Raw genomic sequence first — 56631 nt, forward strand, 5'->3', positions numbered from 1 at the left:
CGGCTCGGACCGTGGGGCGGGTCCTCTCGGCTCGGACCGTGGGGCGGGTCCTCTCGGCTCGGACCGTGGGGCGGGTCCTCTCGGCTCGGACCGTGGGGCGGGTCCTCTCGGCTCGGACCGTGGGGCGGGTCCTCCCGGCTCGGACCGTGGGGCGGGTCCTCCCGGCTCGGACCGCGGGGCGGGTCCTCCCGGCTCAGACCGCCCGGGGCGGGTCCTCTCATTCCCTGCCCCGGCGCGCAGCGACGGGGCAGGGGTCTAGGCGACCTGTGTGGGTGGGGTCCAGTCGTAGAGGGAGTTGGTCAGGCGGGTGTTCACCGTGGGTGGGGTCAGGCGGGCGGCGAGGTTGCGGACGCGGGCGGCGGTGGGGGTGTTGCCCTGGAGGGCTCGGCCCATGCGGCCCGACAGGTGGGCGATGCGTTGGGTGCGGGGGCGGCGGGCGATGTCGTAGGTGTGGAGGCCGGGAAGGACGCCCTGGGCGGTGACCGCGTCGGCGAGGACCACTGCGTCTTCGAGGGCCAGGCAGGCGCCCTGGCCGACGTCGGGGGTGACGGCGTGGGCGGCGTCGCCGACGAGGGCGATGGGGCCGCGGACGAAGGACGGTAGGGGCGTGGCGAGGTAGTGGACCTCGTGCACCAGCACCGCCTGGGGTGGGGTGGCGGAGACGACCGCGGCGATCGGCTCCGGCCATCCCGCGAGGCGCGCGGTGAGGGTGCGCGGATTCGGTTCGGGCGCGGTGTCGGCGGTGTCGAAGGCGTACCAGTAGATGCGGCCGTCGCCGAGTGGCATGATGCCGATGCGCAGGCCGTCGCCCCAGGTCTCGCTGAGCATCGAGGCGACCTCGAGCCGCTCGGCGGCGCGCGCGGGGACGATGCCTCGCCAGGCGACGTATCCCGCATACCACGGACCGGGATGGTCGGGAAACAGTGCGGCGCGCAGGCGACTGTGCACACCGTCGGCGACCACGACCAAGTCGGCCGAGTGCACGAACGGCCCACCCGGCCCGGCGACGGTGACCGTGGCGATATCGCCGTCGGCCGCCACGCCGATGGCCCGCCGATCCGTGTGCACCGGCACCTCACCGAGCGATTCCAGCAGCAGACCGTGCAGGTCGGCGCGGGACAGCGAATACAGCCCGAAACCGAATCTCGTCGCCAGCTCGTCGGAGTCGATGTGCATCACCCGGCGTCCGCCGTGCAGACGGGCCTCCAGGCCATCGAGCCGCCGCCACCGGTCGACCGCGGCGATATCGAGCCCCAGCCGCCGCAGCGCTCGCATGGCGTTGGGCGCGATGCTCAGCCCCGAGCCGGAAGGGCCGAAGTCGACGGCCCTTTCGTGCACCTCCACCTGCCATCCGTTGCACCGCAATGCGCGTGCCGTCGCCAGCCCGCCGATGCCCGCACCGATGACGATCGCCTTACCGGACATGTCGATCCTCCCGTTATTGCATGAAACTTTAGTTAGAGACTCTAACTCGAGTTAGAGTGTCTATCGTGACGAACGAGAGAACCGTCCGCCGCGACCGGGTCCGGCAGGCGACGATGGCGGAGATCCGGGCGACCGCCCGGCGATTGCTGATCAAGGGCGGATCCGAGGCGGTCACCGTCAACGCGGTGGCCCGTGAGATGGGCATGAGCGGACCGGCGCTCTATCGCTACTACCCGAGCCACGACCTGCTCGTGCAGGCCGTCACCGCCGGTTTCTACGAGGAGCTGTCCACCGAGATCCGCGCGGTCCGCGACGAATTCGCCGAGGCCACCGCCTCGCGGCGACTACTCGCCATGTGCCGGGCCCTGCGCGGCTGGGCGACCGAGCATCCGGCGGAATTCGGCTGGATGTTCGCCACCCCCAGCACCACGCTCGCGCCCGAATCGCTCAGCCACGAGGCCGCTCTCGGCTTCGAGGCGGTCTTCCGCGACGAGGTCGCCGCTCGGTGGACAACGAACCCGTTTCCGGTACCCGAACTGTCGGAGCTGGATCCGGGCCTGCGCGAGCAGCTGACCGCCTACTCCCGCAGCATCGACGGCCAGCTGCCACCCGAGGCCGCCCACGTCTTCCTCGTCTGCTGGATCCGTCTCTACGGCCTGCTGTGCATGGAGGTGTTCGGGCAGGTGAAGTTCGCCTTCACCGATCTCACCCCGATATACGAGGACGCCTTGCGCGAGATCTGTGGGGCGCTGGGCCTGGACTACGAGGCCGGGCAATGAGTACCCACAAGAATCGAGCCCGCGCCGTGAGTACCCGGCTCGCCCACTGGAATTCGCCTCGCATCCTGGTCGCCATCGTGCTCGGCTTCTCCCTGCTCGGCCCGCTGCTCGCCGACCTCGCCATCCCGGATGTCGCCGAGCTGCACCTGCACAATCCGGCCTGGCCGCCGCATGCCAAATTCGGATTGGACGCGCAGCTGTTCATCGCCGTGGTCATGCTCGTCCTGCTCGCCGCCGCGCTGCTCCTCGAGGGCCGACGCGAACGCCGCCACTGAGCCCCGGCACGATATCCGGGGCAGGATGGGGCCGTGCGTGAACTCGTCGTGCTGGGGACGGCCAGCCAGGTGCCCACCCGTCAGCGCAACCACAACGGGTACCTGCTGCGCTGGGACAGCGAGGGACTGCTGTTCGATCCGGGTGAGGGCACCCAGCGGCAGATGCAGTTCGCGGGGGTGTCCGCGACCGGCCTCACGCGCATCTGCCTCACCCACTTCCACGGCGACCACTGCCTCGGTCTGCCCGGCGTGCTGGCCCGGCTCAATCTGGATCAGGTGCCGCATCCGGTCGACGTGTGCTATCCGGGATCCGGTCAGGTCTTCTACGAACGGCTGCGCGATGTGGTTCCGTGGTTCCCCGGACTGCGCGAGCGTCCGATCGCCGCCGAGGGGCCGATCACGCTCGGGGATGCGGCGTTCACCCTCGAGGCCGTGCGGTTGTCCCACCGCATCGACACCTTCGGCTATCGGCTCGTCGAACCGGACGGCCGCCGGATGCTGCCCGACCGGCTCGCCGCGCTCGGCATCGTGGGGCCCGACATCGGCCGGCTGCAACGCGAGGGCACGCTGCGCCTGGCGGACGGACGCGTCGTCACCGTCGACGAGGTCTCGACCCCGCGGCGCGGCCAGCGCTTCGCCTTCGTGATGGACACCCGAATGTGTTCCGGCGTCGAGGAATTGGCGCAGGACGCCGACATGCTCGTCATCGAGGCGACTTTTCTGGACGCCGATGCCGCCCTCGCGCACGAATTCGGTCATCTGACCGCCGCCGAGGCCGCCCGGGTGGCCGCGGCCGCCGGAGTGCGCACCCTGGTGCTCACTCATTTCTCGCAACGCTACAGCGAACTCGAGGGCCATCGCGCGGAGGCGAGCAAGTACTTCGACGGCGAGCTGATCGTGGCCGAGGATCTGATGCGGGTACCGCTTCCAACTCGCCGGTAACTTAGGCATATCCTCAGGCCATGCCGTATTTGGAACGTGACGGGGACGTGTTCGTGGTCTACCTCGGCAACGAGGGGCAGACCGATAGCGAGAACCGCTTCCACCCCGACTGGATCGACGCATTCCACGGGTTGCTGGACGAGGTCGAGGGCTCCGAGGGGCCCGCGGCGCTGGTCACCGTCTCGACCGGCAAGTTCTACAGCAACGGCCTGGACACCGACTGGCTGTTCGGCAACTTCGACCGCAACTGCTGGTACCTGGACCGGGTCCATTCGCTGTACAGCCGCCTGCTGACCTTCCCGATGGCCACGGTCGCCGCGCTCAACGGCCATGCCTTCGGGGCGGGGGCGATGCTGGCCACCTCCCACGACTTCCGGGTGATGCGCGCCGACCGCGGGTTCTGGTGCCTGCCGGAGGTGCATCTGGGGATGCCGTTCACCGTGGCGATGAACGCGCTGGTCACCGAGCGGCTGACCAATCAGGTCGCGGTGGAGGCCATGACCACCGGCCGCCGCTACGGCGCCGACGATGCGATCGCCGCCGGAATCGTGGACGAGAAGGCCGACGCCGACAAGGTGCTCGCGGTCGCGGTCGACCGGGCCGCGGCGCTGGCCGGAAACCGCAAACCGAACCTTCCGGTCATCAAGCAGGCCCTGCACGGCCGGGCGCTGGCGGGGCTCGCGGTCGAGACCACACCGGAGAACCTGAAGTTCGCGCCGCGATAACCCGATAGGCGCCGCGGCGGCCACAGTGCAACACTGTGTGCCATGCCACGCAGCGGCGAGGACCGGATCAGGGAGCAGTCGGGTGCGCGGGCGGATCTCGTCACGCCCGCGGACTCCGCCCTGACCGCGGCCGCCGACACCGCCATCGGTGCCGCGGCGGACGAGCTGATCGCGCTGTCGCATGCGATCCACGCCGAGCCCGAACTGGCCTTCGCGGAGAAGCGCAGCGTCGCAAAAACTCTCGCCCCGCTCGCGGCGCGCGGATTCGATATCGAGACGCCCGTCGCCGATCTCGACACCGCCTTCACCGCCACATACGGCAGCGGTGAGCTGGTGGTGGGAATCTGCGCGGAGTACGACGCGTTGCCCGAGATTGGACATGCCTGCGGGCACAACATCATCGCCGCATCGGCGGTGGGGGCCGCGCTGGGCTTGGCCCGAGTGGCCGACGTGTGCGGAATCACGGTCAAGGTTTTCGGCACACCGGCCGAGGAGAGCGGCGGTGGCAAGGTGCTGATGCTCGAGCGCGGCGCATTCGACGGCGTGGCGATGGCCATGATGGTTCATCCCGGGCCGATCGACATCATCGGCGCGCGCTCGCTGGCGCTGGCAGACCTGTCGATCGTGTACCGCGGGCACGAGGCGCATGCCAGTGCGGCGCCCGAACAGGGCCGAAACGCCGGGGACGCGGTGACCGTCACACAGGTTGCTCTCGGATTGCTGCGGCAACATCTGCGACCCGGGCAGCAACTCCACGGTATAGTCAAGTCGGGTGGCGTGGCCCCCAACATCGTGCCCGGACATGCGGAACTGCTGTATTACCTACGAGCAGGCGACTCCGCATCCCTCGATGATCTGATGCGACGCGCATCGGCCTGCTTCGAGGCCGGGGCACTGGCGACCGGGTGTACCCACGAAATCCGGACGCTCGCGCCCACATATACCGAGCTCACGCCCGATCCCGCACTACTGTGTGCCTATCGCGAGCAGATCGTCGGGATGGGCCGGGTGCCGCTCGCGCCGGAGCTCGAGGCGTCGCGACCGTTGGGTAGCACCGATATGGGCAACGTCACGAACGTCATTCCGGGCATCCACCCGGTTATCGGCATTGAGGCCGGTGGTGCGGTGACGCATCAGCCGGAATTCGCGGCGGCGTGCGTGACGCCCTCAGCGGATCTGGCGGTGACAGATGGGGCTACAGCTCTGGCGCGTACCGCGATACAGATTGCGGGCGATCAATTTCATAGGGACAGGTTGTTGGAGCGCAGCATTCAGCGACAGGAGGAAATTCGGTGAGCACAAGCGGGGGGTCCGCGGCGGGTGTGGCGGACCCGGAGGAGGCGGCGGCTTCGGAGAACTCCGGAGGCTCCAGATCTTCGACGACCGAGGCGTCGGCCATCGTATCGGCCGGTCGCCAGGCCGTCGACGGGTGGCTGAGCGAGCACACGGAGGATCTGATCGGGTGGCGGCGGCACATCCACGCCAACCCGGAACTGTCGCGCACCGAATTCGCCACGACCGAATTCATCGAGACCTGGCTGGTCAAGGCCGGGCTCGAACCGCAGAAGCTCCCGACCGGCACCGGCATCATCTGTGACATCGGCCCCGAGGGCCCGCGCATCGGCCTGCGCGCCGATATGGACGCGCTGCCGCTGCAGGAGTACACCGGCCTGCCGTTCGCCTCCACCGTGCCGGGCGTGTCGCACGCCTGTGGGCACGATGCCCACACCGCCATCCTGCTCGGCACCGCGATGGCGCTGGCCGAGGTGCCCGAACTACCGGTCGGCGTGCGGCTGGTGTTCCAGCACGCCGAGGAGGTCATGCCCGGCGGCGCGATCGATATGGTGGCCGCGGGTGCGATGGAGGATGTGTCGCGGATGTTCGCGCTGCACTGCGATCCGCGGCTCGAGGTCGGCCGGGTCGGCGTGCGGGTCGGGCCCATCACCTCCGCGGCCGACACCGTAGAACTGGTGCTGGATTCGCCCGGCGGCCACACCTCGCGCCCGCACCTGACCAGCGATCTGGTCTATGCCATCGGCACCGTGATCACCGGCCTGCCCGGTATGCTCAGCCGCCGTATCGACCCGCGGACCAGCACCGTGATGGTGTGGGGTGCGGTGTCGGCGGGCAAGGCGCCCAATGCCATTCCGCAGACCGGCATGCTCACCGGCACCGTGCGCACCGGCGATCACGCCACCTGGTCGCTGCTGGAGCCGATGGTCCGCGAGATCGTCGAGGGCCTGCTCGCGCCGACCGGCGTGCGGTATCAGCTGAACTACAAGCGCGGCGTGCCGCCGGTGGTCAACGACGAACAGGCCACCCGGATGTTCGAGAACGCCATCCGCGAGCTCGGGCCCGACGCCCTCGCCGACACCCCGCAGTCCGGCGGAGGCGAGGACTTCTCCTGGTATCTGGAGGAGGTCCCGGGCGCGATGGCCCGGCTGGGCGTCTGGTCGGGCGTGGGCCCGCAACTGGACCTGCACCAACCCACCTTCGACATCGATGAACGAGCCCTACAGGTCGGCGTCCGCGTCATGACGAACCTGGTCCTGCAGGCCCACTGATAGGTCGGCCCGCCTTCCCGGCGGGCCGCTACATCAACCCAAAGGTTCCCGGACCCACATTGCGACTGTTGCGGGTCCGCAGGGCGTGGACATAGTCGGCCGGTGCGCCCGCCCTCTCCGCCGCATCGGCGATCACCCCCAGATAGCGCGCCGAGGGTAGCCCGCCCTCGTAGGCGTCGAGCACGTACAACCATGCCAGCACCGGCTCGGTGCCGGTGCCGGGAGTCGGGGTGACCCGCAGCCGGATCTTTTTGTGGATGCCGAAATCCGAGCCCTCCCACCGGTCGAGATTGACCTCGTCGTCGGGGGACACGTCGTAGAGCACGACGAACACTCGCGAGCCGGGCTCCTCGACCACCGTGGCCAGCGGCCCCTCCCACCCGATGTCGTCTCCGGCGAAGGTCAGGCGCCAACCCTCCAGCCAGCCGGTTCCGTACACGGGTGAGTGCGGACAGCGCTTGAGCATCTGCTCGGGATCCATATTGGACCCATAGGCGGCGTATATCGGCACTCAGCAAGAGTATCGAATAAGAACCCCCAGCCGCGCCTGATGGCGCCGCCTCCGGCGTCGCGGGTTTGCTGTGTTCATGGCGGCGGCTCCGCCGCCGCGGGTTTGCGGCGCCCTGATGGCTCGGCTTTCGAGGGCCGCTGCTTGCTCCTTCGTCGCGTACGCAGCGACCCTCGAAAGCCGAGCCGCGCCGCAAACCGTGCGGGGCTGCGTGAGTGCGGGTGGTCTGTGTTTCAACTGAGGCTGGGACGCTTGGTCGTTTCATCGTCGGTCGCGCGGCTCCGGCTCACCGGCGATGCGGTCAAACGTGCCGAGAGCTGGCCCGATAACGTAAAGGGGTATCGGAGATCCCGGTTGCACAGCTCTACAGCGGAGGTACACATGACCCGCATTGCAATCATCGGGGGCGGCCCCGCCGGCTACGAAGCGGCGTTGGTGGCGGCCCAGCACGGCGCGTCGGTCACGGTGATCGATCGCGACGGCATCGGTGGCGCATGCGTGCTGTGGGACTGTGTTCCGTCCAAGACCTTCATCGCCTCCACCGGCGTGCGCACCGATCTGCGGCGCGCCCGCGATCTGGGTGTCACCCTGCATCCGGCGCAGGCGAAGATCCGGCTGTCGGAGGTCAACGCCCGCGTGAAGACGCTGGCACAGGCACAGTCCTCCGATATCCGCTCCAAACTGCAGGCCGCGGGAGTCACCGTGCTCAACGGCCGCGGCGAGCTGATCGACCAGATCGCCGGACTGGCGACGCACCTGGTGCGCGCGACGCTGGCCGACGGCAGCGAACGGGTCCTCGAGGCCGATGTGGTGCTGATCGCCACCGGCGCGAGCCCGCGCGTGCTGCCCGGTGCGGAACCCGACGGTGAGCGCATCCTGGACTGGCGCCAGCTCTACGACCTGAAGGAGCTGCCGGAAACCCTGGTGGTCGTCGGTTCCGGTGTGACCGGTGCGGAATTCGTCTCGGCCTATACCGAAATGGGCGTCAAGGTGAAGGTGGTGTCCAGCCGCGACCGCATCATGCCGGGCGAGGACGCCGACGCCGCGCTGGTGCTCGAGGACGCCCTGACCGAACGCGGTGTGGAACTGTTCAAGCAGGCCCGCGCCGATGCGGTGGAGCGCACGGCCGACGGCATCGTCGTCAAACTCTCCGACGGTCGCGCGGTCACCGGCTCGCATGTGCTGATGACGGTCGGCTCCACGCCCAACACGCAGAACCTCGGACTGGAACGGATCGGCATCCAGCTCGACAAGGGGGGTTATCTTCGCGTGGACCGCGTCTCGCGCACTCCGGTGCCCGGCATCTACGCGGCCGGCGACTGTACCGGCGTGCTGCCGCTGGCCTCGGTGGCGGCCATGCAGGGCCGGATCGCGATGTATCACGCGCTCGGCGAGGGTGTGCAGCCGATCCGGCTCAAGACGGTCGCCTCGGCCGTGTTCACCCGCCCGGAGATCGCCACGGTCGGCGTCAGCCAGAACGCCATCGACAACGGTGAGGTGCCCGCGCGCACGGTCATGCTGCCGCTGAACACCAACCCGCGGGCGAAGATGTCGGGGCTGCGCCGCGGCTTCGTGAAGATCTTCTGCCGCCCCGCCACGGGCGTGGTCATCGGCGGCGTGGTGGTGGCGCCGATCGCCTCCGAGCTGATCCTGCCCATCGCGATGGCGGTGCAGAACAATCTGACGGTCAACGATCTCGCCCAGACCTTCTCGGTCTACCCGTCGCTGTCCGGTTCGATCACCGAGGCGGCCCGCCAGCTCATGCGCCACGACGACCTGGGCTGACGGATAGGACCAGGTGCCCGGCGCATCGGGGGCTTGACAGTCGAGTGCGCAAGGGGCGAACGGGTCTCGAGTCCGTGTTGCCTGAATGTTGTTCGTGTGGTTCACTTCCCGCAGAGATGCGTGTGATGGTCGGTTGATAGGTGTCACGTGTGCGGGGGGATCGTCTTTCCCGAACCGGAAATCCGCCAACGGCCCCCGGGCCGCGACAGGGTGCGGACCGGGCATCTGATGAGGGACAACTGGAGAGCGACCGCCTCAGCAGTGAGTCGACGGTCAGGCTCGGGAAAGGGATTGACGAGCAGTGAAACATCGTAAGCCGAGTCGGGTGCAGCGAGCGATGGCCACCACGTCGTTGCCTCTGGCCACCGCGGCGGCGGTCGCGACCATCCTGTCGGCGCCGGCGAACGCCGCGCCCAACAACGAGGCTCCGGTGCCGACCACGCCGGCCTCGCCGTCCCAGGACAACGCCGCCGCACCGCAGGATCAGAACGCCCCGCAGCAGCAGCCGGACCCCAACTGCCCCGACCCGTCGGTGCCCTGCACCCCGGGGGAGAACCAGGCGCCGGGGAGCCCGCAGCAGCAACAGCAGCAGCCGGGCACCACACCCCAGCCGGGCACGACCTCACCGCAGCCGGGTGTCACGACACCGCAGCCCGGTACCACCACGCCGCAGCCGGGTGTGACTACGCCGCAACCGGATTCGCCGCAGATGGCCGGTCCGGGCCAGCCGGGCGTGACCACCCCGCGCGTGGCGCCGCTGCCGGTGCCGGGCCAGAGCAATCCGGGCGCCGCACCCGAGCAGGCGGTGCAGCCGGATCAGAACGGCGCCCAGCCCGAGCAGCTGCGTCCGGGCCAGCCGCCCCAGTCACAGGATCAGGGTGTGGTGACTCCGAACCGGCCGCAGCCGCGCCAGCAGCCGCAGGGCCAGGGCAACACCGACTCCCTGACCGGAAACCAGGGCAGCCAGCAGCAGGAACAGCCTCGGTGGAATTCGCCGAGCCTGCAGGCCGCACCCGCCGCGCCGGTCGTGGCCATGGACGGCCCGCGCACCGAGGTCGGCGCCAATATCGACGGCGGTCCGGTGCTGCCCGGCTATGTGGCCAACACCCGCCACTTCAGCAACCTCGACGGTTACGTCGGCACCATCGGCTACCGCACCCCCACCGGCTCGGGCGACGCCGGTATGTCGGTGGAGTTCGTGGAGGCCAACAAGATCAAGCTCACCTCCTACACGCATGCCACGGGCTTCGACGATCTGAAGTCGGAGACCTATATCGACACCACCCAGGCCAATGCGGCGAAGGCCGCCGTGGAGGGCTGGATCCGGCAGCAGCCGGGTGGTGCCGCCGCACTGGATGCCGCTGCCCGAATTGGTAGGCTTCCGGAGGGCGAGATCGCCCCGCAGACGGTCGACGTCGCGGGCGTTACCACCCAGTGGGGTGGCGACGTCCGGTACTGACACAGGGCGAATGGTTGTGTGGGGCGGTCGGTGACCGCCCCACGCGTGTGTCATGGGGAAGGGACGGGTGATGGGCTCCGCAGACGACGCAAAGCGTGGCGACGACTCCGGGCGGCCGGATCCGGAGTCACGGGATCAGGGTGATTCTGCGTTCGGTCCACCCATGTCCGAATTCGGACCGCCGGTCACGGAATTCGGTCCGCCGCTGAAGGATTTGGCACCGCCCGCCGGTACCTCGGGTCCGATCGGCTGGGCACCCGCCGATGCGCCGGAACGTCCGACCCTGGGATGGCAGCCTGCCGACGCCCCGCCGACGCCGCCCATACCGCCGCAGTACCGCGCGCCGGATTCCCGTACGCCGCAGGAGCCGCCGCGGATGCCCGGGCCGACTACTCCGCGCGCACCGGAGTCCGGGCGTCCTTCCACACCCTCGGCAAAGGACGAATCGTGGTGGCAGTCGACCTCCGACGGCTACCCGCCCACTCCGCCGCCCTCCGCCTCGGTTCCGCCCCGGTCCTCGTCCGGCTCGCTGTGGGACGACGATGAGTTGGCGAAGAAGCTGGTCGTATCCCGGCCCGCGCCGACCGAACCGGTGGAACCGGAACAGCCCAAGCGCAATGTGGGGTTGATTGCCGGTGGTGTGGCCGCCTTGGTCGTGCTGATCGCGGTGGTCCTGGTGATTGTCTTCGCCACTCGGGACAAGGGGTCCGACACCGCCAACGTCCCGGCAGGGTCCACGACGCCCTCGGCTGCCGCGGTGAGCTGTCCGGCGCGCACAGAGGGCAATGTCACATACGGCAACGGCCCGGGGGACACCAGCAGCGGCGTCAAGGCCATTCTCGGCTTCCAATACGCGTTCTTTCACGAGCGCAGCGGAGCCAAGGCGCGCGAGTTCGTGGCACCGGATGCGAACTTCTCTCCCGCCGAGGTCATCCAGCACGCCATCGACGCCCAGATCCCGGTCGGGACCACGTACTGCCTCAAGATCGAGGAGATGTCACCGGACCGCTACATCGTCAGCTTCGCCGAGCATCGGCCCGACGGTAAGCCGATCGAGCATCGGCAGGACGTCCGGGTGGTGAACCGGGACGGAAAGTCACTGATCTGGGTGATCTACGAGTGACGGGCTGCCGCCGCTCGGGGCACGTTTCTCAGAATTTGGGAAATTAGTTTCAGATTCTGAGTTCTGTGTGCGACAGTTGGCGCATCCGGTATTCCTTTCGGAGGTATCCATGTCGCCGATCACTCCACCACTGGCCCACCGCCTCGACGGGCTGCAGAGCTCGGCGATTCGTGACCTGCTCAACCTGACCGCCCGCCCCGACATCATCGGCCTGGCCGGTGGCCTGCCGGACGAACAGCTCATGCCGCGCGACCGGATTGCGCTGGCGGCCGAGTCGGCGCTGACCGACCGCACGCGGTTGCAATACACCGAATCCGCCGGTTGGGGGCCGCTGCGCGAGGTGCTGGCAACGCGGGAATCGGCGCGGCTGGGGCGAGCGGTGCCGATCGAGGAGGTGTTCGTCACCCACGGCTCACAGCAGGCGCTGTCGCTGCTGGCCGAGGTCCTGCTCGATCCCGGCGCGCTCGTGATAGTCGAGGATCCGGCGTATGTCGGTGCGCTGCAAGTATTTCGGGCCGCAGGCGCGCGAATCGTCGCCGTGCCGCTGGATGCCGAGGGCATGCGGGTCGACGAACTGGCCGACCTGCTCGCCCGCGGCGAGCGACCAGCGGTCGTCCACACGGTGAGCAACTTTCACAATCCCCGCGGAGTGACGATGGCCCCCAGTCGCCGCCGTGCGCTCGCCGAATTGGCCGAGCAACACGGCTTCTGGGTGATCGAGGACGATCCCTATGGCGAACTGTGGTTCGACAAGCCCTCACCCGAACCCGTTGCGTCCTACTCGCCCAACGTGATTCGGCTCTCCAGCGCCTCGAAGATCCTGGCTCCGACCCTGCGGACGGGATGGATGGTCGCCCCGAATACGGTGTGCCGCGGCGTGGAACTGCTGAAACAGGGCGCGGACCTGTGCGGTTCGGCGCTGACCCAACAGATCACCGCCGATCTACTCGCCGACGATCAGTGGCTGACCGAGCATGTCGACAAGGTGCGCCGCATCTACGGTGAACGGGCCGAGGCCCTGGTCGGCGCGCTCCGTGCCGACCTCGGCGACCGGGTGGTGAGTACCGATGCCGCGGGCGGAATGTTCGTGTGGGTCGATTTCACCGATGGCACCGACACCGTCGAGTTGTTGCCGCGGGCCGTCGATCACGGCGTCGCCTACGTGCCCGGCTCGGCCTTCGCCGTCGGCGAGGACTGTCGACAGTCGATGCGCCTGTGCTTCACCACCTCCGATGCCGTGACGCTCCGGGAGGCCGTCGACCGGTTGGCACGAGCCCTGGCGGACAACCCACTGCCGCACTGATTTTCGACCGCACCTCTGAGAGCCAGAGGTGCGGTCGCTGCTCGGCCCATGGTCGAGAGAGCTACCCCGGGCTGATGACGCCGGGCTGGGTGCAAGAGCCGCCGCCGGGCTGGCCACACGGAATGAAGGTGCCGTCCGGGTAGTAGGTGCCTGCAGGGGCGGCGGGGTTCGGTGAGCCATCCGGGAGGGTGGGATTCGCCGGCCAGGTGGCACTGGCCGTGCCGATGCCAACTCCGAGGGTCAGGAGCGCGCCCGCTGTGACAACGGCGACGCGAAGGCTCTTACGCATGCGGATACCCTTTCTTTCGGTTTGCGGACGCCACAGTTCAGCGCGAGTCACGAAGGGCACCAAGCTTGATGAATGGCAAACACGCCATCGACATCTCTCCCCCCATCGGACCGAATCGGCATGGCACCGACCCGGCACCGCAGCACTGCAGCTACCGTAGGCTATCAGCGCGAACAGCCCCTTGGCGGCTACTGTGAACCTAACGACAAAGGGGAACCGCGTAGGCATCTGCTGCGTCTAATGCGCTTCGCGTGCAATGGATCTGGGAGCACTCGAGGCAGCCGATCGAATATTATTGTCACTCGACCGAGGCGGGAGCGGCGCCATAGTGAAGGCTGAGAAGGATCGGACACAGGCCATATCTTTCACGGTGGTGTCCGCCTTGCTGTTGTTCATGTTGAACACTGCGGTATCGACGCTATTCGATCACGGGTATCGCGCGATCTTCGTAGGCATATGTATCGCCACCGCAGTGGTGGTCGTCGTGACAGTGTTGGCGTGGTTCTCCCGGCATCCGGGCGAGCCGTCAATACCGAGCCGCGTCAATTTCACCTGGATCATCGTGTTCGAAGCTGCCGCCATGGGGGCCGGAAACTCTTATGTTCTCGACAACCACTACCCCGGTGAGTGGATGGTGGCGTGGTCCGCGCTGGTTGTGGGTGTTCATTTCCTGCTCATGGGCTGGTCCTACCGGCGAACCGCGTACTACGTCATAGGGCTGATTCTGATGGCTGCGGCCGGGGTCGGCGCCGCGATCGGTGACGGCGGAAATGTGCATCTCATGGTCGCCGTTGTTCTCACGGTCTTGTTCGGCACGCTGACCGTTGGCGTGGTGACGTCGTTTCTGCGTTCGATTTCGTCGCGGTGAGGGTGCCGTCAGTCCATCCAGTCGTAGGTGCGTTCGACGGCCTTGTTCCATTCGGTGTACAGCAGGTCGCGGTCCTCGGCGGACATGGTGGGCTGCCAGGTTTTGTCCTCGGCCCAGTTGGAGCGGATTTCGTCTGTGCCGGACCAGAATTCGACGGCGAGACCCGCGGCGTAGGCGGCGCCCAGGGCGGTGGTCTCGGTGACCACCGGGCGCACGACCGGGACGTCGAGGATGTCGGATTGGAATTGCATGAGCAGTTCGTTGCGGACCATGCCGCCGTCCACTTTCAGGGTGGTCAGCTCCAGGCCGAGATTCTCGGACTCGGCGTCGGCGCGCATGGCGTCGGCCACCTCGCGGGTCTGGAATGCGGTGGCCTCCAAGACCGCTCGTGCGATGTGGCCTTTGTTGACGAAGCGGGTGAGCCCGGCGATCACACCGCGGGCGTCGGGGCGCCAGCGCGGGGCGAAGAGGCCCGAGAAGGCGGGAACGAAGTACGCGCCGCCGTTGTCGTCGACCGAGCGGGCCAACTCCTCGATCTCATCGGCGGAGGAGATGATCCCGAGGTTGTCGCGCAGCCACTGCACAAGCGAGCCGGTCACCGCGATCGAGCCCTCGAGCGCGTACACCGCGTCCTGCTCGCCGATGCGGTAGCAGACGGTGGTGAGCAGGCCGTGCTTGCTCACCACCGGGGTGGTGCCGGTGTTGAGCAGCATGAAATTGCCTGTGCCGTAGGTGTTCTTGGCCTCGCCCGGCTTCAGGCACGCCTGCCCGAAGGTGGCGGCCTGCTGGTCGCCGAGGATGCCCGCGACCGGTACCCCTGCCAGCGGTCCCGAGGAGACCTCCGCGTACACCTCCGACGAGCTGCGGATCTGCGGCAGCACCGACTCCGGAATGCCGAACTCCGCCAAGATCTGCGAATCCCATTGCAGCTCCCGCAGATCCATCAGCATGGTGCGCGAGGCGTTGGTGACGTCGGTGATGTGCTCGCCGGTCAGGTTCCACAGGATCCAGCTGTCGATGGTGCCGAAGCACAGCTCGCCGGCCTCCGCACGCTCGCGGGCCCCGTCCACGTTGTCGAGAATCCAGCGCAGCTTGGGTCCGGCGAAGTAGGTGCTCAGGGGCAGTCCGGTGCGCTCGGCGTAGCGGTTGGGGCCTTCCGACCCGGCCAGCTTCCGGCACAGCTCCGCGGTCCGGGTGTCCTGCCAGACGATGGCGTTGTACACCGGCTTGCCGGTGGAGCGGTCCCACACCACCGTCGTCTCGCGCTGGTTGGTGATCCCGACCGCGGCAATGTAGTCGGCGCTCAGGTTGTTCTGCTCGAGCACCTCGCCGATCACCGATTCGGTATTGCGCCAAATGGTTTCGGCGTCGTGCTCGACCCAGCCGCGCTGCGGGAACAGCTGCTCGTGCTCGCGCTGGGCGACGCCGACGACGCGGCCGGCGTGATCGAAGACGATGCACCGGCTCGAGGTCGTGCCCTGGTCGATGGCGGCCACAAAGCGTCGCATTCGTGCAGGTTACTAAACCGGCCCGCTGCCGCGCATCAGATCGCCGTCGGCGGCGCGGTGGACTAGTGTTGATCTCGGTTACTCTGGGGTAACAGGTGGTGGGGCGGTGCGACACGGGCGCCACGCGGGCCGCGACTCGCCGCGTTTCCCCTAGCCTGGACGCGAGCAGCCAGGACGAGAGCTTTCACCGACGAGCGGGTCGATACCCGCCCGACCGGGATCTCCCGGGACGGCGAGGGTGACGCGGAGGAGTCGAGCTATGACGAAGAACTCGGAACCGCAGGTGCAGTCCTCCGGCGCGCTGGGCCCCACCCAGCGTGCGGCCGCCTGGGAGCGGCTGGGCAAGGATCATTTCGATGTGATCGTGATCGGTGGCGGCGTGGTCGGGGCGGGCATCGCCCTGGATGCGGCCACCCGCGGCCTGGAGGTCGCCCTCGTCGAGGCCCGTGACCTGGCCTCGGGCACCTCGAGCCGCACGTCGAAGATGTTCCACGGCGGTCTGCGCTATCTGGAACAGCTGGAGTTCGGCCTGGTGCGCGAGGCGCTGCACGAACGGGAGCTGGCCCTGTCCACGCTGGCTCCGCATCTGGTCAAGCCGCTGCGCTTTCTCTACCCGCTGAAACACCGAGTATGGGAAAGGCCGTACACCGCTGCGGGTTTGATGCTCTACGACGGTATGGGCGGGGCGAAATCGGTTCCGGGGCAGCATCATCTGACGCGTTCGGGAGCGCTGCGCCTGTCGCCGGGATTGCGCCGGGATGCGCTGATCGGTGGGATCACCTACTACGACTCGGTGATGGACGACGCCCGGCACACCATGACGGTGGCCCGCACCGCCGCCCACTACGGCGCGGTGATCCGTACCTCCACGCAGGTGGTGGGCTTTCTGCGGGAGGCCGAACGGGTGGTGGGCGTGAAGGTGCGCGACAGCGAGGACGGCCGCACCACGGAGGTCCGCGGCCACGTGGTGATCAATGCGACCGGCGTGTGGACCGACGAGCTCCAGGCCCTGTGTCAACGGCGTGGCCGCTTCCACGTGCGTGCCTCCAAGGGGGTGCATATCGTGGTGCCGCGCGATCGCATCGCCAGCGACACCGCCCTGATCCTGCGCACCCCCTCCTCGGTGCTGTTCGTGATTCCGTGGCGAAGCAACAATCACTGGATCATCGGCACCACCGACACCGACTGGAACCTCGACCTCGCTCACCCTGCGGCGACCAAGGCGGACATCGACTACCTGCTGGAACAGGTGAATCAGGTCCTGGTCACCCCGCTCACCCATGACGACATCCAGGGTGTGTATGCGGGTCTGCGGCCGCTGCTGGCGGGGGAGAGCGACGAGACGTCCAAACTGTCGCGCGAGCACGCGGTCGCCCATGTCGCACCGGGGCTGGTGGCCATTGCCGGGGGCAAGTACACCACCTATCGGGTCATGGCTTACGACGCGGTGGATGCCGCGGCGCAGGACATTCCCCAGCGGGTGGCGCCGTCGATCACCGAGAAGGTGCCGCTGGTGGGTGCCGACGGGTATTTCGCCTTGCTGAACCAGACCGCGCATCTGGCGCAGGCATACGGTGTGCACCCCTATCGGATCGAACACCTGCTCAATCGCTACGGGTCGATGACCACCGATGTGCTCGACATGGCCGCGGGCAAACCCGATCTGCTGCAACCGATTACGGATGCCCCGAGCTATCTGCGAGTGGAGGCGGTCTACGCCGCGGCCGCCGAGGGCGCCCTGCACCTGGACGACATCCTGGCCCGGCGCACCCGCATCTCCATCGAGTTCTCCCATCGCGGCGTGGACTGCGCGGACGAGGTGGCACGCCTGGTGGCACCGGTCCTGGGCTGGGAGGAGTCGGAGATCCAGCGCGAGATCGCCACCTACAATGCCCGAGTCGACGCCGAGGTCCGCTCCCAAACCCAACCCGACGACGTCTCCGCCGACGCCCTCCGCGCGGCGGCCCCCGAACCCCGCCCGGAAATCCTGGAGCCGGTCCCCACCGACGGCTGAGCGCCCAGCCGCACCCCTTATCGACACCCGCACCCCGTGCAGCACCTGTAGGGGGTGCGGATGTCGACAAGGGGTGCGGCTGTGTGGGTCAGCGGGTGGAGCGCTCGAACTCGGTGGCCCAGGTGGTTAGGGAGTGGAGGTAGCGGAGGACCAGGTCGTCGGGGTGGCGGTCGGGGGCGTCGAGGTGGAGGCGGGCCAGTTCTTCCATGGCTGCCAGCATGATTCGTTCTGTCGGGCCGTCCGGATCGATGGTGATACCGGCCAGGCGGGACAGGTGACGGGCACCGATTCTGCGGGCGTAGGCGCGGCCGATTTCGATGCGTTCGCGGAGTTCGGGTGGGGCGCCGTCGGGTGGGTGCAGGATGATGCGCCAGCTGGTGGGGGCGGCGTGCAGATACGCCAGGATGCCCCGGCCGACGCTGTCGATGTCGCCGTGCGCATCGGGGTGGTCGACCGTGCTCATGCCCGAGAACGCGATGGCCGATTCTCTGTCGAGCAGGGCGATAACCAGGCCGGGCAGATCGGTGAATTGCTGATAGATCACGGTGCGGGTGACCTGGGCCGCCCGGGCGACCCGGTCGATGGTCACGGCCGTGAAGCCCTCGGCGGCCACGATGTCGCGCGTGACGTCCAGCAGTTGCTCCCGCCGTTCCGCGCCGGTCATGCGGCGGCGGGTCGCGGGGCGCTCGGAACTCACGGCATCGACGGTAACTCGAGCAGCAGATCGACCGCCTTGGCCGCGCTCTCCACCGCGCTTTCCATCGTCGCCGACCAGTCGGTGGCGGTCCAGTCGCCGGCCAGGACCAGCGTGGGCACCGAGGTGCGCTGCGGTGGCCGCAGGTCGTGGGTGCCGACCACCTGGGAGAAGGTGGCGCGCGGCATCTTGACCACCTGTGCGGCAACGACTGTCGCCTCGCGAGCCGCCGGGTAATAGCGGCCCAACAGGGCCATCTGTTCGGCGACGATCTCGTCGTTCGATTTATGGATCTGCTCGTAGGCGCCGCTGGTGGTCAGGCAGTACAGCCAGGCGTGGTCGGTGTGGCGGCCGTGCATGAGCTGCCGGTCGAACACCTCGTCGATCACTCCGGTGCCACCGATGAGGGCCTCGAAGGCATGGTCGGTGCCCAAGGGGCGATCCAGGTACAGATTGGTGCTGACGATCGGTGTATACCCCAATTTGTCCGCGGCGGCGTAGATTTCGGCATGCTCGGGCAACTGGTCCAGCAGGCCGCCGATATTCGAGTTGGGGACCGCGCACACCACGGCATCGGCGGGGACGACGCTGCCGTCGGCCAGCGTGACGCCGGTGACCGCGCCGTCGCGGATATCGATGCTGCGCGCCACCGCCCGGTAGCGGACCTCCACTCCACGTCGCTCGAACAGCTTCAGTGCGCCCGTGACGTACAGGGTGTCCAGATCGACCGTGGGGTATCCGATGGTGACGGGGATGCGGTGCTTCAGCCCCAGGCGCAGCCCGGTGGCCATGACGTTGGCGAACACCTTCGCCGACTCCCGCTGCACCGGTTCGGCCGCGATACCGAGGGCGAGCCAGTCCCACAGCGCTTCCCGGGCCGTGGCGGGCATGCCGACTCGTTCGAACCACTGCTCGGTGGTCAGGTCGGCCAGATCCTCGGGCTGATTCAGGCACTGCCAACCCAGCCGCACGGTGGCGCGGAATGTGCGCAATCGATCCGCCACGCTCGCGCTCGGATGCACCCCGAACAGGGTCCGGATCGCACCCAGGCCGGTGGTCGACATGGTGGTCGATCGGCCGTCCGGCCAGCGCAGCGTCGCGCGGTGCGGATAGGCGACGCAGTCTCGGGTGCCGACGGATTCGAGATAGCGGAACAGATGGTGATAGCCGCTGGCGATCACGTGCTGACCGTTGTCGGGAATGTCGTGCACCGCCTCGGCGTGCATGGCGTGGGTGCGGCCACCGAGGCGACCGCGTCGCTCCAGCAGGGTGACCTGTTTGCCCGCTTCGGCCAACCAGACGGCGGCGGCGAGCCCGGCCAGGCCGCCTCCGATGACGACATACCGGCGTGGATCCTGGCCCATGACGGCCCTCCTCACTTAACTTACAACTTGTAAGTTAGGGGAGAGGGGTTGGGTGGTCAAGGGGTGGGGCTGGACGGTCGGGGTGATTCGTTGGGTCGGATGTTCGTGCAGCAGCAGGTAAGTGAAGAAGATCGTGGCCACGAGTGCGGCGATCGCGATAAGCACCTGCAGGGCTATGCCGAAGGCGCGACACTTGGTCGTCGGCACCGTCGTCATCTGCCTGCTCCTATTGGTGTGCCCGGGGTCGGTCGACGATAGTGTCGGGTTTCAACTACCGGGTGTTAGCAATTGAGCGGCAAATTACACCGTGGATATTCGTCCAAGCTGGAGCGGCGCGCGCCCGGGGCGGAGAAGTTCGGTGGTGATCAGATCGGCAGAGGTTGGCAGTGCGGGCAGAGGTAGATGCTGCGCTCGCTGCTGTCGACACCCTCGCCGCCGAGCTGACGGGCCACCATCCCGTTCCCGCAGCGGCGGCAGGGCTGGCGCGGGCGGCCGTAGGCCAGCGCCCGCCACGGCGGGTGGTGGGCGGCCTCGGTGAGGACCCGATGGGCCTCCTCCACCAGGCCGGTGAGGTCGTCGATGGCGCCGACCGGCGTGGCCGGATGGATGCGGCGCAGGAAGCAGATTTCACTGCGGTAGATATTTCCGATGCCCGCCAGATTGCGCTGATCGAGCAGTGCCAGGCCGATGGGTCGATCCGGATTCTCCCGCAGCCGCCGCACCGCCTCGGCCGGATCCCAGTTCGGCCCGAGCAGATCCGGGCCGAGGTGGTCGATGGCGGTGTGCTCGTCGGCGCGGCGGAGCACCCGCACCAGACCGAGCGAGAAGCCGACGGCCTCCGCATCCTCGGTGGCCAGGATGAGGCGCGCGGTGAAGGCCGGTTTCGTCCAGCGCTGTCCGGGCCGGTACACCCGCCAGACCCCCTCCATCTTCAAGTGGGTGTGCACGCTGACGCTCGCCGTGCGCACGAACAGATGCTTGCCGTAGCTGCCCACGCTCTCGACCGTCTGCCCGCTCAAATCCACCGTCGCATATCTGGGTACCCGAAAGTCGCTGCGCGTCAGCACCTTTCCGTCCAGCGCAGCCCGCAGCCGCTTGGCGGCAAGAAATACCGTGTCACCTTCGGGCATGGTCGTGGGTCATGGTTTGCTCCGGAGGCGGAAGCCACGGGGGGTGGGGGCGAAGCCGGCTTCGGCGAGGAAGGTGGCGAAGGTGTTGCCGTGGACGGATTCGCCGTCGACTCGGTCGATGACCAGGGAGTCGACTCGGCGGTCGTGGACCAGGGCGGCCAGTGCGGCGGCGGCGTCGGCGCGGACCTGGGGGTCCTCGGTGAAGGTGAGCAGGGTTTTGCCGCCGCGTTCGAGATAGAGCGCGAGGTCTCCGTCGACGAGGACGACGATTGCGCCCGCCTTGCGGCCCGGGCGGTGTCCGGCACCCTCGGCGGCGCTCTTCGGCCAGGGCAGCGCCGCGCCGTAGGGATTGGCCGGATCGCAGGCGGCCAGCGCGAGCGCCCTGCTCTCGGCGCGCGGCGACCGCTCGGTGTCGAAGGAGCGGAGGCGATCCACCACATCGGTGGTGGAGAACTGGGCGCCGCCGAGCGAGTCCACGAAATAGCCGCGCCGGCATCGCCCCCGGTCCTCGAATTCGGTCAGGACCCGATACATCAGGGCGAACCCACCGGGCACGCCCTCGCTCTGGACGGACCCGCGTGTCAGGACCCCGTAGCGCTCCAGTAGCACATCGGCGGTGGCATGGGCGCGAATCGTGTTGTCGGACACGCGTTCCGGGAGCAGCGACCACCGGCCCGCGACCGTCGGCGGCCCGGTCCGGGTGGGCAGGGTCGTCCGCGGCAGGTAGATCCGGCCCCGGGGCGTCCGTCGTGGTGTGCGGTGTGCGGTGGTGCTGCGCGTCGTGCCCGACAACATCGCCCGGACGGGAGCGAAGGTGTCTCCGGCGACATAGCCCGCCCACACCAGTTCCCAGAGGGCGCCGGCCACCGCTGTGTCGTCGAGCAGTCCGGTGGCATCGGAGAGCTGCCGGAAGAAGTAGGCCCCGCCCGAGGTCGGCACCACCTGCATGCCTCCCGTACGAGGTTGTGCGACAGCGCCCGGGCTCGCCGTCCCCGCCTGGGCGTCCGGTCCGGGCGGAGGTTCCCGCTCGGCATCGCCTAGACGGTCGGGGGCACTCGATGCTCCGCTGCCATCCCCGTCGATCGCCCCGTCGGCCATCGACTGGCGGTTCCACGGTGCGGACACACCGCCATCGTCCCCCGGGTCGCTTGGTCCGCTGCTCGAGCGGGACCTGCGCCGTGAATCACCCACGGGCGCAGGCCTTTCCGGAATCACCGTGGCACCCAGGGCCAGCAGCAGCTGGATCTGGGTCTCGGTGAAGTCGATCTCGTCTGGCGGGGCCAGGGTGACACCGGCCTGGTCGGCCGGATGCAGGGCGATCCAGCCGTCCTTGGCGGTGATGGAGCCGTGCCCGGACCAGATGACCTCACCGGTGGCCATCAGCTCGTCGAGCATCGCGGGGGCGTAGTCGCGGACCCGCGACGGCAGGATCAACGACTCCCAGGCCGACGCCGGGATCGGCACGCCCGCAAGCTGTTCCACCACCGCGGCCACGCCGTCGACGCCACGCAGCTCGCGTGTGCCGACGTGCTGCCAGGCCGGGAGGAAGCGGGCGAACGCCGCGGTGGCGACGGGCTCCACCTCCTTGCGCGCCGCGGCCAGCGATCGCCTGCGCAGGCGGCGCAGCACCTGACTGTCGCACCATTCGGCACCGGACGTCCCGGGGGTGAATTCGCCTTCCACCATGCGTTTTTCGGTGGCGAGCCGGTGCAGGGCGGTCGCGGCGACGGCAGGGCCGAGGCCGAAACGACGGGCCACCGCGTCGAGGGTGAACGGCCCGTGGGTGCGCGCGTAGCGGGCGACCAGATCGCCGAGCGGATCGGCGACGGGTTCGATGAATGCGGTGGGCGTGCCGATCGGCAGCGGGACGCCCAGTGCATCGCGCAGCCGCGCGGCATCCTCCACCGCCGTCCACCAGCGCTCACCGGCGAACGAAACCTCCAGGGCACGACGGGATGTGGCCAACTCCGCGAACCACGGCGCGGGATCGTCGGTGCAGCGCAGCGCGGCCTCGGCGGGTGTGAGCGGGCCCAGCAGGCGGAGCAGATCGGCGAGCCCTTCCATATCGCGGGCCTGGCGTTCGGGAGTCAGGCGCTGCAACTCCCGCTCGGTCTGCTCGATGACCGCGGCGTCGAGCAGTTCGCGCAGTTCCACCCGCCCGAGCAGTTCGGCGAGCAGGCCGGAGTCCAGGGACAGCGCGGCCGCCCGCCGCTCGGCCAGCGGGCTGTCGCCCTCGTACATGAACTGGCCGATGTAGTCGAACAGCAGGGCGTTGGCGAACGGCGACGGCGCCGCCGTCTCCACCTCCACCAGCCGCAACTTGCGCCGGGCGATGCGGACGAGCAGCTCACGCAGGGCGGGAAGGTCGTAGACGTCCTGCAGGCATTCGCGCGCGGTCTCGAGCAGGATCGGGAAGTCGGGGAATTTGCGTGCCACATCGAGCAATTGGGCCGCCCGCTGCCGCTGCTGCCACAGTGGCGCCCGTCGTCCCGGGTCGCGGCGCGGCAACAGCAGCGCCCGCGCCGAGCACTCCCGGAACCGGGAGGCGAACAGGGCCGAGCCGCCGACCTGTTCGGTGACGACGTCGTCGATCTCGTCGGGCTCGAAGACGAACAGTTCGGCGCCCGGCGGATCGTCGGTGGTGTCGGGCAGCCGCACCACGATGCCGTCGTCGGACGCGGTCGGCGCGGCATCGACCCCGAACCGCTCGCGCAAGCGGGCACCCACGGCCAGCGCCCAGGGCGCATGCACGGGTAGTCCGTACGGCGAATGCAGCACCAGCCGCCAGTCGCCCAACTCGTCCCGGAACCGCTCCACCAGCAGGGTGCGATCGGTCGGCAGATGCCCGGTCGCCTGCTGCTGATCGGCCAGCAGCGCAACCAGATTCGCCGTCGCGAAGTCGTCCAGTCCCGCCGTATGCGAGATCTGTTCGAGATCGCCCAGATTCGCGACGGCGGTGCCCGGCCCGACTCGTGGACCGCGGTCGGCCGAATCGACTTCGGACGGTTTCCTGCTCCCCGGCCGGGAGGAGGCCGCGGCCGGACTGCGGTTGATCGAATCGGCTGCGGAGGGTGGCGTGCTCGTGGGATCGTGATCCGGTTTCGCCGCCGCGCGCACGAGTGCATCGATCCGGGTGGCCGGGGCACGCTCGACCGCCTGTCCGGCGTGGCGGACGAATTCGCCCAGGGCGGCGCCCAATTCGGCCGGGCGGCCGAGAGAATCGCCGTGCCAGAACGGCAGACGGCCGGGGAGGCCGAACGCCGGGGACACCAGCACCCGGTCGTGGGTGATGTCCTCGATGCGCCAGCTGGTGGCGCCGAGGGCGAAGACGTCGCCGACGCGCGACTCGTAGACCATTTCCTCGTCGAGTTCGCCGACGCGCGAGGCCTTCTCGCCGACCATGAACACCGGGAACAGGCCGCGATCGGGAATTGCGCCACCGGAGGTGACGGCCAGCCGCTGTGCACCCGGGCGTCCGGTCAGGGTGCCCGCGTCACGGTCCCACACCACGCGCGGCCGCAATTCGGCGAATTCGTCGGAGGGGTAGCGCCCGGACAGCAGGTCCAGCACCGATTCGTAGGCCGATCGCGGCAGCGTCGCATAGCTGCCGGTGCCGCGCACGGTATCGAACCAGGTGTCGACGTCGATCGGCTCGAGCGCGCAGGCCGCGACGGTCTGCTGGGCCAGGATGTCGAGCGGGTGGGCGGGGACCTTCAGCTCCTCGATCTGCCCGGCCGTCATCCGCATCGACGCCACCGCGCAGTTCACCACATCGGTGCGGTGCTTCGGGAAGATCACGCCGCGCGAGATCTCACCCACCTGATGTCCGGCCCGCCCGACCCGCTGCAGGCCGCTGGCCACCGACGGCGGCGCCTCCACCTGCACCACCAGATCGACGGCGCCCATATCGATACCGAGTTCCAGGCTGCTGGTCGCGACCACGCATCGCAGCCGCCCGCTCTTGAGATCGTCCTCGATGAGGGCGCGCTGTTCCTTGCTCACCGACCCGTGGTGGGCGCGGGCGAGCAGTTGTTCGGCACCGTGGGTCACCTCGGTGGAGGGGCCGAGCTGAGCCGGGGGCCGGTGCTCGGTCTCCACCGGATCGCCCAGTCGCGTCGTGTACTCCTCGTTCAACCGGGCTGTCAGGCGTTCGGCCAGGCGGCGCGAATTCGCGAACACGATCGAGGAGCGGTGTGCCAGGACGAGATCCACGATCGCGGAGTCGACATGCGGCCAGATCGAGCCGGGCTGGTCATCGGAGGGGTCGGGTTCGGTCATATCCGCGACGGGGACCCGCACCGACAGGTCGAACGTCTTCGGAGCCGGGGGTTTCACGATCGTGATCGGCGCCGCCCCCACCAGGAACCGCCCGACCTCCTCCGGCGGACGCACCGTGGCCGAGAGCCCGATCCGCTGTGCCGGGCGCTCGGTGAGCAGATCCAGCCGCGCCAGCGAAAGCGCCAGGTGCGCGCCGCGTTTGGAGCCGGCGATGGCGTGCACCTCGTCGACGATCACGGTCTGCACCTCGGTGAGCGCCTCACGGGCCGACGAGGTCAGCATCAGATACAGCGATTCCGGCGTGGTGATGAGAATGTCGGGCGGGGTGCGCTGCATGGACCGGCGGGCGGTCGCGCTGGTGTCGCCGGAACGCACCCCGACGGTGATCTCCGGAGCGGGGAGCCCGAGCCGCTTGGCGGTCTGCGTCACCCCCACCAGAGGGGCCCGGAGATTGCGCTCGACATCGACCGCAAGCGCCTTGAGCGGTGAGATGTAGAGCACCGAGGTCTTGCGCGGCGCATCGGACGGCCCCCTAGTGGCCAGCCGGTCGATGGCCCACAGGAACGCCGAGAGGGTCTTACCCGAGCCGGTCGGGGCGATGACCAGGGTGTGCTCACCGGCCGAAATGGCCCGCCACGCCCCCAGCTGAGCGGCCGTCGGCTCCTCGAACGCGCCGTCGAACCACTCCTGAGTGGGGCGGGAGAACTGGTCCATGGCACCAGTCTGCATCGGGGGACCGACAAAAACGCCCGGGTCTCATTACAGGGCGAAGGCTGAGCAATCGCGATACGTCGCACGACGTCGCGCCGTACGCTTCCATCCGTGCAGAAGGTCCTCCGACTAGACCTTGTCAGTCACGGTATGACCGAAGCGATGCGCAAAGCACGATTTCCGGTGGACGAGCCGCTCACCGAGGCGGGACGCCGCGCGGTCGCCGCCTGCGGCCGCCTCCACGCCGCTCGCGTGCTGACCGCCCCCGAGCGCCGCGCCGTCGAGACCGCGGCGCTGCTGGGCCTGCTCGGCGAGGAGGACGATCGGCTGCGCGACCTGGATGCCGGAGCGTGGCGCGGCGGTGAGCTGATGTCGGTACCGCAGGACGAGCTCTACGCCTGGCTCACCGATCCGAAGTTTCGCGGCCACGGCGGTGAGGCTGTGATCGATGTCATCGAGCGCATCCGCGAGTGGCTCGACGATATCGCCGTGCAGGGCATGCCCACCATCGCCGTCACCCATCCCGCGGTGATCCGCTCGGCGCTGCTGGTCACCCTCGACGCCCCGGCAAAATCGTTCTGGCGCATCGATATTCCGCCGGTCAGCATCACCCGCCTGCATTATCGCGGCGAGTGGACGCTGCACTTCAGGTCGTAGTCGGCGGCACCGAGCGTCAGCGAGGTGACGTCGTGAGCACCAGCGTGCGCACCGCCTCGGTGATCAACCGGGCCGACAGCGACGGATCGATCGCGCGCAGGATGCCCAGTCCCAGGCCCGCGCTCAGCACCATCGTGGCCGCATCCTCGGGCGGGAGCGGCAGGGCGACCCCGAGGTCGGCGGCAAGGGTCTGCAGTTGCGCGGCGACCGTGCCGCGGACCAGCGCGAGATTCGAGACCAGCGCGGCCTGCAGCTGCGGATCGTCGCGGGCGACGATGGCGAATTCGAACTCCAGCATGGTCCAGCCGACGTCGCCGAGCGTGCGCTCGGCCCAGTCCTGGAAGCGGGCGAGCCGTTCGTCGAGCGTGCCGTCGACCCGCAGCAGCTCGGCCACTTCGGCGAATTTCGTCTCGTGGATGAGCGACAGCACCTCCAGGCACAGCTGGGATTTGGTGCGGAAGTTGGAGTAGACCGCGCCCTTGGAGTACCCGGCCTCCTCGGCCACCCGCTCCAGGCTGGTTTTGGCGTAGCCCTCGGACAGGAACAGCTCGCGAGCGGTGGCGAGCAACTCCGCGCGGGTGCGGGCCTGGCTCTCGGACCGGGTCAGTCGTGCCATAGGGCGATTCTAAGGACCTCCAGATTTCGGATACCGGCGGTATTCGAAAGCTGATAGTGTGCGAAACCATGAGTAACGGCAAGAGGTCACAGCGGCGTGGCCTGGCGATCGGGTGCGGCGGCACCCTCGGGGCGGCCTGGATCGTCGCCGCCCTGGCCGCGGTACGCGATGTGCTGGCATGGGATCCGCGGGAAGCGCAGGCGCTGATCGGCACTTCGGCGGGTGCGGAGTTGGTGACCATGCTGGGCAGTGGTGTCGGCGTCGACGAGGTGGTCGCCCTGCAGCGCGGGACCATCACCCATCCCGTTCTGTTGCGGCATCTGCGCGACGAGCCCGGTCGCTTTCCGCCGCTGCCCAGGCCGCGGCTCGGCGCGCCCGGGCAAGCGCTGCGCACGCTGGCGGCCGGGCGGGTCAGCGGGGGACAGCGGTTGCTCACGGCCGGAAGCGGCCTGCTGCCGAGCGGCGGCGGTGACGCCGGTTGGCTGCAGCGGCTTGCCGAGGGACTGAATCCGGGCCGTGAGTGGGTGCCGCATCCGGCGACCTGGCTGGTGGCCATGGACTATGCCACCGGCGAGCGGGTGGCGTTCGGGTCGCCGTCGGCTCCCGCGGCGAATCTCGGTGCGGCGCTGCGGGCTTCGTGGGCGATCCCGGGATGGTTCCCGCCGGTGACGATCGCGGGACGCCGATATGTGGACGGCGGTGCGGCATCCACCGCCTCGGTGGATCTGCTGGATTCGCTGGAGCTGGACGAACTGGTGGTGCTGGCGCCGATGGCCTCCACCGGGCGGCTGCCGGCCACGAGTCCGGGGCATCTGCTGGAGAGGCAGCTGCGCAATCGGATGAGCGCCCGGCTCGACAGCGAGATCGCCTACCTGCGCAGCACCGGGACCAAGGTGTTGCGCATCGACGCCACCGCGGCCGATCTCGCCGTAATGGGGCCCAATTTCATGGACGGCCGCCGCCGTCCGGACGTCTTCGAACACAGTCTGCGCAGCACGCGCCGCGCGGTGGAACAGGGAACCTTCGTATGAGCATTCTTCGGGCCGACTACCCGGCCATCGAGCTGTCCGGTGCCCGGATTCTGATCACGGGCGCCGGTCGCGGGATCGGACAGGCGACCGCGGAGTTGTTCGCGCGCAAGGGGGCCGAGGTCATCATCGCCGACGTCGATATCGCGGCGGCGCAGGAGGCAGCGGTTGCGCTGGGTGCCCACGCCGCCGAACTCGATGTGCGGGTGCGGGATCAGTGGGACAGGGTGGTCGCGGATGCAGGGCGCATCGACATTCTGGTCAACAATGCCGGGGTGATGCCCGCGGGTGCGTTTCTGGACGAACCGGAGGCCGTGGGGCACACCACGATCGATGTGAACGTGTGGGGGCTGATCCATGGCATGCGCGCGGTGGTGCCCGGCATGATCGAGCGCCGTCGCGGGCATGTGGTGAACGTCGCCTCGCTCGCGGGCAAGATCCCGCTGCCGGGTCTGGCGGTCTACAACGCGAGTAAATTCGCCGCCGTCGGACTCTCGGCGGCGACCCGCCTGGAGTTCGCCGACCACGGCGTGAGCGTGAGCTGCGTGCTGCCCTCGGCGGTGCGCACCCGCCTGTCGTCCGGCCTGACACTGGGTCACGGTCTGCCGACCGTCGACCCCCAGGACGTGGCGTCGGCCATCGTCAAGACCTGCCACACCCGCCGCGCAGAGGTCGCCGTCCCGAACTACCTCAACCCCCTGGACCTCGCCCTGGCCGCCGCCCCCGAACCGGCCGTCCGCCTGTTCCGCCGCCTCCTCAACGGCGACCGCGCCCTCCACCCCTCCGACGAAAAAACCCGCGCCACTTACGAATCCCAAATCCGCGCCATCGCCGGGGATCCCGGCGAAAAGCACGCCGGGAGCTGAGGACGACGCACGCCGGGAACTGAGGACGACGCACGCCGGGAGCTGAGGACGACGCACGCCGGGAGCTGAGGACGACGCACGCCGGGAACTGAGCGTGGGCCGCAGCCGGTCGCACCCTTCCTTGGCTTTCGCACCCTCTACGGCTGTCGGTAGAGGGTGCGAAGCGCAAGAAAGGGCGCGACCGGACCCCTCGGCTGGCTGGGTGCCCGCTATGTTCGCGCTCTTGGGCCCGCCCCTGGGCTGCTTTGGTTCTCGCCCTTGGGCTGCTTTGGTTCTCGCCCTTGGGTTGCTTTGGTTCTCGCCCTTGGGTTGCTTTTGATCTCGCCCTTGGGCTCTTTCAGTTGCCGCCCCTGGGTCCCTTCGCTTCCCTGTACCCAGGCGCCCCAGCGCCTGGGTACAGGGTCACCTCACCCGAACTGAATCCCCTGGGCCAAGGGCAGTTCCGAGGAATAGTTGACCGTGTTGGTGGCTCGGCGCATGTAGGCCTTCCAGGAGTCCGAGCCCGATTCGCGGCCGCCGCCGGTCTGCTTTTCGCCGCCGAAGGCGCCGCCGATCTCGGCGCCCGAGGTGCCGATGTTGACGTTGGCGATGCCGCAGTCGGAGCCGTCGGCGGCCAGGAAGCGTTCGGCCTCGCGGGCGTCGGTGGTGAAGATGGCCGACGACAGTCCCTGCGGCACACCGTTGTGCAGGTCGATGGCGGCGTCGAAATCGTGGTAGGTCAGCACGTAGAGGATGGGGGCGAAGGTCTCCTCGCGCACCACCTCGGTCTGGGCGGGCATGCGCACGATGGCCGGGCGGACGTAGTAGGAGTCGTCTCCGGCGACCTCCACTCGCTCACCGCCGCAGACCAGTTCGCCGCCATCGGCGACGGCACGCGAGATCGCCTCCTGCATGGCGGTGAAGGCGCGCTCGTTGATCAGCGGGCCGACCAGCACCCCGTCGTCGAGCGGATTGCCCACACGCAGTTGGCGATACGCCTTCTCGATGCGTTCCACCAGCGGCCCGACGATATCGGCGTGTGCGATCAGCCGCCGCAGCGTCGTACAGCGCTGCCCCGCCGTGCCCGCCGCCGCGAAAACCACGCCCCGCGTGGCCAATTCCAGATCCGCCGACGAGCTGACGATCGCGGCGTTGTTACCGCCCAATTCCAGCAGGCAGCGCCCGAACCGGGCGGCCACCCGCGGCGCCACGGTGCGCCCCATCCGGATCGATCCGGTCGCGCTGACCAGCGCCACACGCTCATCGTCGACCAGCTGCGCACCGACGTCGGCGGCACCCTGGACCAGCTGGTGGATCTCGGGATCCGCGCCGACCTCGGTGGCCGCGCGACGCAGCAGCGTATGGCACGCCAGCGCGGTCAGCGGCGTCGTCTCCGACGGCTTCCACACCACCGTGTCACCGCAGACCAGCGCGATCGCGGTATTCCACGACCAGACCGCCACCGGGAAGTTGAATGCCGACAGCACCCCGACCACGCCGAGCGGATGCCAGGTCTCCATCAGCCGATGGCCCGGCCGCTCCGAGGCCATGGTGAGCCCGTACAGCTGCCGCGACAGGCCCACCGCGAATTCGCAGATGTCGATCATCTCCTGCACTTCGCCGCGGGCCTCGGCGCCGATCTTGCCGGCCTCCAGGGTCACCAGCTCGCCGAGCTCGTCCAGATGCTCGGTGAGCAGCTGACCCAATCGGCGCACCACCGCCGCGCGCCGCGGTGCGGGCACCGTGCGCCAGTCGCGAAATGCGGTGGCGGCCTTGCCGATCGCGGCATCGACCTCGGCGTCCGTACTGGGCCGCAGGCTCGCCAGTTCACCGCCGGTTATCGGCGTGCGGGCCGGTAGCGGACCGGGTTCGGGCAGCGCGGCCCCGAGCGCGCGCAGCAGATGCTCGGCGCGGGCGCGTAGCTCGTCGGTGGGCGGGGCGGTGACGGCAGTCATGCATTTCTCCATGTGCGACGACGACATTCGGCAGGTGGGTTAGCCTTCGCTGATGGCGGATGCACCGGCGAAACCTGTTTTGGACGATATCGATCGACTTCTGATTCGCGAGCTGATGGCCGACGGCCGGGCCACGCTGTCGAATCTCGCGGAAAAGGCGAACCTGTCGGTGTCCGCGGTGCAGTCGAGGGTACGGCGGCTCGAGGCGCGTGGGGTGATCCGCGGCTACACCGCCAAGGTCGATCCGGAGGCGCTGGGACAACTGCTGTCCGCATTCGTCGCGATCACTCCTCTCGACCCGTCCCAACCCGATGACGCCCCCGCGCTCCTCCAGCACATTCCCGGCATCGAGGAGTGCCATTCGGTGGCGGGTGACGAGAGCTACATGCTGCTGGTACGAGTGGCCTCGCCGCGGCACCTCGAGCAGTTGTTGCAGGAGATCCGCGCGACCGCCAACGTCCGAACACGCAGCACCATCATTCTCCAGACATTCTACGACAGGTGAGCCCGTTTCGTTACTTTTTACGGCGTTTGCATAGCGAAGTCGTAAATATTTGCGTAGCCTGGTAGACGTGACCCTCGAACTGGAGCGCCCGGGGGTAGTTGCAGACGCGACGCTGGTCACCCCCTCCCGCGTACACGAAATCCTGTCAGCGAACATCCTCGCCGACGGTTTCGACCTAGTGCTGGACCTGCGCCGATCGCGCGGCCGGCGGCTGGTCGACGCCCGCGACGGCACGGCTTACCTCGATATGTTCGGATTCTTCGCCTCCTCGGCGCTGGGTATGAACCACCCGGCGCTGGCCGAGGACGCGGGGTTCCGGTCCGAACTGGCGACGGCGGCCCTGAACAAACCCAGTAACTCCGACATCTACACCGTCGAGATGGCCCGCTTCGTCGACACCTTCGCACGGGTGCTCGGCGATCCGGCGCTGCCGCACCGATTCTTCATCGACGGGGGCGCCCTCGCGGTGGAGAACGCCCTCAAGATCGCCTTCGACTGGAAGAGCCGGCACAACGAAATGCACGGCCGCCCAGCCGAACTGGGCACCAAGGTGCTGCATCTGACCGGCGCCTTCCACGGCCGCAGCGGCTACACCATGTCGCTGACCAACACCGATCCGGTGAAGGTCGCCCGGTTCCCGAAGTTCGACTGGCCGCGCATCGAGACGCCCTATCTGGCCGACGGGGTCGACATCGAGGCCGCCGAGCGCCACGCGCTGGCCCAGGCGCGCGCCGCCTTCGCCGAAAATCCGCACGACATAGCGTGTTTCATCGCCGAGCCGATTCAGGGCGAGGGTGGTGACCGGCATATGCGCCCGCAGTTCCTGCAGGCGATGCAGGCGCTGTGTCACGAAAACGACGCCCTGTTCATCCTCGACGAGGTGCAGACCGGTGTCGCCCTGACCGGCAGCATGTGGGCCTATCAGCAGCTCGGTGTGCAGCCGGATGTGGTGGCGTTCGGAAAGAAGACGCAGGTCTGCGGTGTGATGGCGGGCGGGCGCGTCGACGAGGTGCCCGACAACGTCTTCGCGGTCAGTTCCCGGCTGAACTCCACCTGGGGCGGCAACCTGGCCGATATGGTCCGCGCCCGGCGGATCTTCGAGGTGATCGCGAGCGAGGAATTGGCCGACCGGGCCGCCGAACTCGGTGCCTACCTGCTGGAGCGGCTCGTCGCCCTGGCAGACCGGCATCCCGAGGTCGGCGAGCCGCGCGGACGCGGGCTGATGTGCGCGGTCACGCTGGAATCGGCGCGGCTGCGCGACGCCGTCGTCACCGAACTGCGCGAACGCGAGCGGGTGCTGATCCTCGGCACGGGCGAGCGGGGCATCCGATTCCGACCGCCGCTCACGGTCACCGCCGACGAGGTGGACGAGGCGGTCGAGGCCCTCGACCGCGTGCTGAGCTGACCCCCGCACCCTCGCCCGATATCGGGACATCCCCGACATAGGGTCCGGAACAACCCGGCGTGTCCGCCGACGCGCGCTACCCGTTGCGCGTCGGTAGCTCTGAATTGCGTTGCGGACGCCTACTATTCGCTCCCATGTCGACACGCCGATCGGAACGCCGGACCGGGTGTGCCGCGTGAGCGCGCGCGGCGCACGCCTCGGAATCGTCCTCGCTCTTGTCCTACTGGCTGGTTGCTCGTCGGGCGGTGAGGCGGAAAAAGCGCAGCGTCCGCCGGTGAAATCGGCGATCGCCACGGCTACCGCCACACCGTCCCCGGCCGCGCTGAATCTGTTGCCCGGGATGCCGCCCCCGCTGTCGGCCACCGATGTCTACGCGGGCACACGGGAATTGAGTCCCACGGTCGCCGATCATTTGCCCTTGGTGTACGTGCCGAATAGCGAGGCGAATACGGTGACGGTCATCGACCAGGCCACCTTCACGGTGGTCGACACCTACTCGGCCCAGGGGCGCGAGCCGCAGCACGTGGTGCCGTCCTACGACATGCAGACGCTGTATGTGACCAACGACCTACCGCTGGGCGGTGGCAGCCTGCTCCCCATCGACCCGCGCACCGGCAAGCCCGGCGACCCGATTCCGGTCCGCGACCCCTACAACATGTACTTCAGCCCCGACGGCAAATTCGCCCTGGTCGTCGCCGAGGCCGACAAATCGGTGGATCTCTACGATCCGCACACCTGGCAGAAGGTGGGTGCCGTCCCGGTGCCCGACTGCGCCGGGGTCGATCACATGGACTTCACCGCCGACGGCCGCTTCGCCCTCGCCAGTTGCGAATTCGCCGGGCGCATGGCGGTTCTGGACATCGCGACGCCGCGACTGATCAGGATGGTGGACCTGCCCGGCGGGCGCGGCGGCATGCCGCAGGACGTGAAGCTCTCCCCGGACGGGACGACGTTTTTCGTCGCCGACATGATGGCCGACGGCGTCTACACCATCGACGCGAAAACCTTCGAGGTCACCGGGACGATCCCGACCGGTAAGGGTGCGCACGGCCTCTATATCACCCGCGATTCCCAGCAGATGATCATCACCAACCGGGGTGAGGGCAGCCTGTCGGTCTGGGACTTCGCCGCACGGACGCTGGCCCGGACCTGGCGCATCCCCGGCGGCGGCAGTCCCGATATGGGCAACATCTCCGCCGACGGGCGGGTGTTCTGGGTCTCCGGCCGCTACAGCGGAGAGGTTTACGCAATCGATATAACCGAGTGGAAACTGTTGGCGCGCATACCCGTCGGCCGCGGTCCGCACGGATTGACGGTGTGGCCGCAACCGGGCCGCTACTCCACCGGTCATACCGGCGTCATGCGCTGAACCGCTTGCTGCTCACCGCGTTTCACCAGCGGTTTTTTACTGGCGAGTAGCCAATAAGGGTACTCGCCGGTAACCCCTCTCGAATTTTCAGCTGCTCCGCCACTGGCTAGACTCCGGGACATGACGAGTGTCCAGCAGCAGCCTTCGCCGGGTTCGGCGGGCGCCCCCGATATTCACACCACCGCAGGGAAGCTGGCCGATCTGCGCAACCGGCTGGAAGAGGCCAAGCACCCGATGGGTGAGGCCGCGGTCGACAAGGTCCACGCCAAGGGCAAGATGACCGCGCGCGAGCGCATCCTGGCGCTGCTGGACGAGGGCTCGTTCGTGGAATTGGACGCGCTGGCCCGGCACCGCAGCGTGAACTTCGGCCTGGAGAACAACCGGCCGCTCGGCGACGGCGTGGTGACCGGTTACGGCACCATCGACGGCCGCGACGTGTGCATCTTCTCCCAGGACGCGACCGTGTTCGGCGGCAGCCTCGGCGAGGTGTACGGCGAGAAGATCGTCAAGGTGATGGACCTGGCGCTCAAGACCGGCCGCCCGCTGATCGGCATCAACGACGGCGCCGGCGCCCGGATCCAGGAGGGCGTGGTCTCCCTCGGCCTCTACGGCGAGATCTTCCACCGCAACATCCAGGCCTCGGGTGTGATCCCGCAGATCTCGCTGATCATGGGTGCGGCCGCGGGTGGGCACGTGTACTCACCGGCGCTGACCGACTTCGTCATCATGGTCGACCAGACCAGCAAGATGTTCATCACCGGCCCGGACGTCATCAAGACCGTCACCGGCGAAGAGGTCACCATGGAGGAGCTGGGCGGCGCCCACACCCACATGGTGAAGTCCGGCACGGCGCACTACGTCGCCTCGGGCGAGCAGGACGCGCTGGACTACGTGAAGGATCTGCTGAGCTATCTGCCCAGCAACAACCGGGCCGAGCCGCCGCGGTTCCCGGCCACCGACCCGATCGACGGTGCCATCGAGGAGTCGCTGACCGAGGAGGACCTCGAGCTCGACAACCTGATCCCGGACTCGCCGAACCAGCCCTACGACATGCACGAGATCATTCGCCGGCTGCTCGACGACGACGAATTCCTCGAGATCCAGGCCGAGCGCGCGATGAACATCATCGTCGGTTTCGGCCGCATCGACGGCCGCAGCGTCGGCATCGTGGCCAACCAGCCCACCCAGTTCGCGGGCTGCCTGGACATCGACGCCTCGGAGAAGGCGGCCCGGTTCGTGCGCACCTGCGATGCGTTCAACGTCCCGATCGTCACCCTGGTCGATGTGCCGGGCTTCTTGCCGGGTACGGGCCAGGAGTACAACGGCATCATCCGCCGCGGCGCCAAGCTGCTCTATGCCTACGGCGAGGCCACTGTGGGGAAGATCACTATTATCACCCGCAAGGCCTACGGCGGCGCCTACGACGTGATGGGCTCCAAGCATATGGGCGCGGATGTAAACCTGGCGTGGCCGACCGCCCAGATCGCGGTCATGGGCGCCTCGGGTGCCGTCGGATTCGTCTACCGCAAGCAACTGCAGCAGGCGGCGGCCGAGGGCGCCGACGTCGATGCGCTGCGGCTGGAGCTGCAGAACGAGTACGAGGACACCTTGGTGAACCCGTACGTGGCGGCCGAACGCGGCTATGTCGACGCGGTCATCCCGCCGTCGCACACCCGCGGTCAGATCGTGTCGGCGCTGCGGCTGCTGGAACGCAAGATGGTGAGCATGCCCCCGAAGAAGCACGGCAACATCCCGCTCTGATTCGGCGATATGTGCGGTGTCGGAGTCACACTGCTGTGTGAGGTGTCCAACCAGACCGCGCAGATCTGCCCCATCCGAGTGAAGATGGTAAGAACAGGCCCTCGCCGATGAGAGCCGCAACGAATACCGTTTGCGGGTTCCGGGCTCACCCGGGAGTCGTGAATGCCGGGCCTTCCCGGGGTTCGGCAATGGACAGGAGGAGCTGGCGCTGTGACGGCTGTGGCTGATGAAGAAGTATTGCGCGCCGCCGAGCTGGATCTGTCGGTCGACGAGTTCGTCGCGATGGAATCCGAGGCCGCCGATACCGAATCGCATTCCGGACCCGTCATCCGGATCCTGAAGGGTGCACCGACCGACGACGAGATCGCCGCCCTGGTGTGCGTATTCGCGGCCGCCGCGAACGCCGCCGCGGCACCCGAACCGAAGGGCCCGGCGGATCTGTGGGGCCGGCCCACCTTTATGCATCGCGGCACGTCGCCGTTCTCTCCGTACGCCTTCCCCTACCTGTCACACCTACGCGACTGACGTGACGGGCTTCGTTCTCGCTTCGGCCTCGCCGGCGCGGCTGCAGGTGCTGCGCTCGGCCGGGCTGGAGCCGCTGGTGCGCGTCTCCGACGTCGACGAGGATGCGGTGGCCGCCGCCCTGCCCGCCGGGACGCCGCCGGAGGGCGTGGTGGTCGCGCTCGCCCGGGCCAAGGCCGAGGCCGTCGCCGCGGAGCTGATCTCCTACGGCGCCGAGATCACCGCCGATTGTGTCCTGGTGGGCTGCGATTCGATGCTGCTGGTCGACGGCGTGCTGCAGGGCAAGCCGCGGACGCCGGAGGTCGCGCGGGCGCGCTGGGCGGCGATGGCCGGGCGCAGCGCGGATCTCCTCACCGGACACTGCGTGCTGCGGCTGCGCGAGGGGCGCATCGTCAACCGCGCCGATGACTGCAGTTGCACGACTGTCCACTTCGCCAAGCCCGAGCCGGAGGACCTCGAGGCCTACCTCGCCACGGGGGAGCCCCTGGAGGTGGCGGGCGCCTTCACACTCGACGGCCGGGGCGGCTGGTTCGTCGATCGCATCGACGGGGACCCGTCGAGCGTCATCGGGATCGGGCTACCCCTGCTTCGTCGACTGCTTGGCGACGTGGGAGTCTCCGTTGCGCAACTGTGGGTCGGCGCTGCGTAACGGCTGATCCGGGCTGCGCAGTTGCGGAGCGATCCGGCTGCCCGAGGGGGTGGGGATGCGCGGCTCGCCGGGTTCGGGGGGCGTGTCGGGCACCGTGGCCGAATCCGGCATCAGCGTGCTTTTGAGGGCCTCCAATCGGGCCACACACAGTTCCGGCTCCACGAACGGATGCAGCCGGACGTTGACCGCGTCCCGGCCGCCGTTGCGGTCGATCACCTCGCGCATGAGTCCCAGATGCACGCCGCACACCACTTCGGAGTGGGTGCGTGCCAACTCCCGCAGCGGGCAGGCGGTCAGCCGGATCAGCACCTGCTCGTCGGTTTCGGAGGAGGAATCGCGCTCGGGGGCGAAGCCCAGTTCCGACATCATCGTCATGGTGACGTCCTTGGCCTCGTCCAGCGAGGAGATCGGCTGCTCGAGCGCCTCGAGTTTGGCGCCCCAGGCCCGGCCGGCGGCGATGGCCGCATCCGAGCGACGGCGCGGGTCACTGCCCAACTGGTCGGCCAGCACCTGGGCCAGGTCCTGATAGCCGACCGATCGCTGCACCGCGGTGTATCCGATGCGCGGGCGGCCGCGGCCGCGCGGCGGCTGCTGGAACTGACGCACCAGCGATTCCCGAGTCAGCACGTCGAGGTGGAACCGGACGGTGGTGACGTGCTGCCCGGTGACTCTCGCGAGTTCCTGGGCGTCGAGAGGCTCGCTTGCGCCACGTAGGATCGCGAGCAGGCGCCGTCGTGGCCAAGAATCAGACATAGCTCACCCCTCCTCCCGGGAGACTTTATCGGATGAGGCTGCGACTTATTCGCTCTTCACCCGATTCGTGATGTGAAACCAGTTGCTGTAAGGCTCCCCACCTACGATCGGTGTGGAACCGATGACCACCGTCTACCTCGCGTGAAGGACCAACTACCGTGCCCGTCGCCCCGGACCCTCATCCATCCTTCGGCGCCCACGCCTATCCTCACCGACTAGTAACCACAGAGTGGCTGTCGGCAAACATCGGCGCGCCGGGCCTCAAGATCGTCGAGTCCGACGAGGACATCCTGCTATACGACATCGGGCATGTCCCGGGTGCCATCAAGATCGACTGGCGCGCTGAGCTTACCGATCCGAACACCCGTGACGTCGTCGACGGCGCACGTTTCGCGGAATTGATGCGAGCAAAGGGTATCGAGCGCGACGACACGGTGGTGGTCTACGGCGACAAGGCGAACGGTACGGCGGCGGCCACCCTGTGGGTGTTCGGCCTGTTCGGGCATCCGGACGTGCGGCTGCTCGACGGCGGACGCGACGCGTGGATCTCCGAGGAGCGCGACACCACTTTCGAGGTGCCCGATATGGGCCTGGGCGATTATCCGGTGGTGGACCGCGACGATCGGCAGTCGCGGGCTTTCCTGGACGAGGTGCGCGCACTCGTCGCGGCGCACGACGGCGCGGCATTGCTGGATGTTCGTGCCGCCGAGGAATATTCGGGCGAAATGAGCCGAATTCTCGACCGTCCGGAGGAGCAGTCGCTGCGTGCCGGACATATTCCGACAGCGGTGAACATTCCGTGGACGGCGGCGGTCGGCGGGGACGGGCGGTTTCGGTCCCGGGCGGAATTGGATCGGATCTACGCGCACTTCCGCACGGCCCCGGAAACGATCGTCTACTGCCGAATCGGGGAGCGTTCGGCACATACGTGGTTCGTTCTCACCGCACTGCTGGGCCTGGACAATGTGCGCAATTACGACGGTTCGTGGACCGAATGGGGCAACGCCGTACGCACACCGATCGTCAAGGGCACTGAACCCGGTAATGTTCCCCAGGCCACACGACCGGCGGCGAGTACCGCCTGAAGTGTGGCCCGAACCACTTCCGGCGAGTTGTTCGTATCACTCTTCGGGCCTACTGTTCAGTAGCCCCTATCCCACTAGGGCGTTTGTTGGCAGACTGCCTACACTCGCTCGAGACGAAAGTTGTCCATAGCACAGGAGGCTCAGTGCCCAGCCATGCCAACGCGCAGATCACCAAGGTCCTCGTAGCCAACCGGGGCGAGATCGCCGTGCGTGTGATCCGGGCGGCCAAGGATGCCGGTATCGCCAGTGTGGCGGTGTATGCGGAGCCGGATGCGGATGCGCCGTTCGTGAAGCTTGCCGATGAGGCGTTCGCGCTCGGTGGTCAGACCTCGGCCGAGTCGTATCTGGTGTTCGACAAGATTTTGGATGCGGCCGCGAAGTCGGGTGCCGACGCGGTTCATCCGGGTTATGGATTTTTGTCCGAGAATGGTGATTTTGCGCAGGCTGTGCTGGATGCGGGTCTGATCTGGATCGGTCCGCCGCCGCAGGCCATTCGTGATCTGGGTGACAAGGTGACCGCGCGGCATATCGCCGAGCGGGCGCAGGCGCCGATGGCGGCGGGTACGAAGGATCCGGTGAAGGACGCCACCGAGGTGGTCGAGTTCGCGAAGCAGTACGGCGTGCCGGTGGCGATCAAGGCCGCTTTCGGTGGTGGTGGGCGCGGGATGAAGGTTGCGCACACGATCGAGGAGATTCCGCATCTGTTCGAATCCGCGACTCGGGAGGCGACCGCGGCGTTCGGGCGTGGTGAGTGCTTTGTGGAGCAGTATCTGGACAAGGCTCGCCATGTCGAGGCGCAGGTGCTGGCCGATCAGCACGGCAATGTGATCGTGGCCGGTACCCGCGACTGCTCGCTGCAGCGTCGTTTCCAGAAGCTGGTGGAGGAGGCGCCCGCGCCGTTCCTGTCCGATGAGGTGCGGGCGAAGATTCACGAGAGCGCCAAGCGGATCTGCAAGGAAGCGGGCTACTACGGTGCGGGCACGGTGGAGTACCTGGTTCAGGGCGAGACGGTGTCGTTCCTCGAGGTGAACACCCGTCTGCAGGTCGAGCATCCGGTCACCGAGGAGACCTCCGGCATCGACCTGGTGCGCTGGCAGTTCCGCATCGCCAATGGTGAAGAACTCACCATCACCGAGGACCCGACTCCGCGCGGGCATTCGATCGAGTTCCGGATCAACGGGGAGGACGCGGGGCGCAACTTCCTGCCCGCCCCCGGCCCGGTCACGGTCTACAAAGAGCCCTCGGGCCCGGGTGTGCGGGTGGACTCCGGTGTCGTTGCGGGCAGTGTGATCGGCGGCCAGTTCGATTCCATGCTGGCCAAGCTGATCATCACCGGCGAGAACCGCACCCAGGCCCTGGAGCGGGCCCGGCGTGCGCTGGCCGAGTACGAGATCGAGGGCTTGGCCACGGTGCTGCCGTTCCATCGGCACATCGTGGAGAATCCGGCGTTCGTCGGTGACGGCACCAAGTTCGACGTCTACACCAAGTGGATCGAGAACGAGTGGGACAACCCCATTCCGCCCTATACCGGTGGCCAGCCCATCGAGGAGGACGAACAGGCGCCGCGGCAGAAGGTTGTCGTGGAGGTCGGTGGGCGCCGTCTGGAGGTGTCGCTGCCGGGGCAGTTCACCGTCGGCGCCGCCGCGGCAGGGCCGGTGGGTGCGGTCGGTAACGGTGCCGGTGTGGTTCGGAAGAAGCCCAAGCCGCGCAAGCGGGGCAGCGGGTCGGCCGGGGCCGCGTCGGGTGATGCGGTCACCGCGCCCATGCAGGGCACCGTGGTCAAGGTCGCCGTCGAGGAAGGCCAGACCGTGGAGGCCGGGGACCTGATCGTGGTGCTCGAGGCCATGAAGATGGAGAACCCGGTCAACGCCCACAAGGGCGGTGTGGTGACGGGCCTGGCCGTGCAGGCCGGCGCCGCCATCACCCAGGGCACGGTCCTCGCCGAAATCAAGTAAGCGAAGGAATTTCAAAGGGCCCGCCCGCTCATCTGAGCGGGCGGGCCCTGCGTTTTGCTTGCGATGCTCGGGCTACTTGTCCTTGTTCCCGCGGTCCTTGTCATTTCCATGGTCCCTGTCACCGTCGGAAGCTCCGTGGCGGTCGGAATTGCCGTGGCCGCCCACGTTTTCCTGGTCGCCGGAACTTTCGTGGCCGTCGGAATTCCCGTGGCCGTCCGAATCATCGTGACCATCGGTGTCGGCGATCCCCGGAATCTGGAAGGGCGGGGTGCCGAAACCGGGCGGGACCGGAATAGTCAGCTGGGGCGGCTCGGTGGCGGCGGTCTGTGGCGGCGGGGCGGCCGTGGTCTCGGCGGGGGCGTTGGTGGCCACCGGCTCCGTTGTGGGTGTGGCCCGACTGCCGTTGCCGCCGCGGGTCAGCAGGGCTGTTCCGATCGCGATCACCGCGAAGACCGCGACTGCCGCGACGACGGCGGCCGCCAGTTTCGCGGCCGTGCCGCCGCGGGGCGTGAGTTGTTGCGCCGCCTGCCTTTCCACGGACGCGTGATCCGGGGCGAGGACCGATGCGGGTACCGGTGATGTCAGCATCCGCGTGGGTCTCGGCCCGGGCGTAGGGAGGACCCGCGTGTGGCCGGGCGCCGAGGCAGGGACTGCCGCAGCCGTCACGGCTCGCGTTCGAGCGGGATGATCCGCGGGTAGGTCGCGGCCGGAATTCGCCGACCGTTCCAGCTGTGGCGGGATACGCGAAATCGGTTGTGCCATACCGACAGCGGCGCGGGCAGCGGCGGCCAGCTCACCTGCGCTCGGATAGCGCTCGTTGGCATTCTTGGCCATGCCACGGGCGATGACCCGGTCCAATGCCTCGGGCACAGCGGAATTCGCGACAGACGCCCGAGGGGGATCTTCCCGCAGGTGCGCGTGCAGCTGCTGCACCGGGTCGGTGTCGCCGAAAGGCCTTCGGGCCGTAAGACATTCATAGAGAACACAGGCGAGCGAATAGATATCCGAACGCGCCTCCGCGTGGCCCGTGAACCGTTCCGGCGCCATATACGCCAGCGTGCCCACCGTGAAACCCGTTGCGGTAATCGTGGTTTGGTTCGACGCGCGGGCGATTCCGAAATCGATGAGGTAGGCGAAACCGCTGGCGTGCACGATGATATTGGCCGGTTTGACATCGCGATGGATCAGGCCGACCGCATGGGCGGCATCTAGCGCCTCGGCGACCTGAGAAATCAGATCCACCGCCTCCGGTGCGCCCATCGGCCCGGCCCGCAGCCGTGCCGCCACGTCGATGCCGGGAATATGGGCCATATCGAGGAACAGTCGGCCGTTCTGCTCCCCGAACGCGTGGATCGGCGCGATGTGCGGATTGTCCAGGCTCGCGCCGATGTGCGCCTCCCGCTCGAACCGCCGCCGATAATCCGGATCCTCGGCCGCGGTGATCGACAGGATCTTCAGCGCCACCACGCGATCGGTGGCCGTGTCGCACGCCAGCCACACCTCGCCCACCGCGCCCCGGCCGATCAGCCGGTCGAGCCGATACTTCCCGAACCGGCGTGGGGTCATCACCGCTCTCCTCGCAGCCGGAACATAGTCCGACCCTAATCCGGGCACGCCGCAGACGCTACGCTCGTCCCATGGCTGCTGATTCACCCGACATCCGCATCGGCACCGAGGAGCGCGAGCAGGCCATGCGGCGGCTGTCGGACCACTTCGCGGCCGGGCGGCTGTCGGTCGCCGAATTCGACGAACGCAGCGCGATCATCGCGGCGGCCGTGACCCGCGGTGACCTGGCGCAGGTGTTCACCGATCTGCCCGAACCCGCCGGGCAGCCGCCCGCGCCCGCGGAGAAGGGTGGCCGGGGCAAGCGCGAGTGGCGGGAACCGATGATGGTGCTGGTCGTGATCGCCGCGGTGGTGTTGTTCTTCACGACCAATACGTGGCTGTGGTTCCTGGCGATCCCCGCGGCCGGTGTGGTGTTCGGTCTCACCGAGAAGCCGGGCGAGCGGGAGCGCCGCGAACAGCGTCGGCTGCAGCGCCGGGAACGCCGACAGCGCCGACAGCGGCGGCTGGAGCGCTGATGGAACCGGTCGAGATCAACGCCGGTAGCTGGTATCTGCGCGCGCTGCGCGCCGACGATCGCATCGATGATCGGCCCGCGCTGGCCGCGGGCGGTATCACCGATCCCGGTTATGTCGCCCGCCGCAACCGGGAATGGCAGGAGCAGACCGGCTATTCGTGGGCGGTGTGCGAGCCGACCACCGCGGAGATGGTGGCCGAGGTCGTGGTGACGCCGAATCCCGATGGCACCGCGGAGATTTCGGGATGGGCCCGCGAGGGGTACAGTGCGGCATGGGAATCCGGGCAGACCGCGGTCCGTCGCTTCGTCGCCGGTGCGCTGGGCCTGCAACCGATCTGATTCCGGATTCGGTTAGCAGACAAACCATTTCGCGACCCATCCGAGTCAGGGTGTTTCCGATCGTTAAAAATAGGTGTCGCGCCGCCGTGCCCACGGGATACGGTGGAACTCCCCGTAATCGAGCGCAGGGGAGGCGCGTCATGTGGGAGTGGAGTAGGGCCGTCGCGGAAAGAGCCGCCGCGGCGGCGTGGACCAGGCGAGACCGGGAACCCGAGCCGACCGTGCTCGACCCGGAGGACTGGCGTAAGACCGACGGCGACGGGACCGAGGGCGACATGGTGGCGTACCTCGGACACCGTGCATATTGCCTGATCGGCTGAGGCGTACGCGGCAGCTTCGGCGACAGTAGTAGCCTGCGGTTGTGCACAGGCCACCACTGGATGCCGAACTGTTGCGGCGCAGCGTCGCCGAATCGCCGGATCTGTCGTTCTTCTCCTACATCGATGTGGTGGAGTCGACCGGTTCGACCAATGCCGATCTGATCCTGCATGCGGGCGACCCGGACGCCGACCGCCGCGTGCTCATCGCGGAGGCGCAGGAGAGCGGCCGCGGCCGGTACGAGCGCCCTTGGTCGAGCCCGCCGCGGGCGCAGATTGCCATGTCGGTGCTGGTGCGACTGCGGGGTATCGATCCGACGGGGCTGGGCTGGCTGCCGCTGCTGACCGGTGTCGCTGTCGTGGACGCGGTCCGCGCCGTCACGGGGCTGCAGGCAAATCTCAAGTGGCCCAACGATGTTCTCGTCGACGGCCGCAAGGTGGCGGGCATTTTGGCCGAGGTCGCCGCCGGAGCCGGGGCCCCCGCGGTGGTGGTGGGCATCGGGCTCAACGTCAGCCTGACCGAGGACGAACTGCCGGTGCCGCACGCCACCTCGCTGGCCCTCGCCGGTGCCGCCGACGTGGACCGCACCGCGCTGGTGCAGGCGCTGCTGCGCGAATTCGCCCGGCACTTCACCGAGTGGCGCACCGCGAACTGGGATATCACCGGCCTGGCCGAGGAATACCGCAAACGCTGCGCCACCTTGGGATCCGGTGTCCGCGCCGAACTGCCCGGCGGTGAGGTGCTCACCGGCGTCGCCACCGACGTGGACGATCATGGGCGTTTGCTGATCGATGGTCGGCCCCTGTCGGCGGGCGACGTCACGCACCTGCGCGCGGGGTACTGAGGGGCTAGACGGGGGCCATGGCCCGGGCGGCCTCGCGCGCGAGCAGCCGGTCGCGCTGCTCCTCGAACTTCGCCACGTCCTTGGCCAGCTTGTCCATATAGGCGGCGAGTTCCTCGCGCGCCTTCTCGCCGCGTGGCCCGAAGTCGGTGCGTTCGAAGACATTCCAGTGCTTCAGCACCGGCGCGACCACTTCCTCCATGTGCTGGCGCAGGTCGTAGATGCCGTGTTTGGCCATCATGACGCCGTTGCGGCGCCAGTTGGGCATGCCGTAACCGGGCATGGTGAAGTGGGTGAGTACCTTCACGATGGCCTCGATAGCCTGGTCCGGCACCAGGTCCAGACCGGCGCCGCACATGGTTCGGTAGAAGATCATGTGCAGGTTCTCGTCGGCGGCGACGCGCTGCAGCAGGCGGTCGGCGATGGGGTCGTTGCACACCTTGCCGGTATTGCGGTGGCTGACGCGGGTGGCCAGCTCCTGGAAGGTCACGTAGGCGACATTGTCCAGGAATCCGCCCCAGCCCTCCGGCCCGCGCGCACCGTTGGTCATGTGGACCATGCGGGCCTGTTCCAGCGCCACCGGATCCACCCCGCGGGTCACCACCAGGTAGTCGCGGATGACGATGGAGTGGCGATTCTCCTCGGCGGTCCAGCGTCCCACCCAGGTACCCCACGGGCCGTCCTGGGAGAAGTTCTCCGCGATCTCGCGGTGGTAGGAGGGCAGATTGTCCTCGGTGAGCAGGTTGGTGATCATCGAGACCTTGGCGATCTCGCTCAGCTTCGATTGCGACGGATCCCAATCCACGCCGTCCATCGCCGCGAAGTTGCGGCCGTTGTCCCAGGGTACGTAGTCGTGCGGATGCCAGTCCTTTGCCATCGACAGGTGGCGGTTCAGGTTCTGTTCGGCCACCGGCTCGAGTTCGGTGAGGATTTGCAGCTGGGTCAGTTCCTTGGTCACACACGCCTCCGCTATCGCCAGATCGTCAGATCAACAGGGAAAAGCAGGTCGGACTTCGGTGGTGCAGGAAAGCTTCGGCCATTCTCGCATCCCCGGGCGGTAGGGTTCGCGTATGGGTTATCCGGAGGAGCTGCTCGCACCGGATGAGCAGTTGCTGCTACACCGTCATCCGCATTGGAAGATGTTGTTCTGGCCGGCGGTCACCTTCATCGTCGCGACCGCGCTCGCCGGATTCGCCGGGGGAGTGGCGTGGCGTCATACGGAGGCCACCGCCCGCAATGCGGTGTTGATCGCGATCGCCGCCGTGTGGGTGGCGCTGGTGCTGTGGCGCTGTGCGGCCCCGGTCTTGCGGTGGAACTCAACACATTTCATCGTCACCGACCGCCGGGTGCTGGTGCGCGAGGGCGTGCTCACCCACACCGGCATCGATATCCCGATGAACCGCATCTCCAGCGTCCAGTTCCGCCACGGCCTGTTCGACCGCATGCTCGGCACCGGCACCCTCATCATCGACGCCGCCTCCGGCGACCCCTTGGAGTACGACGACATCCCCCAGGTTCAGAAGGTCCACGCACTCCTTTACCATGAAGTCTTCGATAACCAGCCTTACGACCCCCGCCGCGATGCACAGGACCGCCGTTAGCCAAGACCCTCGCCCCGGCGCTGGCGCGCCGGGGCGAGGGATGCGGAGGGCCGCGCCGCGTGAGGAGAACACAGTCTTACAGGACCCGCGACGCCGGAGGCGGCGCCAAAGATACAGACATTTGGCACAACTGCGTAATCTTGGATCGTGACCGCCGTACTGCTGGCCGAAGACGACGAGGCCATTGCCGCCCCGCTGTCGCGAGCGCTGGGGCGCGAGGGCTATTCGGTGACCGTGGAGAGCTTCGGCCCCGCGGTCTTGCAACGTGCGCTCGAGGGCGAACACGATCTGCTGATCCTCGACCTGGGGCTGCCCGGCATGGACGGGCTGGAGGTGTGTCGCCAGGTGCGGGCGCGCGGCGCCGATCTGGCGGTGCTGATGCTCACCGCACGCACCGATGAGGTCGACTTCGTGGTCGGTCTGGATGCCGGTGCCGACGACTACGTGGGCAAGCCGTTCCGGCTGGCCGAGCTGCTGGCCCGGGTGCGGGCGTTGCTGCGGCGCAGCGGAATCGGTGACGAGGCGGTCGAGATCGGCGGCATCCGGCTGGAGCCGCAGGCGCGCCGGGTCCTGGTGCACGGTCACGAGGTGAATCTGGCCAACAAGGAGTACGAGCTGCTCAAGGTCCTCATCGACCGGGCGGGTCAGGTGGTGCCGCGCGAGACCATATTGCGCGAGGTGTGGGGCGATGCCGACCTGCGCGGCTCCAAGACCCTCGACATGCATATGTCCTGGCTGCGGCGCAAGATCGGTGACGAGGGGCCGGTGGCCGAGCGGCGCATCGTCACAGTCCGTGGTGTCGGCTTCCGCTTCAACACCGACTGAGCGCCGATGCGGCGACGAATACTGCTGTCGATGCTGGCTGCGCTGACATTCACCACGGTGGTGCTCGGCATCCCGCTGGCGTTCACGGCCTGGCAGTGGGTGGCCGACATCACCCGCAACGATCTGCGGGTCCGGCTGGACCGGATGTCGGTGGAGATCGTCTCGCAGGAGCGCGAGGACGGTCTCGTGCACGGCACCCTGGACCTGCGGTCGGTGCGGCCGCTGATCCCGCCGGGCGGTCGGCTGACGATCATCTATCCGACCCCCGAGGACGCCGCGTTACGGGTTGACGCGGGGGTGTCGCAGGTGGACGATCCGGTGGTGGAGTCGCTGTCCATGGGCACTTCCGGCTCGTTGCGACTGGAGGTACCGTCGGCGCCCATGCATTCCATGCAGCGCCGCGCCGTCGGTGCGGTCGCGCTGGTGGCGTTGGCCTCGCTGGCGGCCGGTGCGGCCGTCGCCGTGGTGACGGCGCGCCGGGTGGCCGACCCGCTGCGCGATGTCGCTGCCCGCGCGGCCCGGCTCGCCACCGGTGATTTCCGATTGGATCCGACCCGGCACGGCATCACCGAACTCGACCGCGTCTCCGATGTGCTGGACTCCGCGGCCGTCGAGATCGCCGGTCGGCTGCAGCGTGAGCACGCCCTGGTGGCCGACGTCTCCCATCAGCTGCGCAGCCGCCTGACCGCGGTGCGGTTGCGGCTGGACGAACTGTCCGAACATTCGGATCCGGCCGTCGTGCACGAGGCCGAGGAGGCCATGGCCCAGGTCGACCGATTGACCGCCGCCATCGACGAATTGGTGCGCGCCTCGCGGGACGAGAACGCCGCCGACCGCGATCCGGTGCCGGTCGTCGACGAACTGCGGGCGGTGGTCGCCGAATGGCGGCATCCGTTCGGCGAGGCCGGGCGCCGGCTGATCCTGTCCGGCGATCCGACATTGCGTGCGCCCGTGAGCGGGTCGCGGTTGCGCGAGGCGGTGGCGGTGCTGGTCGACAATGCCCTGATGCACGGCGGCGGCGACTGCACGATCTCGGTCCGCACCGTGTACGGCGGCCCCGACCGTGAGCCGCTGGTGGCGGTGGAGGTGGCCGACGAGGGCGAGGGCGTCAGCGACGACCTGGCCCCGCACATCTTCGATCGCGGATTCTCCGGCGCCGGGTCGACCGGTGTGGGGCTGGCGCTGGCCCGGGCTCTGGTCGAGGCCGACGGCGGCCGCCTGGAACTGCAACGGCGCCGCCCGGCGCTGTTCGCGGTGTTCTTGGGCAGTCCGACACCGGGTCGGTCGACCCTCAGCGCCACCATCGCGGGAGAACCCCGCTGACCCCTCTTCAGCTGTGGCCCAGCTGTTCTTCCTCTTCGTACAATTCCTCGAATTCCTCGACCAGCGCATCGATTTCGTCCGGGAAGACCCAGCGGCGCATGGCCCAGAACCGGAACACCATCTGCAGGATGTTGCCGATGATGAAGGCGCTGAAGAAGTCGGCGATGTTCTCCGCCGCGAGGCTAACGTCGGGCACCTGCAGGTGGAAGACGTAGCGCGACATCCACAGCGGCACGTTGCTGAGCACCACGCCGACACCGCTGACGACGAAGAACAGCAGCGCCTCGTGGTGGCGCTCGCGTCCGCCGCGGCCCTTGAACGACCATTCCCGGTTGAGGATGTAGGACGCGATGACCGCAATCACACCCGAAATGATCTTGGCGGTGATCGGCTTGGGCTCCAGAACCGTCAATTTCAGGAGATAGAAGATGCCGCTGTCGATGACGAAAGTGGTCGCGCCGACAATCGCGAACTTGATCAGTTCGTGATGGCGATATGCGAGGTCCCGCAGTGTTTTGGGCAGGACGTTGACCACGTCGTCGACAAATGACACGGGCCGAGTCTACGTCGGCCGTTTCCCGAGCAACCAACCCGCATGAGCAGCGAGCTACCTACCCAGAGTCCCCGACGAAGGAGGGGCCATGACAACATATAGGGCCGTGACCTCCCGCTTCTTCGATTCGTCCGCAATGCCGACGGTGGCCATGGTCGGCGGCGGACAGCTGGCACGGATGACGCATCAGGCCGCTGTCGCGCTCGGACAGCGTCTGCGGGTCCTCGCCGAACGCCCCGACGATCCCGCCGCACAGGTGACGCCCGAGGTGGTGCTGGGTTCGCACACCGACCTGGCCGCATTGCGCGAGGTCGCCGTGGGATCGCACGCGCTGACCTTCGATCACGAGCACGTGCCGACCGAACACCTCGAGGCGCTGGTCGCCGAGGGCGTGAACGTGCAGCCGCCGCCGCAGGCCCTGATCTACGCCCAGGACAAGTTGGCCATGCGCCGCAAACTGGCAGAACTGGGAGTGCCGGTGCCGCCGTTCGCACCGGTCGAATCGGCGGCCGACGCGGTGCGCTTCGGCGACGAGCACGGCTGGCCGTTCGTGCTGAAGGCGGTGCGCGGCGGATACGACGGCCGCGGGGTGTGGATGATCGGCGATCGCGCCGAGGCCGAGCGGATCGTCACCGACCAGCTGGCGCACGGCGTGGTGCTGCTGGCCGAGCAGAAGGTCGATCTGAAGCGGGAGCTGTCGGCGATGGTGGCGCGCTCGCCCTTCGGGCAGGCCGCGGTCTGGCCGGTGGTGGAGACCGTGCAGCGCGACGGACAGTGCGCCGTGGTGATCGCGCCCGCGCCGGACCTGTCGCGGGAACGCGCGACCGAGGCGTCGGGGCTGGCGCTGCGGCTGGCCGCGGAGCTGGGCGTCACCGGTGCGATGGCGGTCGAGCTGTTCGAGACCCACGCCGGTGAGCTGCTGGTGAACGAGCTGGCGATGCGCCCGCACAACTCCGGGCACTGGGGGATGGACGGCGCGGTCACCGGCCAGTTCGAACAGCATCTGCGCGCGGTGCTGGACTATCCGCTCGGCGACACCAGCCCGCTGGCGCCGGTGACGGTGATGGCCAACATCCTGGGTGCCGAGGTCGCGCCCGAGATGTCGATGGACGAGCGGCTGCACCACCTGTTCGCCCGGATGCCGCAGGCGCGGGTCCACCTGTACGGCAAGGGGGAGCGCCCGAAGCGCAAGATCGGGCACATCAATATTCTCGGCGACGACGTGGCCGAGGTGCGGGAGAAGGCAGAGCGCGCGGCGCATTGGATGTCGCACGCGGTATGGACCGACGGATGGGATCCCCATGAGTGAGAGCAAGACATCTGGTGCGGTAGTGGGGCTCATCATGGGCAGCGACTCCGACTGGCCCACCATGGAGGCCGCGGCGGAGGCGTTGGCGGAGTTCGGGATTCGCTTCGAGGTCGGCGTCGTCTCCGCCCACCGCACCCCGCAGCGCATGCTCGACTATGCCCGCCAGGCGGCCGGTCGCGGTATCAAGGTGATCATCGCCGGTGCCGGGGGCGCCGCGCACCTGCCGGGCATGGTGGCCTCGGCGACCCCGCTGCCGGTCATCGGCGTCCCGGTGCCGCTGAAATACCTCGACGGCATGGATTCGCTGCTGTCGATCGTCCAGATGCCCGCCGGTGTCCCGGTCGCCACGGTCTCCATCGGCGGCGCCCGCAACGCGGGCCTGCTCGCCGTCCGCATCCTCGCCGCCACCGACCCCGACCTGCGCACCCGCATGGAGCAATTCCAGGCCGATCTCGAGAAACTGGTTCTGGACAAGGACGACGCCCTACGCACCCGCCTGCTAGGTTGAGCAGGGCCGATGCGAACAGAATCCGTGATTTCGAGAGCACATGGGTAACTCCGGGGGCACGCCCAAGAGCCGACCCGGCACCCGACCGCCGGCCCGCAACGCGGCCGGCGAGGCACCCGCTGGTGCGCTGAATACGCGGGGAGGCGGGCTAGCCGAGACGTCGCGGTTCAAGCTGAGCGTCGTCGATCATGCCCTGCGGCTGTTCGCCGAGAAGGGGTACGAGGCGACGACGGTCGACGAGATCGCGGAGGCGGCGGGGATTTCGCGGCGTACCTTCTTCCGGCAGTTCCGGTCGAAGGAGGATGTCGTCTTCGCCGACCACGAGGCGCAATTGGCGCAGGCGCAGGCGTATCTCGATCGGGCGCAAGGTGATCCGTGGGACACTGTGTGCGAGGCCGTGCTGGGGGTTTTCGAAAGATTCACGCAGACAAGGGAATTGGCGGCGCGGCGGTACCGTGTGGTGCGGCAGGTGCCGGCCCTGCGGGATCGGGAGATCGTCACCGTCTTCCGGTACGAGCGGTTGTTCACCGATTATCTGCGGTCGCGGCTGCCCGAGGTGGCGGACCTGTCGCTGATCCAGTTCACCGCCGCGGTGACGGCCACACACAACTATCTGCTGCGGCGCATGGTGCGGGGCCGATCGGAGGCGAGCGCGGCGGATCTGCGGGCGGCGCTGGCGGCGATTCCGCGTCCCGGGCGGGGCGCCTCCGGGGAGATGGTCGTCGCGGTCTTCCCGCGGGACATGCCGCCTCGGCAAATTGCCGAGCTGCTCTCGCATCGGCTCGGTAATCTGTGACGAGGGCCACAACGATCAAGTTGACACCCAGTGCCAGGTGAAATCCCTGACATAGGCGCATGTGGTCGCGATATGGCGACGTATACTCGACCCTGAATGGCACTGAGTGCCGACATGCTGGAGATTCGCGAGGAGTGAACCCATGGCGGGCAACCCCGATTTCGACCTGTTCAAGCTGGACGACATCCATCACGAACTGCGCGAGGCCATTCGCGGCCTGGCCGAGAAGGAGATCGCCCCGCACGCCAAGGACGTCGACGAGCACGCCCGCTTCCCGCAGGAGGCCCTGGACGCGCTGAACGCCGCGGGCTTCAATGCCGTGCACGTGCCCGAGGCCTACGGCGGCCAAGGCGCCGATTCGGTCGCGACCTGCATCGTGATCGAGGAGGTCGCCCGGGTCTGCGGATCGTCGTCGCTCATCCCGGCGGTGAACAAGCTCGGCACCATGGGCCTGATCCTGAGGGGCTCCGAGGAGCTCAAGCAGAAGGTGCTGGCCGACATCGTGGACGGCAAGATGGCCTCCTACTGTCTGTCCGAGCGTGAGGCCGGCTCCGACGCCGCGAGCATGCGCACCCGCGCCCGCCGCGACGGCGACGACTGGGTCATCAACGGCTCCAAGTGCTGGATCACCAACGGCGGCCAGTCCACCTGGTACACCGTCATGGCCGTGACCGATCCCGAGAAGGGCGCCAACGGCATCTCGGCGTTCATGGTGCACAAGGACGATCCGGGCTTCGTCGTCGGCCCGCTCGAGCACAAGCTGGGCATCAAGGGTTCGCCGACCGCCGAGCTGTACTTCGAGAACTGCCGCGTTCCGGGCGACCGGATCATCGGCGAGGAGGGCACGGGCTTCAAGACCGCGCTCGCGACCCTCGACCACACCCGCCCGACCATCGGCGCGCAGGCCGTCGGCCTCGCCCAGGGCGCCCTGGACGCCGCGATCGCCTACACCAAGGACCGCAAGCAGTTCGGCAAGGCCATCGCCGACTTCCAGAACACCCAGTTCATGCTGGCCGATATGGCGATGAAGATCGAGGCCGCGCGCCTGATGGTTTACACCTCCGCCGCCCGCGCCGAGCGCGGCGAGAAGAATCTCGGCTTCATCTCCGCCGCCGCCAAATGCTTCGCCTCCGATGTGGCGATGGAGGTCACCACCAACGCCGTGCAATTGTTCGGCGGCGCCGGCTACACCACCGATTTCCCGGTGGAGCGCATGATGCGCGACGCGAAGATCACCCAGATCTACGAGGGCACCAACCAGATCCAACGCCTGGTCATGTCCCGCGCCCTGCTGCGCTGACGGCGGGGTGGATCCCGGCCGAAAGCTCGCCGGGACGACAGAGTCCGTCTTCTTGCCTTCGTGCCGGGATGACAAGGGTGGGCCGCCCACTTGTCATCCCGGCATGCCTTCTCCGTCTTCCCCGGCATGCCCCCTTCTCCGTCTTCCCGGCGCGCTTTCCGCCGGGATCTCGCATTTTCCGGATTTTGTTCTTACAGCTGTACGTTCAGTCGCAATCGGGCGAATTGAGGACTATCCGTGCGGGCGCGAGCGGAGCACTATTGATGCATGGCCGGAGTCGAGATCAACGACAGGTTCGTCCGGCGCACGTTGGACAACGGGCGTGTCGAAGAGGTCTTGTGGCAGGAACTTTCGGAGGTGCGGATCATCACCACCCCCGACGGGCCGTTCGCCGACGATGTGTTCTTCGTGCTGATCGGCGCCAAGGGAAACGGTTGCGTGGTTCCGCATTCTGCGGCCGACACCCGGTTCCTGGCGCGATTGCAGAACTTGCCGGGCTTCGACACCGAGAAGGTGGCCGAGGCGATGGGCAGCGTCCGGGACCGCCAGTTCCTGGTCTGGCGACGGCGGAATTAGGCCACCAGGTCCGCGTATTCGCGGTGTTCGTCGATGAACTTCTCCACGTACCAGCACGTGGGAATCACGGAGAAGCCGGCGTCCCGGGCGTCCCGCAAACCGAATTCGACCACCTGTGCGGCCACCCCGCGGCCCCGGAATTCGGGAAACGTCAGCGTGTGCTGGAAATCCCGGACCTTGCGGTCGCCGACCACGCGTTCGCTGTAATCGGCGTATCCGGCGAGGGTGTCGTCGAGATAGATCTCGTACCGAGTGGCCTCGACATTGTGCTCGAGCCTGGTCGTCATGTTCGGTGGAACTCCTTCGTCACCGCCATTGTTCCGTTCTGCCGACTACAACACAGCTCCGGGGTTGAGTATGCCGTGTGAATCCAGCGCGTCCTTGATGCGCCGCGTCAGCGCCATCACCTCCGGGCCCACCTGATCGGGTAGCCACGGCTTCTTCAGCCGCCCGACGCCGTGTTCACCGGTGATGGTGCCGCCCAGGGCGATCGCCAGCTCCATGATCTCGCCGAAGGCCCGGTGGGCACGCTCGCTCTGCTCGGGGTCGGCGGGGTCGTGCACGATCAGCGGATGGGTGTTGCCGTCGCCGGCGTGGGCGATCACCGAGACCAGCACGTCCCGGCGGCGGGCGATCTCGGCGATGCCGGTGACGAGGTCGCCCAGCCGCGGCAGCGGCACCCCGACATCCTCGAGCAGCAGCGGCCCTTTACGTTCCACCGCGGGGATCGCGAAACGCCGTGCCGCGCTGAATGCTTCGCCCTCCTCGGGGTCGTCGGTATTGAAAACCTCGGCGGCACCGGCCTTTTCGCAGGCGGCCACCATGACCTCGGCCTCTCGTGCGGCGTATTCGCCCGGCGCATCCGAGCGCGCCACCAACATGGCGGCCGCGGTGCGGTCCAGCCCCATCCGCAGCTCATCCTCCACCGCGTTGATCGCGACCGCGTCCATGAACTCGAGCATCGAGGGCCGCAGCTGTCCGGTGATGGCCAGGATCGCGTCGATGGCCTCGGTGAGCGTGGCGAAGGTGGCGACCACGGTGCTCTGCGGCGGCTGCGCGGGCAGCAGGCGCAGGGTCAGCTCGGTGATGACGCCCAGGGTGCCCTCGCTGCCGACGAACAGCTTGGTCAGCGACAGCCCCGCGGAGTCCTTCAGCCGGGGGCCGCCCAGGCGCACCACCGTGCCGTCGGCCAGCACCACCTCCATGCCGAGAACGTAATCGGTTGTCACGCCGTACTTCACACAGCACAGCCCGCCGGCGTTGGTGGCGGCGTTGCCGCCGATGGAGCAGATCTCGAACGACGATGGATCCGGCGGATACCACAGCCCGTGCTCGGCGACGGCCCGCTTGACCTCCGCATTCAACAGTCCCGGCTGCGCCACGGCGGTGCGGGTGACCGGGTCGACCGTGATCTGCCGCATCCGCTCGGTGCTCAGCAGCAGCGCCCCGTTCTGCGCGGTGGCGCCGCCGGACAGCCCGGTGCCCGCACCCCGCGGCACCACCGGAACCCGATGTTCGTCCGCCCACCGCAGCACCGTGGCGACCTGCTCGGTGGTGGTCGGGCGCACCAGCGCCAGTGGCGTCCCGGCGTCCGGATCCAGTGCCCGGTCCTGTCGATATCCGGCGAGAATGTCCGGGTCGGTGACCAGCGTGCCCTCGGGTAGCGCGGCGGCAAGGGTGTTCACGTCCACACCACGAACCTACGTGGTCGTCGAGTCCGCTGGTGGAGGGGCGTTCACCGCGCAGTAAACTGCCGCGTTGTGTCCGATGCCAAGCTAGAGATCCAGATGTTGCACGACCGGGTCATGGTTCGCGTGGCCCAGGAATCTGGCGAGCGGCGGAGCAGCGGCGGCATCCTCATTCCGGCCACTGCACAGGTGGCCAAGCGCTTGACCTGGGGCGAGGTGTGCGGGGCGGGATCGCATGTGCGCAGCGTGAGCGTGGGAGACCGGGTGCTGTTCAGCGCCGAGGACCAGTTCGAGGTCGAGGTCCAGGGCCAGGCGTACCTGGTCCTGCGCGAGCGCGACCTGCACGCCGTCGCCAGTGAGCGGCCGGAGCACGGGACCGGCTTGTACTTGTGAGACGGGGAGGGCGTCAAGCGGGGCGGCTGAGCAGCGTGTCGACGCGGTCGCCGTCGATGATGACGGCGTCGTCGTCGGTCAGCGCCCAGTGCGGCACGCCCGCCGCCCGGTATTCCGCGGCGATGCGGGTGCAACTGCCGTCGGGGTCGGTGGCCGGGGAGTCGACGTGCGGGACGATCCGGTGCCCCACCAATCCCACACCGTCCCAGCGGGGTTCGATGCCGCAGGCGGAGGCGACCTCGGCCGGGTCGTCGGCGGCCTCCAGGCCGTGCAGATCCGGAGTGAGGACACAGGCCCCGGCGCTGTAGCCCGCGTAGACCAGTGCGTCCTCGGCCAGCAGTGCGGGCAGGACGAGATCGGCGCCGCTGCGGGCGAATTGGGCACGTAGCACGAAGGTATTGCCGCCGCGCGCCCACACCAGCCGATAGCGTCTCAGCGATTTCTCCAGTTCGGCGGTGCGACCCACATAGTCGCGCAGATCGAGCACATCGGGCCGGAAACCCAACCGGCGCAGGGGAACCAGATCGCTGGTCACCGCGCTCTGCCAGGCCTCGGGCCAGGCGTCGAAGGCGTTCGGGATCACCGCGACCGGGCCCGGCTCGCCGACCAGCGCGGCGAACCGGTCGTAGTGCGCCCCGAATCGGTAGCTGGACAGGAACAGTCGCACCGCGGCTCAGAGGGTGAAGGCCAGGTTGCGAACCACCCGGCGTCCCAATTCCTCGTCGCCGGACACCTCGATCCGCTCGGCGTGCGCATCCGCTGTCGTGCGGCCGCCGCACAGCCGGGCGAACAGACCCGAGTCGAGCCGGACCACCACGTCGGGCGAACGATCCAGGGTGGCAACGAGTTCGGCCCGCTCCTCGACCTGCACATGCAGGGACCGGGTGACCGGCCCGGTCAGGTCGATGGTGATGCGTGAACCGGCGGGTGCCTTACCCCGCTTGGCCACGATGCGTCCGATGAAGGGTTCGATCTCGTCGACGGCCAGCTCCGCGCGCCGCCCGCCCTCGTCGATCCGGACGTCGAGTGCGTCGGCGATATCGAGTTCGTGCATCCAGCAGTCGAACAGCCGCACCCGCATGAACCGGCCGTAGGGCACCACGCCGATCGGCGACCGGATCTCGGCCTGCCAGGCGGTGTCGTCCATCGCAGCCAGCGCCTTACGGCGGCGGTCGGTGACCTCCCCGAAGCGCGCCAGCAGCTGTGCCCCGGTCAGCGGTCGCAGCGAGATCAGCCACGCCTCGTTGAAGGCGCCGGTGTCGTTGCGGACGTGGTCCAGGGCCCGCACGTCGGTGTCGACCTGCGGCATCGGCTCGCCCAGCAGCATGGATT

Annotated in this window: 55 protein-coding genes (1 of these 55 only partly in view); 36 read left to right on the forward strand and 19 right to left on the reverse strand. The window is 68.3% G+C overall.

What is annotated here, in order from left to right:
* Positions 1–255 precede the first annotated feature (255 nt).
* The gene (locus tag IU452_RS36485; RefSeq protein ID WP_195113835.1) at positions 256–1425 is read right to left on the reverse strand and encodes an FAD-dependent monooxygenase; all 1170 of its coding nucleotides are present in this window, start codon (positions 1423–1425) and stop codon (positions 256–258) included.
* 65 nt (positions 1426–1490) lie between these two features.
* Between IU452_RS36485 and IU452_RS36490 the strand changes: the two genes are divergently transcribed.
* The 6 genes from IU452_RS36490 to IU452_RS36515 all read left to right on the forward strand — a co-directional run bounded on the left by IU452_RS36490 (position 1491) and on the right by IU452_RS36515 (position 6710).
* Positions 1491–2204, forward strand: coding sequence for a TetR/AcrR family transcriptional regulator (locus tag IU452_RS36490; RefSeq protein ID WP_324193025.1), 714 nt, complete (start codon positions 1491–1493; stop codon positions 2202–2204).
* A complete protein-coding gene (locus IU452_RS36495) occupies positions 2201–2479 on the forward strand; it encodes a hypothetical protein (protein ID WP_195113836.1) in 279 nt (92 codons plus the stop codon). The genes IU452_RS36490 and IU452_RS36495 overlap by 4 nt, the downstream gene beginning before the upstream one ends.
* Before the next feature lie 33 nt (positions 2480–2512).
* Entirely contained in the window at positions 2513–3421 is a 909-nt protein-coding gene (locus IU452_RS36500; RefSeq protein WP_195113837.1) for a ribonuclease Z, read from the forward strand.
* A 20-nt stretch (positions 3422–3441) separates the two neighbouring features.
* Positions 3442–4146, forward strand: coding sequence for an enoyl-CoA hydratase-related protein (locus IU452_RS36505; protein WP_195113838.1), 705 nt, complete (start codon positions 3442–3444; stop codon positions 4144–4146).
* A 120-nt stretch (positions 4147–4266) separates the two neighbouring features.
* Positions 4267–5442, forward strand: coding sequence for a M20 family metallopeptidase (locus IU452_RS36510; protein ID WP_228819374.1), 1176 nt, complete (start codon positions 4267–4269; stop codon positions 5440–5442).
* Between the two features lie 101 nt (positions 5443–5543).
* Positions 5544–6710, forward strand: a complete 1167-nt coding sequence (locus tag IU452_RS36515; protein ID WP_195113932.1) for a M20 family metallopeptidase — start codon at positions 5544–5546, stop codon at positions 6708–6710.
* 28 nt (positions 6711–6738) lie between these two features.
* Here IU452_RS36515 and IU452_RS36520 read toward each other — a convergent pair whose 3' ends face one another.
* The gene (locus IU452_RS36520; protein ID WP_195113840.1) at positions 6739–7221 is read right to left on the reverse strand and encodes a gamma-glutamylcyclotransferase; all 483 of its coding nucleotides are present in this window, start codon (positions 7219–7221) and stop codon (positions 6739–6741) included.
* 378 nt (positions 7222–7599) lie between these two features.
* Between IU452_RS36520 and IU452_RS36525 the strand changes: the two genes are divergently transcribed.
* From IU452_RS36525 to IU452_RS36540, 4 genes are all read left to right on the forward strand, one after another.
* Positions 7600–9003 carry an NAD(P)H-quinone dehydrogenase gene (locus tag IU452_RS36525; RefSeq protein ID WP_195113841.1) on the forward strand — a complete coding sequence of 468 codons (1404 nt, stop codon included), beginning with the start codon at positions 7600–7602 and terminating at the stop codon, positions 9001–9003.
* Between the two features lie 337 nt (positions 9004–9340).
* Entirely contained in the window at positions 9341–10462 is a 1122-nt protein-coding gene (locus tag IU452_RS36530; RefSeq protein ID WP_195113842.1) for a hypothetical protein, read from the forward strand.
* A 163-nt stretch (positions 10463–10625) separates the two neighbouring features.
* Entirely contained in the window at positions 10626–11585 is a 960-nt protein-coding gene (locus IU452_RS36535; RefSeq protein WP_195113843.1) for a hypothetical protein, read from the forward strand.
* A 109-nt stretch (positions 11586–11694) separates the two neighbouring features.
* A complete protein-coding gene (locus tag IU452_RS36540; RefSeq protein ID WP_195113844.1) occupies positions 11695–12888 on the forward strand; it encodes a PLP-dependent aminotransferase family protein in 1194 nt (397 codons plus the stop codon).
* Between the two features lie 61 nt (positions 12889–12949).
* Here the strand turns inward: IU452_RS36540 and IU452_RS36545 are convergent, their stop codons facing one another.
* Positions 12950–13177 carry a hypothetical protein gene (locus IU452_RS36545; RefSeq protein ID WP_195113845.1) on the reverse strand — a complete coding sequence of 76 codons (228 nt, stop codon included), beginning with the start codon at positions 13175–13177 and terminating at the stop codon, positions 12950–12952.
* Between the two features lie 256 nt (positions 13178–13433).
* Here IU452_RS36545 and IU452_RS36550 point away from each other — a divergent pair, with 256 nt between their 5' ends.
* Positions 13434–14045, forward strand: coding sequence for a DUF7010 family protein (locus IU452_RS36550; protein ID WP_195113846.1), 612 nt, complete (start codon positions 13434–13436; stop codon positions 14043–14045).
* An 8-nt stretch (positions 14046–14053) separates the two neighbouring features.
* Here the strand turns inward: IU452_RS36550 and glpK are convergent, their stop codons facing one another.
* The gene (glpK, locus tag IU452_RS36555; protein ID WP_195113847.1) at positions 14054–15553 is read right to left on the reverse strand and encodes a glycerol kinase GlpK; all 1500 of its coding nucleotides are present in this window, start codon (positions 15551–15553) and stop codon (positions 14054–14056) included.
* Between the two features lie 259 nt (positions 15554–15812).
* On the opposite strand from glpK, the gene IU452_RS36560 reads away from it, so the two are divergent.
* Positions 15813–17567: a glycerol-3-phosphate dehydrogenase/oxidase gene (locus tag IU452_RS36560; protein WP_195113848.1), complete on the forward strand. Its 1755-nt coding sequence runs from the start codon at positions 15813–15815 to the stop codon at positions 17565–17567.
* A gap of 88 nt (positions 17568–17655) precedes the next feature.
* Here IU452_RS36560 and IU452_RS36565 read toward each other — a convergent pair whose 3' ends face one another.
* From IU452_RS36565 to IU452_RS36585, 5 genes are all read right to left on the reverse strand, one after another.
* Complete coding sequence (locus IU452_RS36565) at positions 17656–18264, reverse strand: TetR/AcrR family transcriptional regulator (RefSeq protein ID WP_416382406.1); 609 nt, start codon at positions 18262–18264, stop codon at positions 17656–17658.
* Positions 18261–19625 (reverse strand): hydroxysqualene dehydroxylase HpnE, encoded by a 1365-nt coding sequence (hpnE, locus tag IU452_RS36570; protein WP_195113849.1) that lies wholly within the window; start codon positions 19623–19625, stop codon positions 18261–18263. Before hpnE ends, IU452_RS36565 begins: the two co-directional genes overlap by 4 nt.
* Positions 19626–19640: 15 nt before the next feature.
* Complete coding sequence (locus tag IU452_RS36575; protein ID WP_195113850.1) at positions 19641–19841, reverse strand: hypothetical protein; 201 nt, start codon at positions 19839–19841, stop codon at positions 19641–19643.
* 149 nt (positions 19842–19990) lie between these two features.
* Entirely contained in the window at positions 19991–20755 is a 765-nt protein-coding gene (locus tag IU452_RS36580) for an Fpg/Nei family DNA glycosylase (protein ID WP_195113851.1), read from the reverse strand.
* A gap of 9 nt (positions 20756–20764) precedes the next feature.
* Positions 20765–25747, reverse strand: a complete 4983-nt coding sequence (locus tag IU452_RS36585; RefSeq protein WP_195113852.1) for an ATP-dependent helicase — start codon at positions 25745–25747, stop codon at positions 20765–20767.
* 108 nt (positions 25748–25855) lie between these two features.
* Between IU452_RS36585 and IU452_RS36590 the strand changes: the two genes are divergently transcribed.
* On the forward strand, positions 25856–26401 hold the full coding sequence (locus IU452_RS36590; protein ID WP_324193026.1) for a histidine phosphatase family protein: 546 nt from the start codon (positions 25856–25858) through the stop codon (positions 26399–26401).
* 16 nt (positions 26402–26417) lie between these two features.
* On the opposite strand, the gene IU452_RS36595 is transcribed toward IU452_RS36590, so the two are convergent.
* Positions 26418–27017, reverse strand: a complete 600-nt coding sequence (locus IU452_RS36595; protein ID WP_195113854.1) for a TetR/AcrR family transcriptional regulator — start codon at positions 27015–27017, stop codon at positions 26418–26420.
* A gap of 68 nt (positions 27018–27085) precedes the next feature.
* Here IU452_RS36595 and IU452_RS36600 point away from each other — a divergent pair, with 68 nt between their 5' ends.
* The gene (locus IU452_RS36600) at positions 27086–28048 is read left to right on the forward strand and encodes a patatin-like phospholipase family protein (protein WP_195113855.1); all 963 of its coding nucleotides are present in this window, start codon (positions 27086–27088) and stop codon (positions 28046–28048) included.
* Complete coding sequence (locus tag IU452_RS36605; protein ID WP_195113856.1) at positions 28045–28911, forward strand: SDR family oxidoreductase; 867 nt, start codon at positions 28045–28047, stop codon at positions 28909–28911. Before IU452_RS36600 ends, IU452_RS36605 begins: the two co-directional genes overlap by 4 nt.
* Positions 28912–29318: 407 nt before the next feature.
* On the opposite strand, the gene IU452_RS36610 is transcribed toward IU452_RS36605, so the two are convergent.
* The gene (locus IU452_RS36610) at positions 29319–30845 is read right to left on the reverse strand and encodes an aldehyde dehydrogenase family protein (RefSeq protein ID WP_195113857.1); all 1527 of its coding nucleotides are present in this window, start codon (positions 30843–30845) and stop codon (positions 29319–29321) included.
* A 52-nt stretch (positions 30846–30897) separates the two neighbouring features.
* Here IU452_RS36610 and IU452_RS36615 point away from each other — a divergent pair, with 52 nt between their 5' ends.
* The 6 genes from IU452_RS36615 (at position 30898) to IU452_RS36640 (ending at position 37056) form a co-directional block, all read left to right on the forward strand.
* Positions 30898–31350 carry an Lrp/AsnC family transcriptional regulator gene (locus IU452_RS36615; RefSeq protein ID WP_195113858.1) on the forward strand — a complete coding sequence of 151 codons (453 nt, stop codon included), beginning with the start codon at positions 30898–30900 and terminating at the stop codon, positions 31348–31350.
* A 67-nt stretch (positions 31351–31417) separates the two neighbouring features.
* A complete protein-coding gene (gene lat, locus IU452_RS36620; protein WP_195113859.1) occupies positions 31418–32755 on the forward strand; it encodes an L-lysine 6-transaminase in 1338 nt (445 codons plus the stop codon).
* A gap of 274 nt (positions 32756–33029) precedes the next feature.
* Positions 33030–34124, forward strand: coding sequence for a YncE family protein (locus tag IU452_RS36625; protein WP_324193027.1), 1095 nt, complete (start codon positions 33030–33032; stop codon positions 34122–34124).
* Positions 34125–34244: 120 nt separating this feature from the next.
* Entirely contained in the window at positions 34245–35885 is a 1641-nt protein-coding gene (locus IU452_RS36630) for an acyl-CoA carboxylase subunit beta (RefSeq protein WP_195113861.1), read from the forward strand.
* A gap of 210 nt (positions 35886–36095) precedes the next feature.
* Complete coding sequence (locus IU452_RS36635) at positions 36096–36410, forward strand: acyl-CoA carboxylase subunit epsilon (RefSeq protein ID WP_324193028.1); 315 nt, start codon at positions 36096–36098, stop codon at positions 36408–36410.
* A gap of 1 nt (position 36411) precedes the next feature.
* Positions 36412–37056 (forward strand): nucleoside triphosphate pyrophosphatase, encoded by a 645-nt coding sequence (locus IU452_RS36640; protein ID WP_195113863.1) that lies wholly within the window; start codon positions 36412–36414, stop codon positions 37054–37056.
* Here the strand turns inward: IU452_RS36640 and IU452_RS36645 are convergent.
* The gene (locus IU452_RS36645) at positions 36985–37809 is read right to left on the reverse strand and encodes a helix-turn-helix transcriptional regulator (RefSeq protein ID WP_195113864.1); all 825 of its coding nucleotides are present in this window, start codon (positions 37807–37809) and stop codon (positions 36985–36987) included. The genes IU452_RS36640 and IU452_RS36645 overlap by 72 nt on opposite strands.
* A gap of 158 nt (positions 37810–37967) precedes the next feature.
* Between IU452_RS36645 and IU452_RS36650 the strand changes: the two genes are divergently transcribed.
* Both IU452_RS36650 and IU452_RS36655 read left to right on the forward strand, forming a co-directional pair.
* Complete coding sequence (locus IU452_RS36650; protein ID WP_195113865.1) at positions 37968–38894, forward strand: sulfurtransferase; 927 nt, start codon at positions 37968–37970, stop codon at positions 38892–38894.
* Between the two features lie 143 nt (positions 38895–39037).
* Positions 39038–40849: a biotin carboxylase N-terminal domain-containing protein gene (locus IU452_RS36655; protein WP_195113866.1), complete on the forward strand. Its 1812-nt coding sequence runs from the start codon at positions 39038–39040 to the stop codon at positions 40847–40849.
* Between the two features lie 72 nt (positions 40850–40921).
* Here the strand turns inward: IU452_RS36655 and IU452_RS36660 are convergent, their stop codons facing one another.
* Positions 40922–42415 (reverse strand): serine/threonine-protein kinase, encoded by a 1494-nt coding sequence (locus tag IU452_RS36660; RefSeq protein WP_195113867.1) that lies wholly within the window; start codon positions 42413–42415, stop codon positions 40922–40924.
* Positions 42416–42486: 71 nt separating this feature from the next.
* Between IU452_RS36660 and IU452_RS36665 the strand changes: the two genes are divergently transcribed.
* The 4 genes from IU452_RS36665 (at position 42487) to IU452_RS36680 (ending at position 44430) form a co-directional block, all read left to right on the forward strand.
* Positions 42487–42930 carry a DUF1707 SHOCT-like domain-containing protein gene (locus tag IU452_RS36665; protein WP_195113868.1) on the forward strand — a complete coding sequence of 148 codons (444 nt, stop codon included), beginning with the start codon at positions 42487–42489 and terminating at the stop codon, positions 42928–42930.
* The gene (locus IU452_RS36670) at positions 42930–43268 is read left to right on the forward strand and encodes a hypothetical protein (protein WP_195113869.1); all 339 of its coding nucleotides are present in this window, start codon (positions 42930–42932) and stop codon (positions 43266–43268) included. Before IU452_RS36665 ends, IU452_RS36670 begins: the two co-directional genes overlap by 1 nt.
* Positions 43269–43408: 140 nt before the next feature.
* Positions 43409–43588 (forward strand): hypothetical protein, encoded by a 180-nt coding sequence (locus IU452_RS36675; protein ID WP_195113870.1) that lies wholly within the window; start codon positions 43409–43411, stop codon positions 43586–43588.
* A 41-nt stretch (positions 43589–43629) separates the two neighbouring features.
* Positions 43630–44430 carry a biotin--[acetyl-CoA-carboxylase] ligase gene (locus IU452_RS36680; protein WP_324193029.1) on the forward strand — a complete coding sequence of 267 codons (801 nt, stop codon included), beginning with the start codon at positions 43630–43632 and terminating at the stop codon, positions 44428–44430.
* A 4-nt stretch (positions 44431–44434) separates the two neighbouring features.
* On the opposite strand, the gene IU452_RS36685 is transcribed toward IU452_RS36680, so the two are convergent.
* The gene (locus IU452_RS36685) at positions 44435–45385 is read right to left on the reverse strand and encodes an acyl-ACP desaturase (protein ID WP_195113871.1); all 951 of its coding nucleotides are present in this window, start codon (positions 45383–45385) and stop codon (positions 44435–44437) included.
* Between the two features lie 112 nt (positions 45386–45497).
* On the opposite strand from IU452_RS36685, the gene IU452_RS36690 reads away from it, so the two are divergent.
* The 3 genes from IU452_RS36690 to IU452_RS36700 all read left to right on the forward strand — a co-directional run bounded on the left by IU452_RS36690 (position 45498) and on the right by IU452_RS36700 (position 48176).
* Entirely contained in the window at positions 45498–46028 is a 531-nt protein-coding gene (locus tag IU452_RS36690; protein WP_195113872.1) for a PH domain-containing protein, read from the forward strand.
* Between the two features lie 147 nt (positions 46029–46175).
* Positions 46176–46853, forward strand: coding sequence for a response regulator transcription factor (locus IU452_RS36695; protein WP_195113873.1), 678 nt, complete (start codon positions 46176–46178; stop codon positions 46851–46853).
* Positions 46854–46859: 6 nt separating this feature from the next.
* The gene (locus IU452_RS36700; RefSeq protein WP_195113874.1) at positions 46860–48176 is read left to right on the forward strand and encodes a sensor histidine kinase; all 1317 of its coding nucleotides are present in this window, start codon (positions 46860–46862) and stop codon (positions 48174–48176) included.
* Between the two features lie 7 nt (positions 48177–48183).
* Here IU452_RS36700 and IU452_RS36705 read toward each other — a convergent pair whose 3' ends face one another.
* The gene (locus IU452_RS36705) at positions 48184–48729 is read right to left on the reverse strand and encodes a GtrA family protein (RefSeq protein WP_195113875.1); all 546 of its coding nucleotides are present in this window, start codon (positions 48727–48729) and stop codon (positions 48184–48186) included.
* Positions 48730–48817: 88 nt separating this feature from the next.
* Here IU452_RS36705 and IU452_RS36710 point away from each other — a divergent pair, with 88 nt between their 5' ends.
* The 5 genes from IU452_RS36710 to IU452_RS36730 all read left to right on the forward strand — a co-directional run bounded on the left by IU452_RS36710 (position 48818) and on the right by IU452_RS36730 (position 53218).
* Complete coding sequence (locus IU452_RS36710) at positions 48818–50038, forward strand: 5-(carboxyamino)imidazole ribonucleotide synthase (protein WP_416382407.1); 1221 nt, start codon at positions 48818–48820, stop codon at positions 50036–50038.
* Positions 50031–50546 (forward strand): 5-(carboxyamino)imidazole ribonucleotide mutase, encoded by a 516-nt coding sequence (gene purE / locus IU452_RS36715; RefSeq protein WP_195113876.1) that lies wholly within the window; start codon positions 50031–50033, stop codon positions 50544–50546. The genes IU452_RS36710 and purE overlap by 8 nt, the downstream gene beginning before the upstream one ends.
* A gap of 40 nt (positions 50547–50586) precedes the next feature.
* Positions 50587–51342 (forward strand): TetR family transcriptional regulator, encoded by a 756-nt coding sequence (locus IU452_RS36720; protein WP_195113877.1) that lies wholly within the window; start codon positions 50587–50589, stop codon positions 51340–51342.
* Positions 51343–51484: 142 nt separating this feature from the next.
* Positions 51485–52642: an acyl-CoA dehydrogenase gene (locus IU452_RS36725; protein ID WP_195113878.1), complete on the forward strand. Its 1158-nt coding sequence runs from the start codon at positions 51485–51487 to the stop codon at positions 52640–52642.
* A gap of 267 nt (positions 52643–52909) precedes the next feature.
* Positions 52910–53218, forward strand: a complete 309-nt coding sequence (locus IU452_RS36730; RefSeq protein WP_195113879.1) for a hypothetical protein — start codon at positions 52910–52912, stop codon at positions 53216–53218.
* Here the strand turns inward: IU452_RS36730 and IU452_RS36735 are convergent.
* Positions 53215–53505, reverse strand: coding sequence for a GNAT family N-acetyltransferase (locus IU452_RS36735; protein WP_195113880.1), 291 nt, complete (start codon positions 53503–53505; stop codon positions 53215–53217). The genes IU452_RS36730 and IU452_RS36735 overlap by 4 nt on opposite strands.
* Positions 53506–53550: 45 nt before the next feature.
* Positions 53551–54909, reverse strand: a complete 1359-nt coding sequence (locus IU452_RS36740) for an FAD-binding oxidoreductase (protein WP_195113881.1) — start codon at positions 54907–54909, stop codon at positions 53551–53553.
* A gap of 69 nt (positions 54910–54978) precedes the next feature.
* On the opposite strand from IU452_RS36740, the gene IU452_RS36745 reads away from it, so the two are divergent.
* Complete coding sequence (locus IU452_RS36745; RefSeq protein ID WP_195113882.1) at positions 54979–55299, forward strand: GroES family chaperonin; 321 nt, start codon at positions 54979–54981, stop codon at positions 55297–55299.
* A gap of 13 nt (positions 55300–55312) precedes the next feature.
* Here the strand turns inward: IU452_RS36745 and IU452_RS36750 are convergent, their stop codons facing one another.
* Positions 55313–55966: a Type 1 glutamine amidotransferase-like domain-containing protein gene (locus IU452_RS36750; RefSeq protein WP_195113883.1), complete on the reverse strand. Its 654-nt coding sequence runs from the start codon at positions 55964–55966 to the stop codon at positions 55313–55315.
* 6 nt (positions 55967–55972) lie between these two features.
* A protein-coding gene (locus tag IU452_RS36755) for a maleylpyruvate isomerase family mycothiol-dependent enzyme (protein WP_195113884.1) crosses the window boundary here: on the reverse strand, positions 55973–56631 show its 3' portion. 157 nt of this gene lie beyond the right edge of the window; 659 of the gene's 816 nt are visible here — the last part of the coding sequence; its start codon lies off the right edge, out of view — the gene reads right to left on this strand; it ends in the stop codon at positions 55973–55975.

The sequence above is a fragment of the Nocardia transvalensis genome (assembly GCF_015477765.1).
Taxonomy (GTDB): domain Bacteria; phylum Actinomycetota; class Actinomycetes; order Mycobacteriales; family Mycobacteriaceae; genus Nocardia; species Nocardia transvalensis_A.

What these genes read in the sequence shown, in the direction of transcription:
- IU452_RS36485 (WP_195113835.1), bottom strand. Translation starts at nt 1,425, where the DNA reads ATGTCCGGTAAGGCGATCGTCATCGGTGCGGGCATCGGCGGGCTGGCG.
- IU452_RS36495 (WP_195113836.1), top strand. Translation starts at nt 2,201, where the DNA reads ATGAGTACCCACAAGAATCGAGCCCGCGCCGTGAGTACCCGGCTCGCC.
- IU452_RS36505 (WP_195113838.1), top strand. Translation starts at nt 3,442, where the DNA reads ATGCCGTATTTGGAACGTGACGGGGACGTGTTCGTGGTCTACCTCGGC.
- IU452_RS36525 (WP_195113841.1), top strand. Translation starts at nt 7,600, where the DNA reads ATGACCCGCATTGCAATCATCGGGGGCGGCCCCGCCGGCTACGAAGCG.
- IU452_RS36530 (WP_195113842.1), top strand. Translation starts at nt 9,341, where the DNA reads ATGGCCACCACGTCGTTGCCTCTGGCCACCGCGGCGGCGGTCGCGACC.
- IU452_RS36535 (WP_195113843.1), top strand. Translation starts at nt 10,626, where the DNA reads ATGTCCGAATTCGGACCGCCGGTCACGGAATTCGGTCCGCCGCTGAAG.
- IU452_RS36540 (WP_195113844.1), top strand. Translation starts at nt 11,695, where the DNA reads ATGTCGCCGATCACTCCACCACTGGCCCACCGCCTCGACGGGCTGCAG.
- IU452_RS36545 (WP_195113845.1), bottom strand. Translation starts at nt 13,177, where the DNA reads ATGCGTAAGAGCCTTCGCGTCGCCGTTGTCACAGCGGGCGCGCTCCTG.
- IU452_RS36550 (WP_195113846.1), top strand. Translation starts at nt 13,434, where the DNA reads ATGGATCTGGGAGCACTCGAGGCAGCCGATCGAATATTATTGTCACTC.
- glpK (WP_195113847.1), bottom strand. Translation starts at nt 15,553, where the DNA reads ATGCGACGCTTTGTGGCCGCCATCGACCAGGGCACGACCTCGAGCCGG.
- IU452_RS36560 (WP_195113848.1), top strand. Translation starts at nt 15,813, where the DNA reads ATGACGAAGAACTCGGAACCGCAGGTGCAGTCCTCCGGCGCGCTGGGC.
- hpnE (WP_195113849.1), bottom strand. Translation starts at nt 19,625, where the DNA reads ATGGGCCAGGATCCACGCCGGTATGTCGTCATCGGAGGCGGCCTGGCC.
- IU452_RS36575 (WP_195113850.1), bottom strand. Translation starts at nt 19,841, where the DNA reads ATGACGACGGTGCCGACGACCAAGTGTCGCGCCTTCGGCATAGCCCTG.
- IU452_RS36580 (WP_195113851.1), bottom strand. Translation starts at nt 20,755, where the DNA reads ATGCCCGAAGGTGACACGGTATTTCTTGCCGCCAAGCGGCTGCGGGCT.
- IU452_RS36585 (WP_195113852.1), bottom strand. Translation starts at nt 25,747, where the DNA reads ATGGACCAGTTCTCCCGCCCCACTCAGGAGTGGTTCGACGGCGCGTTC.
- IU452_RS36595 (WP_195113854.1), bottom strand. Translation starts at nt 27,017, where the DNA reads ATGGCACGACTGACCCGGTCCGAGAGCCAGGCCCGCACCCGCGCGGAG.
- IU452_RS36600 (WP_195113855.1), top strand. Translation starts at nt 27,086, where the DNA reads ATGAGTAACGGCAAGAGGTCACAGCGGCGTGGCCTGGCGATCGGGTGC.
- IU452_RS36605 (WP_195113856.1), top strand. Translation starts at nt 28,045, where the DNA reads ATGAGCATTCTTCGGGCCGACTACCCGGCCATCGAGCTGTCCGGTGCC.
- IU452_RS36610 (WP_195113857.1), bottom strand. Translation starts at nt 30,845, where the DNA reads ATGACTGCCGTCACCGCCCCGCCCACCGACGAGCTACGCGCCCGCGCC.
- IU452_RS36615 (WP_195113858.1), top strand. Translation starts at nt 30,898, where the DNA reads ATGGCGGATGCACCGGCGAAACCTGTTTTGGACGATATCGATCGACTT.
- IU452_RS36630 (WP_195113861.1), top strand. Translation starts at nt 34,245, where the DNA reads ATGACGAGTGTCCAGCAGCAGCCTTCGCCGGGTTCGGCGGGCGCCCCC.
- IU452_RS36645 (WP_195113864.1), bottom strand. Translation starts at nt 37,809, where the DNA reads ATGTCTGATTCTTGGCCACGACGGCGCCTGCTCGCGATCCTACGTGGC.
- IU452_RS36660 (WP_195113867.1), bottom strand. Translation starts at nt 42,415, where the DNA reads ATGACCCCACGCCGGTTCGGGAAGTATCGGCTCGACCGGCTGATCGGC.
- IU452_RS36665 (WP_195113868.1), top strand. Translation starts at nt 42,487, where the DNA reads ATGGCTGCTGATTCACCCGACATCCGCATCGGCACCGAGGAGCGCGAG.
- IU452_RS36670 (WP_195113869.1), top strand. Translation starts at nt 42,930, where the DNA reads ATGGAACCGGTCGAGATCAACGCCGGTAGCTGGTATCTGCGCGCGCTG.
- IU452_RS36675 (WP_195113870.1), top strand. Translation starts at nt 43,409, where the DNA reads ATGTGGGAGTGGAGTAGGGCCGTCGCGGAAAGAGCCGCCGCGGCGGCG.
- IU452_RS36690 (WP_195113872.1), top strand. Translation starts at nt 45,498, where the DNA reads ATGGGTTATCCGGAGGAGCTGCTCGCACCGGATGAGCAGTTGCTGCTA.
- IU452_RS36700 (WP_195113874.1), top strand. Translation starts at nt 46,860, where the DNA reads ATGCGGCGACGAATACTGCTGTCGATGCTGGCTGCGCTGACATTCACC.
- IU452_RS36710 (WP_416382407.1), top strand. Translation starts at nt 48,818, where the DNA reads ATGACAACATATAGGGCCGTGACCTCCCGCTTCTTCGATTCGTCCGCA.
- purE (WP_195113876.1), top strand. Translation starts at nt 50,031, where the DNA reads ATGAGTGAGAGCAAGACATCTGGTGCGGTAGTGGGGCTCATCATGGGC.
- IU452_RS36720 (WP_195113877.1), top strand. Translation starts at nt 50,587, where the DNA reads ATGGGTAACTCCGGGGGCACGCCCAAGAGCCGACCCGGCACCCGACCG.
- IU452_RS36725 (WP_195113878.1), top strand. Translation starts at nt 51,485, where the DNA reads ATGGCGGGCAACCCCGATTTCGACCTGTTCAAGCTGGACGACATCCAT.
- IU452_RS36730 (WP_195113879.1), top strand. Translation starts at nt 52,910, where the DNA reads ATGGCCGGAGTCGAGATCAACGACAGGTTCGTCCGGCGCACGTTGGAC.
- IU452_RS36735 (WP_195113880.1), bottom strand. Translation starts at nt 53,505, where the DNA reads ATGACGACCAGGCTCGAGCACAATGTCGAGGCCACTCGGTACGAGATC.